General features: G+C 66.7%; 59 protein-coding genes and 4 tRNA genes (2 of these 63 running past the window's edge). 29 read left to right on the top strand and 34 right to left on the bottom strand.

The annotated features are described in order from the left end of the window. Positions 1-377, bottom strand: partial view of an MDR/zinc-dependent alcohol dehydrogenase-like family protein gene (locus tag H7V21_RS04805; RefSeq protein ID WP_223177047.1) — the 5' portion only. It extends 589 nt beyond the left edge of the window; 377 of the gene's 966 nt are visible here — the first part of the coding sequence; it begins with the start codon at positions 375-377; the stop codon falls past the left edge of the window. A gap of 106 nt (positions 378-483) precedes the next feature. On the opposite strand from H7V21_RS04805, the gene H7V21_RS04810 reads away from it, so the two are divergent. After that, entirely contained in the window at positions 484-690 is a 207-nt protein-coding gene (locus H7V21_RS04810; RefSeq protein WP_188055735.1) for a DUF2945 domain-containing protein, read from the top strand. 9 nt (positions 691-699) lie between these two features. Then, the gene (locus tag H7V21_RS04815) at positions 700-969 is read left to right on the top strand and encodes an SWIB/MDM2 domain-containing protein (RefSeq protein WP_188055736.1); all 270 of its coding nucleotides are present in this window, start codon (positions 700-702) and stop codon (positions 967-969) included. 270 nt (positions 970-1,239) lie between these two features. Here H7V21_RS04815 and H7V21_RS04820 read toward each other — a convergent pair whose 3' ends face one another. The 4 genes from H7V21_RS04820 to H7V21_RS04835 all read right to left on the bottom strand — a co-directional run bounded on the left by H7V21_RS04820 (position 1,240) and on the right by H7V21_RS04835 (position 4,937). After that, positions 1,240-2,349, bottom strand: coding sequence for an inositol-3-phosphate synthase (locus H7V21_RS04820; RefSeq protein ID WP_188055737.1), 1,110 nt, complete (start codon positions 2,347-2,349; stop codon positions 1,240-1,242). A 76-nt stretch (positions 2,350-2,425) separates the two neighbouring features. Next, the gene (locus H7V21_RS04825; protein WP_188055738.1) at positions 2,426-3,346 is read right to left on the bottom strand and encodes a beta-xylosidase; all 921 of its coding nucleotides are present in this window, start codon (positions 3,344-3,346) and stop codon (positions 2,426-2,428) included. After that, positions 3,343-4,143 (bottom strand): TIGR04290 family methyltransferase, encoded by an 801-nt coding sequence (locus H7V21_RS04830; RefSeq protein ID WP_188055739.1) that lies wholly within the window; start codon positions 4,141-4,143, stop codon positions 3,343-3,345. The genes H7V21_RS04825 and H7V21_RS04830 overlap by 4 nt, the downstream gene beginning before the upstream one ends. Further along, the gene (locus H7V21_RS04835) at positions 4,140-4,937 is read right to left on the bottom strand and encodes a histidine phosphatase family protein (protein WP_262504009.1); all 798 of its coding nucleotides are present in this window, start codon (positions 4,935-4,937) and stop codon (positions 4,140-4,142) included. The genes H7V21_RS04830 and H7V21_RS04835 overlap by 4 nt, the downstream gene beginning before the upstream one ends. Before the next feature lie 53 nt (positions 4,938-4,990). Here H7V21_RS04835 and H7V21_RS04840 point away from each other — a divergent pair, with 53 nt between their 5' ends. From H7V21_RS04840 to H7V21_RS04870, 7 genes are all read left to right on the top strand, one after another. Then, positions 4,991-6,106, top strand: a complete 1,116-nt coding sequence (locus H7V21_RS04840; protein ID WP_188055740.1) for an NAD-dependent epimerase/dehydratase family protein — start codon at positions 4,991-4,993, stop codon at positions 6,104-6,106. Beyond that, on the top strand, positions 6,103-7,182 hold the full coding sequence (locus tag H7V21_RS04845) for an NAD-dependent epimerase/dehydratase family protein (RefSeq protein ID WP_223177048.1): 1,080 nt from the start codon (positions 6,103-6,105) through the stop codon (positions 7,180-7,182). The genes H7V21_RS04840 and H7V21_RS04845 overlap by 4 nt, the downstream gene beginning before the upstream one ends. Positions 7,183-7,196: 14 nt before the next feature. Then, complete coding sequence (locus tag H7V21_RS04850; protein WP_262504010.1) at positions 7,197-8,300, top strand: glycosyltransferase family 4 protein; 1,104 nt, start codon at positions 7,197-7,199, stop codon at positions 8,298-8,300. Then, on the top strand, positions 8,297-9,406 hold the full coding sequence (locus H7V21_RS04855) for a glycosyltransferase (protein ID WP_188055743.1): 1,110 nt from the start codon (positions 8,297-8,299) through the stop codon (positions 9,404-9,406). The genes H7V21_RS04850 and H7V21_RS04855 overlap by 4 nt, the downstream gene beginning before the upstream one ends. Next, on the top strand, positions 9,403-10,491 hold the full coding sequence (locus H7V21_RS04860; RefSeq protein WP_188055744.1) for a glycosyltransferase: 1,089 nt from the start codon (positions 9,403-9,405) through the stop codon (positions 10,489-10,491). The genes H7V21_RS04855 and H7V21_RS04860 overlap by 4 nt, the downstream gene beginning before the upstream one ends. A 1-nt stretch (position 10,492) precedes the next feature. After that, the gene (locus tag H7V21_RS04865; RefSeq protein ID WP_188055745.1) at positions 10,493-11,575 is read left to right on the top strand and encodes a glycosyltransferase; all 1,083 of its coding nucleotides are present in this window, start codon (positions 10,493-10,495) and stop codon (positions 11,573-11,575) included. Positions 11,576-11,639: 64 nt separating this feature from the next. After that, on the top strand, positions 11,640-12,683 hold the full coding sequence (locus H7V21_RS04870; protein WP_188055746.1) for a UDP-glucuronic acid decarboxylase family protein: 1,044 nt from the start codon (positions 11,640-11,642) through the stop codon (positions 12,681-12,683). Positions 12,684-12,844: 161 nt separating this feature from the next. Here H7V21_RS04870 and H7V21_RS04875 read toward each other — a convergent pair whose 3' ends face one another. From H7V21_RS04875 to H7V21_RS04910, 8 genes are all read right to left on the bottom strand, one after another. After that, positions 12,845-13,276, bottom strand: a complete 432-nt coding sequence (locus tag H7V21_RS04875) for a hypothetical protein (protein ID WP_188055747.1) — start codon at positions 13,274-13,276, stop codon at positions 12,845-12,847. Continuing rightward, entirely contained in the window at positions 13,273-14,412 is a 1,140-nt protein-coding gene (locus tag H7V21_RS04880; RefSeq protein ID WP_188055748.1) for a hypothetical protein, read from the bottom strand. The genes H7V21_RS04875 and H7V21_RS04880 overlap by 4 nt, the downstream gene beginning before the upstream one ends. Positions 14,413-14,532: 120 nt before the next feature. Next, a tRNA-Arg gene (locus H7V21_RS04885) sits at positions 14,533-14,609 on the bottom strand. Positions 14,610-14,656: 47 nt separating this feature from the next. Then, complete coding sequence (locus H7V21_RS04890; protein ID WP_188055749.1) at positions 14,657-15,664, bottom strand: hypothetical protein; 1,008 nt, start codon at positions 15,662-15,664, stop codon at positions 14,657-14,659. Between the two features lie 62 nt (positions 15,665-15,726). After that, positions 15,727-16,200, bottom strand: a complete 474-nt coding sequence (locus tag H7V21_RS04895) for a DUF1178 family protein (protein WP_188055750.1) — start codon at positions 16,198-16,200, stop codon at positions 15,727-15,729. Beyond that, positions 16,197-17,018, bottom strand: a complete 822-nt coding sequence (locus H7V21_RS04900; protein WP_188056363.1) for a carbon-nitrogen hydrolase family protein — start codon at positions 17,016-17,018, stop codon at positions 16,197-16,199. The genes H7V21_RS04895 and H7V21_RS04900 overlap by 4 nt, the downstream gene beginning before the upstream one ends. After that, positions 17,018-17,275: a glutaredoxin 3 gene (grxC, locus tag H7V21_RS04905; RefSeq protein ID WP_188055751.1), complete on the bottom strand. Its 258-nt coding sequence runs from the start codon at positions 17,273-17,275 to the stop codon at positions 17,018-17,020. Before grxC ends, H7V21_RS04900 begins: the two co-directional genes overlap by 1 nt. A gap of 33 nt (positions 17,276-17,308) precedes the next feature. Then, the gene (locus H7V21_RS04910; protein ID WP_410482675.1) at positions 17,309-18,073 is read right to left on the bottom strand and encodes a double zinc ribbon domain-containing protein; all 765 of its coding nucleotides are present in this window, start codon (positions 18,071-18,073) and stop codon (positions 17,309-17,311) included. Between the two features lie 10 nt (positions 18,074-18,083). On the opposite strand from H7V21_RS04910, the gene H7V21_RS04915 reads away from it, so the two are divergent. Continuing rightward, positions 18,084-18,926, top strand: coding sequence for a methyltransferase domain-containing protein (locus tag H7V21_RS04915; protein ID WP_188055753.1), 843 nt, complete (start codon positions 18,084-18,086; stop codon positions 18,924-18,926). A 13-nt stretch (positions 18,927-18,939) separates the two neighbouring features. Here H7V21_RS04915 and H7V21_RS04920 read toward each other — a convergent pair whose 3' ends face one another. Next, positions 18,940-19,332 (bottom strand): (deoxy)nucleoside triphosphate pyrophosphohydrolase, encoded by a 393-nt coding sequence (locus H7V21_RS04920; RefSeq protein WP_188056364.1) that lies wholly within the window; start codon positions 19,330-19,332, stop codon positions 18,940-18,942. A gap of 84 nt (positions 19,333-19,416) precedes the next feature. Between H7V21_RS04920 and H7V21_RS04925 the strand changes: the two genes are divergently transcribed. Both H7V21_RS04925 and H7V21_RS04930 read left to right on the top strand, forming a co-directional pair. After that, positions 19,417-19,599 (top strand): Flp family type IVb pilin, encoded by a 183-nt coding sequence (locus tag H7V21_RS04925; RefSeq protein ID WP_188055754.1) that lies wholly within the window; start codon positions 19,417-19,419, stop codon positions 19,597-19,599. Between the two features lie 125 nt (positions 19,600-19,724). Then, complete coding sequence (locus H7V21_RS04930) at positions 19,725-19,892, top strand: Flp family type IVb pilin (RefSeq protein WP_188055755.1); 168 nt, start codon at positions 19,725-19,727, stop codon at positions 19,890-19,892. Between the two features lie 101 nt (positions 19,893-19,993). Here H7V21_RS04930 and H7V21_RS04935 read toward each other — a convergent pair whose 3' ends face one another. The 3 genes from H7V21_RS04935 to H7V21_RS04945 all read right to left on the bottom strand — a co-directional run bounded on the left by H7V21_RS04935 (position 19,994) and on the right by H7V21_RS04945 (position 23,718). Then, on the bottom strand, positions 19,994-20,941 hold the full coding sequence (locus tag H7V21_RS04935; protein ID WP_188055756.1) for an acetyl-CoA carboxylase carboxyltransferase subunit alpha: 948 nt from the start codon (positions 20,939-20,941) through the stop codon (positions 19,994-19,996). 82 nt (positions 20,942-21,023) lie between these two features. Continuing rightward, entirely contained in the window at positions 21,024-21,875 is an 852-nt protein-coding gene (locus H7V21_RS04940) for a tyrosine-type recombinase/integrase (protein ID WP_188056365.1), read from the bottom strand. 55 nt (positions 21,876-21,930) lie between these two features. Beyond that, entirely contained in the window at positions 21,931-23,718 is a 1,788-nt protein-coding gene (locus H7V21_RS04945; RefSeq protein ID WP_262504012.1) for a hypothetical protein, read from the bottom strand. 245 nt (positions 23,719-23,963) lie between these two features. On the opposite strand from H7V21_RS04945, the gene H7V21_RS04950 reads away from it, so the two are divergent. After that, positions 23,964-24,503, top strand: a complete 540-nt coding sequence (locus H7V21_RS04950) for a shikimate kinase (RefSeq protein WP_188056366.1) — start codon at positions 23,964-23,966, stop codon at positions 24,501-24,503. Beyond that, positions 24,500-25,606: a 3-dehydroquinate synthase gene (gene aroB, locus H7V21_RS04955; RefSeq protein ID WP_188055758.1), complete on the top strand. Its 1,107-nt coding sequence runs from the start codon at positions 24,500-24,502 to the stop codon at positions 25,604-25,606. Before H7V21_RS04950 ends, aroB begins: the two co-directional genes overlap by 4 nt. Positions 25,607-25,620: 14 nt before the next feature. Here aroB and H7V21_RS04960 read toward each other — a convergent pair whose 3' ends face one another. Then, positions 25,621-25,947: a hypothetical protein gene (locus H7V21_RS04960; RefSeq protein WP_188055759.1), complete on the bottom strand. Its 327-nt coding sequence runs from the start codon at positions 25,945-25,947 to the stop codon at positions 25,621-25,623. A 219-nt stretch (positions 25,948-26,166) separates the two neighbouring features. Here H7V21_RS04960 and H7V21_RS04965 point away from each other — a divergent pair, with 219 nt between their 5' ends. Further along, positions 26,167-28,047: a M1 family metallopeptidase gene (locus H7V21_RS04965; protein ID WP_188055760.1), complete on the top strand. Its 1,881-nt coding sequence runs from the start codon at positions 26,167-26,169 to the stop codon at positions 28,045-28,047. Positions 28,048-28,065: 18 nt separating this feature from the next. Next, on the top strand, positions 28,066-28,743 hold the full coding sequence (locus H7V21_RS04970; RefSeq protein ID WP_188055761.1) for a hypothetical protein: 678 nt from the start codon (positions 28,066-28,068) through the stop codon (positions 28,741-28,743). A 4-nt stretch (positions 28,744-28,747) separates the two neighbouring features. On the opposite strand, the gene H7V21_RS04975 is transcribed toward H7V21_RS04970, so the two are convergent. The 7 genes from H7V21_RS04975 to H7V21_RS05005 form a co-directional block, all read right to left on the bottom strand. Further along, a complete protein-coding gene (locus H7V21_RS04975) occupies positions 28,748-29,083 on the bottom strand; it encodes a DUF423 domain-containing protein (protein WP_188055762.1) in 336 nt (111 codons plus the stop codon). After that, positions 29,080-30,864, bottom strand: coding sequence for a cation:proton antiporter (locus H7V21_RS04980; protein ID WP_188055763.1), 1,785 nt, complete (start codon positions 30,862-30,864; stop codon positions 29,080-29,082). Before H7V21_RS04980 ends, H7V21_RS04975 begins: the two co-directional genes overlap by 4 nt. Beyond that, positions 30,864-31,289: an iron-sulfur cluster assembly scaffold protein gene (locus H7V21_RS04985; RefSeq protein WP_188055764.1), complete on the bottom strand. Its 426-nt coding sequence runs from the start codon at positions 31,287-31,289 to the stop codon at positions 30,864-30,866. The genes H7V21_RS04980 and H7V21_RS04985 overlap by 1 nt, the downstream gene beginning before the upstream one ends. Before the next feature lie 56 nt (positions 31,290-31,345). Beyond that, positions 31,346-32,476 (bottom strand): glutathione S-transferase family protein, encoded by a 1,131-nt coding sequence (locus H7V21_RS04990; RefSeq protein WP_188055765.1) that lies wholly within the window; start codon positions 32,474-32,476, stop codon positions 31,346-31,348. A 2-nt stretch (positions 32,477-32,478) separates the two neighbouring features. Next, positions 32,479-33,036 (bottom strand): CvpA family protein, encoded by a 558-nt coding sequence (locus tag H7V21_RS04995; RefSeq protein ID WP_188055766.1) that lies wholly within the window; start codon positions 33,034-33,036, stop codon positions 32,479-32,481. 462 nt (positions 33,037-33,498) lie between these two features. Then, positions 33,499-35,997 carry an HD domain-containing protein gene (locus tag H7V21_RS05000; protein ID WP_188055767.1) on the bottom strand — a complete coding sequence of 833 codons (2,499 nt, stop codon included), beginning with the start codon at positions 35,995-35,997 and terminating at the stop codon, positions 33,499-33,501. A 9-nt stretch (positions 35,998-36,006) separates the two neighbouring features. After that, entirely contained in the window at positions 36,007-36,420 is a 414-nt protein-coding gene (locus H7V21_RS05005; protein WP_188055768.1) for a hypothetical protein, read from the bottom strand. Positions 36,421-36,537: 117 nt separating this feature from the next. Between H7V21_RS05005 and H7V21_RS05010 the strand changes: the two genes are divergently transcribed. After that, positions 36,538-36,957, top strand: coding sequence for a hypothetical protein (locus H7V21_RS05010; protein WP_188055769.1), 420 nt, complete (start codon positions 36,538-36,540; stop codon positions 36,955-36,957). A gap of 242 nt (positions 36,958-37,199) precedes the next feature. On the opposite strand, the gene radA is transcribed toward H7V21_RS05010, so the two are convergent. Then, positions 37,200-38,567 (bottom strand): DNA repair protein RadA, encoded by a 1,368-nt coding sequence (gene radA / locus H7V21_RS05015; protein ID WP_188055770.1) that lies wholly within the window; start codon positions 38,565-38,567, stop codon positions 37,200-37,202. Between the two features lie 99 nt (positions 38,568-38,666). On the opposite strand from radA, the gene H7V21_RS05020 reads away from it, so the two are divergent. Beyond that, the gene (locus H7V21_RS05020) at positions 38,667-39,821 is read left to right on the top strand and encodes a glycosyltransferase family 4 protein (RefSeq protein WP_188055771.1); all 1,155 of its coding nucleotides are present in this window, start codon (positions 38,667-38,669) and stop codon (positions 39,819-39,821) included. Positions 39,822-39,824: 3 nt separating this feature from the next. Here the strand turns inward: H7V21_RS05020 and H7V21_RS05025 are convergent, their stop codons facing one another. Next, positions 39,825-40,139, bottom strand: a complete 315-nt coding sequence (locus H7V21_RS05025) for a DUF2218 domain-containing protein (protein WP_188055772.1) — start codon at positions 40,137-40,139, stop codon at positions 39,825-39,827. Continuing rightward, entirely contained in the window at positions 40,136-40,759 is a 624-nt protein-coding gene (locus tag H7V21_RS05030; protein WP_410482672.1) for a PadR family transcriptional regulator, read from the bottom strand. The genes H7V21_RS05025 and H7V21_RS05030 overlap by 4 nt, the downstream gene beginning before the upstream one ends. A 176-nt stretch (positions 40,760-40,935) precedes the next feature. Between H7V21_RS05030 and H7V21_RS05035 the strand changes: the two genes are divergently transcribed. Beyond that, complete coding sequence (locus tag H7V21_RS05035; RefSeq protein ID WP_262504014.1) at positions 40,936-41,640, top strand: L,D-transpeptidase family protein; 705 nt, start codon at positions 40,936-40,938, stop codon at positions 41,638-41,640. Positions 41,641-41,646: 6 nt separating this feature from the next. Here H7V21_RS05035 and ubiM read toward each other — a convergent pair whose 3' ends face one another. Further along, positions 41,647-42,816 carry a 5-demethoxyubiquinol-8 5-hydroxylase UbiM gene (ubiM, locus tag H7V21_RS05040; RefSeq protein WP_188055773.1) on the bottom strand — a complete coding sequence of 390 codons (1,170 nt, stop codon included), beginning with the start codon at positions 42,814-42,816 and terminating at the stop codon, positions 41,647-41,649. A 122-nt stretch (positions 42,817-42,938) separates the two neighbouring features. On the opposite strand from ubiM, the gene H7V21_RS05045 reads away from it, so the two are divergent. Next, a complete protein-coding gene (locus H7V21_RS05045) occupies positions 42,939-44,255 on the top strand; it encodes a replication-associated recombination protein A (RefSeq protein ID WP_188055774.1) in 1,317 nt (438 codons plus the stop codon). 3 nt (positions 44,256-44,258) lie between these two features. Here the strand turns inward: H7V21_RS05045 and H7V21_RS05050 are convergent, their stop codons facing one another. Continuing rightward, positions 44,259-45,311 carry a transcriptional regulator gene (locus tag H7V21_RS05050; RefSeq protein ID WP_188055775.1) on the bottom strand — a complete coding sequence of 351 codons (1,053 nt, stop codon included), beginning with the start codon at positions 45,309-45,311 and terminating at the stop codon, positions 44,259-44,261. 278 nt (positions 45,312-45,589) lie between these two features. Here H7V21_RS05050 and H7V21_RS05055 point away from each other — a divergent pair, with 278 nt between their 5' ends. Together H7V21_RS05055 and H7V21_RS05060 are read left to right on the top strand one after the other, a co-directional pair. Beyond that, a complete protein-coding gene (locus tag H7V21_RS05055) occupies positions 45,590-46,300 on the top strand; it encodes a hypothetical protein (RefSeq protein ID WP_316715500.1) in 711 nt (236 codons plus the stop codon). A gap of 19 nt (positions 46,301-46,319) precedes the next feature. Beyond that, positions 46,320-46,395 (top strand) — tRNA-Thr (locus H7V21_RS05060). A gap of 162 nt (positions 46,396-46,557) precedes the next feature. On the opposite strand, the gene H7V21_RS05065 is transcribed toward H7V21_RS05060, so the two are convergent. Then, a tRNA-Ala gene (locus H7V21_RS05065) sits at positions 46,558-46,633 on the bottom strand. Between the two features lie 83 nt (positions 46,634-46,716). After that, the gene (locus tag H7V21_RS05070) at positions 46,717-47,040 is read right to left on the bottom strand and encodes a TIGR02300 family protein (protein ID WP_188055776.1); all 324 of its coding nucleotides are present in this window, start codon (positions 47,038-47,040) and stop codon (positions 46,717-46,719) included. Positions 47,041-47,143: 103 nt separating this feature from the next. On the opposite strand from H7V21_RS05070, the gene aroA reads away from it, so the two are divergent. The 5 genes from aroA (at position 47,144) to H7V21_RS05095 (ending at position 51,712) form a co-directional block, all read left to right on the top strand. Next, positions 47,144-48,481 (top strand): 3-phosphoshikimate 1-carboxyvinyltransferase, encoded by a 1,338-nt coding sequence (gene aroA / locus H7V21_RS05075; RefSeq protein ID WP_188055777.1) that lies wholly within the window; start codon positions 47,144-47,146, stop codon positions 48,479-48,481. A 15-nt stretch (positions 48,482-48,496) separates the two neighbouring features. Continuing rightward, entirely contained in the window at positions 48,497-49,150 is a 654-nt protein-coding gene (locus tag H7V21_RS05080) for a (d)CMP kinase (RefSeq protein ID WP_188055778.1), read from the top strand. A gap of 268 nt (positions 49,151-49,418) precedes the next feature. Further along, complete coding sequence (rpsA, locus tag H7V21_RS05085) at positions 49,419-51,131, top strand: 30S ribosomal protein S1 (protein ID WP_188056370.1); 1,713 nt, start codon at positions 49,419-49,421, stop codon at positions 51,129-51,131. Between the two features lie 172 nt (positions 51,132-51,303). Beyond that, a complete protein-coding gene (locus H7V21_RS05090; RefSeq protein WP_188055779.1) occupies positions 51,304-51,582 on the top strand; it encodes an integration host factor subunit beta in 279 nt (92 codons plus the stop codon). A 43-nt stretch (positions 51,583-51,625) separates the two neighbouring features. Continuing rightward, positions 51,626-51,712 (top strand) — tRNA-Leu (locus H7V21_RS05095). Here the strand turns inward: H7V21_RS05095 and H7V21_RS05100 are convergent. Then, a complete protein-coding gene (locus H7V21_RS05100) occupies positions 51,691-52,200 on the bottom strand; it encodes an NUDIX domain-containing protein (protein ID WP_262504015.1) in 510 nt (169 codons plus the stop codon). The two genes, H7V21_RS05095 and H7V21_RS05100, sit on opposite strands and share 22 nt — an antisense overlap. 128 nt (positions 52,201-52,328) lie before the next feature. Between H7V21_RS05100 and H7V21_RS05105 the strand changes: the two genes are divergently transcribed. Further along, a complete protein-coding gene (locus tag H7V21_RS05105) occupies positions 52,329-53,798 on the top strand; it encodes an ABC transporter substrate-binding protein (protein WP_188055780.1) in 1,470 nt (489 codons plus the stop codon). Positions 53,799-53,805: 7 nt separating this feature from the next. Further along, a complete protein-coding gene (locus tag H7V21_RS05110; RefSeq protein ID WP_188055781.1) occupies positions 53,806-54,237 on the top strand; it encodes a DUF4112 domain-containing protein in 432 nt (143 codons plus the stop codon). On the opposite strand, the gene nadC is transcribed toward H7V21_RS05110, so the two are convergent. Next, positions 54,238-54,603, bottom strand: the 3' portion of a protein-coding gene (gene nadC, locus H7V21_RS05115) for a carboxylating nicotinate-nucleotide diphosphorylase (protein ID WP_188055782.1). Its footprint extends 549 nt past the window's final position; only the last 366 of its 915 coding nucleotides appear in the window; the start codon falls outside the window, past its right edge — the gene reads right to left on this strand; it ends in the stop codon at positions 54,238-54,240. It abuts the gene before it with no gap.

Below are 54,603 nucleotides of genomic sequence, written 5' to 3' on the forward strand. Positions count from 1 at the left end.
AACGCGCATCCCAGCGGCTCGCCGGGAAACGGCTGATCCGCCAGCTCGGGCGGCAGCTTCACCACTGCGTCGGCCTTCGCAATGTCGCGTTCGGCGAAGCTGCGGAACGACAGCGCGGCGACCCGGTCACCGACGGCGAGAACCGTCACGCCCTCACCCACCGCTTCGACGACACCCCAGCCTTCATGGCCGAGATCGCCCGGCTCGGTCGGAAAACGCATCCACTCGGGCCCCTCCCAGGGAGTGAGATTGGATGCGCATACCCCGCAGCCTTCGAGCCGCAGCCGCACCTCTCCTGCACGCGGCTCGGGAACGGGCACGGTCTCGATCTTCAATTCCTGCGGCCCGGTGAGAACGGCCGCTTGCATGTCATTCATGGAGTTCCCCCTTCGCCGAGCCGAACACAGCACGAGGCGAAGCGTTCCGTGCCCGCAACCATTTCCGGCGCAGGCGATTGGACTCCCGGAAACCAAGGAGTTCGGCATGGCAGACAAATTCCACGCGGGGGACCGCGTGACGTGGAACGCGCACGGCGGCACCGCGCATGGCGAGGTCGTCCGCAAGCAGACGAGTGACACGAAAATCAAGGGCCATCAGGTGCGTGCATCCGAGGAAGATCCGCAGTACATCGTCGAGAGCGACAACGGCGGACGAGCCTCACACAAGCCGTCGGCGCTCGAACCGGAATAGGAGAAGAATATGGCGGAGACGAAAGCAAAGGGCGGAGCGCGTGGTGGAATCGCGAAGCCAGTGACTCCCTCGCCCGAACTGGCCGCGGTCGTGGGCTCGGGACCGCTGCCGCGCAGCGAGATCGTCAGCAAGATGTGGGACTATATCAAGAAGAACGACCTTCAGAATCCCGAGAACAAGCGGGAAATCCTCGCCGACGACAAGCTGAAGCCCATCTTCGGCAAGGACAAGGTCACGATGTTCGAGATGAACAAGCACATCAGCAATCACGTGAAGTGATCGCTCCCGCCGCGGCGGACGGGCTTGCATTATACGGGGCGAGTCTCGCATGAGGCTCGCCCCGGCGTCTCATGACGCGGATGCGCTTTCCCAAACCAGTCTGCCTTCGCAGCGCCTGATAGCGGGTTTACTCGTCCCTCGGCGCGATCCCCATGGTCAGCACTCAGCCGATCTGGGCCCTGTGCGCAGCTTCGTCGCCTTCCTCCTCAGACGGAGAAAGGGCTAGTCGGGTACGGATGTCTCCCGGTTTAAGGCGCAGCGCCCCTGGCCTCAGGCACTCCCCGCAATGAACGCTTCGACCGCCTCATAGGCAGCGTCATCGGTCATCTGCTCGGGCGGATGCTTGCAGAAATAGGCGGCCGCAGGCGTCACCGGTCCTGCCATGCCGCGGTCGCGCGCGACCTTGGCACAGCGGATCATGTCGATCGCGACGCCGGCCGAATTGGGGCTGTCCTCGACGGAGAGGCGCAACTCCAGGTTCATCGGTACGCCGCCGAACATCTGTCCCTCCATGCGCAGGAAGCAGACCTTGTTGTCGTTCTGCCACGGCACGTAGTCGCTGGGGCCGATGTGGATATTCTCGTCCTCGAGCCGCGCCGCCGTCACCGATTGCACCGCCTCGGTCTTGGAGACCTTCTTCGACGCCAGCCGCTTGCGATTGGCCATGTTGAGGAAGTCGGTATTGCCGCCGGTGTTGAGCTGGTACGTCCGCTCCAGCTTCACGCCGCGCTTCTTGAACAGATCGGTGAGAACGCGGTGGACGATGGTCGCGCCGATCTGCGCCTTGATGTCGTCGCCGATGATCGGGACGCCCGCCTTTTCGAAGCGCCTTGCCCATTCGGGGTTGCTGGCAATGAACACGGGGATGTTGTTGACGAACGCCACGCCCGCCTCGAGCGCGCACTCGGCGTAGAATTCGGTCGCCTCCTGGCTGCCGACCGGCAGATAGTTCATCAGCACGTCCGCGCCGCTCTCGCGCAGCACTTCGACCACTTCTTCGCGGCTCGGCTCCGGCGCGTCCGCCAACAGGAAGGTGCGCTCGTCGACGAACTCCGCCATGTGATCGGCGACCCCGTCAAGCACGCGCCCCATCCGCACCTTTGCCCCGGTCGGCTTCACTCGATCACAGAAGACGGTGGTGCAGTTGGGCTTGGCGAAGATCGCGTCGGACACGTCCTTGCCCACCTTGCGGCGGTCGACGTCCCATGCGGCGACGACGCTGATGTCGGACGGTCGATAGCCGCCCAGTTCCCAATGCATCAGGCCGATCAAGTCGTTCGATCCCGCGCGATAATGCTCGATTCCCTGAACGAGGCTCGACGCGCAGTTGCCGACGCCGACGAGCGCGACGTTGATCGAACGAGGCGTGGGGGACAGCATCAGACGCTCCTCGCTACCATGGCTTTCGAATTCCTGTCGTTTCTCAGGACGAACGGAACCGGCGCAGCTATGTTCCTCATGCTAGCGCGGCCTTCGTCGCCGCCTTCGCCGGTGCGTAGCGATCGATCATCCAGGCGCAGAAGTCGGCGAACTGCTGCGGGTCCTGAGCGCAGCTGGTGTGGTGCGCCTCGACACCGAGGTGCTCGGGCGTGAAGCAGAAGGTGACCAACAGCTCGAAATCGGCGAGCGCTTCCATCTGCCGGTCGAACCAGTCGATCGCCCCGTCGCGGAAACTGTCGGCCCAGCTGAGCCCGGTCCGCAGCTTCTTCACGCCCAGGTCCTTCATCACCCGCACCGCATCGTCGAGCCGCGGATCCTGGAAATGGAACCACTGCATCAGCCCCATGCGGTCGGCGTATTTCGCATAATGATCGAGCGCGGGCTTCGGCGTGCCGTCCTCGCGGATCAGGCCCATGTAGAAATGGCGGTAGTAGCTCGAACCTTCCGCTTCGCGGTGGCGGGTCTCGGCGCCCCAGCTCTGCGGCAGGTCGAAGAGCGAATACCAATAGACGTTGGGAATCCGGTCGAGCAGCAGCTCGGCGGTCTTGTCGATCCCGAACACCTGCACTTCCTCGGCACCGAACGAGCCGACGCCAACTTCGGTCGCCCAGATCGGCTTGTCGGGCACGACCGCCTCGATCTCGGCGATCTTGTCGGGCCAGGCGTGGATCGGCCACAGGTTCCAGTCGAGCGGAAAGCCGTGCACCGCCACCACATCGACGGCATCGAGCGCGCCGTGATCGCGCATCCGGTTCACCCAGTGCGGATCGATCGGCGACATGCCGCCCAACACGCGCTGCACATCGGGGTTGATCTCCGCGATCGCGCCGCCCGCCCGGATCACGGTGTCCGCATAGATCGACCAGTCGGGATCGAGCTCGGGATTCCAGTGCGACTTGTTGTTCGGCTCGTTCCAGATCATCGCGGCTTCGATCATGCGCGCTCCCCCCTTGCTGGATAGACTGCCGCCGGCCCGTGCTCGGAATAGGGCACGCTCGCCACGCGGCAGAGATAGACTTCGGGCTCCGGCTGCGCCTCGATCGCGAAGCCCGCAGCGCGCAGCATCGCCTGGCTGCACGCGGCGTTGGGCGCCCACCAGTTGGTCCAGTCGTGCGCAAACTCGCGCTCGATGAAATGCATCTTCGGATAGGCCGGATTGTCGAAATAGTCCGGCGGCTCTGTGGTGCCCGGCTTGTGGAACGGATGGTCCTCGGGAACCTGCAGCACGGCCTCCGTCCCCTGCTGCATCGTCTGGAACAGCATCAGATCGCCCGCGACATGCTCGCGGACCAGATCGAGGGCCAGCAGCGGATGGCGCAGGTGGTAGAGAACGCCCATGAACACCACGAGATCGAATTTCTCGCCGAGCGCGGCGACGTCATACACGTCGAGCTTGGCGAACTCGATACCGTCGAAACCCAGCGCCTCGCTCGCCAGCCGCGCCTGCGCCAGATAGCGCTCGTCGCTGTCGATCCCAACCACCCGATCGGCGCCGCGGCGCTTCATCTCCACCGAATAGAAGCCGGCGTTGCAGCCGATGTCGAGCACCGTCTTGCCTGAAAGATCGTCGGGGAGCGCACCGGCGAAGCGCTTGAACTTGAAGCTGGGATAATCGCCGAGGAAATGGTCCGGCGCGGTCTGCACGCCGCCGCCAAGGTCGATGTTGTGAAACCAGGGCGCGAGCTCCGCCACGCGCTCGCGCAGGTCCTTCGCCGCTACTGCTGTCGCCATCATGCCACCTGTTCGTTGAGGCTCAACACCCGCCCCCCCCAGTCGCCGACGGCGACGCGGCTCACCGAGGCGGGGTCGATGTCGAAGGAATGGATGCGGTCAAGCGAGAGGCCGAGCCAATGCGCCACAGCCGCCCGAATGATGTCGCAGTGGGTAACCATCGCCACCGCGCCGTCCGGATGCGCCGCAGCAGCCTGCTCGGCATGCGCGACGACGCGGGCCTGCGCCTCGGCCATGGCCTCGCCGCCCGGGCAGCGCGCTTCGCTGCGCCGGGCGTTCCAGTGCTGCCACTTGGGATCGTCTTCGAGATCGGCGAACGCCTTGCCGGTCCATGCGCCGAAATCGATTTCGTCGAGCGCGGTATAGACCTGCACATTCTCGCCTCCGCGCGCCTCGCGGATAGCATCGGCGGTTTCGCGCGCGCGCTGGACCGGGCTCGAATGAAGTGCGGCGAACGGCCGGTCGGTCAGCCTGGCGCCGAGCGCCCGGCCCTGCCCCCTCCCCGCATCGGTGAGCGGAATGGCCGGCTGCCTGCCGCTCAGGGTGTTGCCGATATGTCCATGTGCCGCGTGCCTGATGAAATAGATCGTCGCCGTCACGCGGTCCAAGCCCCTCACGAAAATTCCCGCAGGATTCGGGATCGTTACGGACCCAAACCCGTTGGGGCGAATGGGGTTCCGGTTCCGATCAAAATTTGTGGAGCCGTTCGGGAACTCAGATGAAGAAGAGGCATTGAAGGGAGTCCGGAGTTGAAGCTGAACGGCAAGTGAGGATCGATGCTGCCGAACAATGAACATGCAGAAGAGTGCAGCTTTTCTCGAATGGGACTAGTTGGTGGGGGCGCCGAACTGTGACGGAATCAATACTCATTACCGGCGGAGCCGGCTTTATCGGCAGCTTCGTTTGCGAAGAGCTGCTGCGTCGCGGCAACCGCGTGCGGGTGCTGGATTCGCTGATTCCCCAGGTACACGGCGATGTCGAACGTCCGCCCCTGCTCCCCCAGGGTGCCGAGCTGATCCGCGGTGACGTGCGCGATGGCGATGCAGTCGCGCGCGCGCTGAAGGGCATCGACAGCGTAGTCCATCTCGCCGCCGAAGTCGGCGTGGGTCAATCGATGTACGAAGTCGAGCGCTACACTTCGGTCAATGACGTCGGCACCGCCGTCCTGTTCGAGCGGCTGATCGACAATCCCGTGCGCCGCGTGGTCACGGCATCCTCCATGTCGATCTATGGCGAGGGCCTGTACGAGAATGCCGACGGCGAACCCGTGCAGGATGCCGAACGCAAGACGCTGAAGGATGGCCAGGCGAACTGGGAGCCGCTCGACGAGCAGGGACGGCCGCTCACGCCGGTCGCCACGCCCGAGTGGAAGCGGCCCAATCTCGCGTCGATCTATGCGCTCAACAAATATGTGCAGGAGCGCACGACCCACATCATGGCAAAGCCCTATGGCATCGAGGGCGTGTGCCTGCGGCTGTTCAATGTCTATGGGCCCGGCCAGGCGCTTTCCAACCCCTATACCGGCGTACTCGCCATTTTCGCGTCGCGGCTGCTCAACGGTCAGCAGCCGATGATCTTCGAGGACGGCGAGCAGCGGCGCGACTTCGTGCACGTCACCGATGTCGCCCGTGCCTTCTCCGATGCGCTCGAGCTGCCTCAGGCAGTGGGCGAGACGTTCAACATCGGTTCCGGGCAGGACCGCTCGGTCACGGAAGTCGCCAATGCACTGGCGGAGGCGATGGGCAAGAACGACATCGAGCCCGAGATCGTCGGCAAGGGCCGCATCGGCGATATCCGGCACTGCTTCTGCGACACGTCCAAGGCCGCTGATGCGATCGGCTTCCGAGCGCGCAAGGATTTCGGCGAAGGCCTCGCCGAACTCGCGGAATGGGTTGCCGAGCAGACCGCGGAAGATCGCGTGAGCGAGGCGCGCGCCGAGCTGGAAAAGCGTGGGCTCGTCGCATGACCGCCGATACTCGCCCTGTCCTCATCACCGGCGGCGCCGGCTTCATCGGCGCGAACCTCGCCGATCGGCTGGCGGGCGACGGCCATGCGGTACTCGTTTACGACGCGCTCAGCCGCCCCGGCGTGGAGCGCAATCTCGCGTGGCTGCGCGCGCGCCACGGCGATCGCATCCGCGACGTGACCGCCGACATCCGCGACGCCGACCGCCTGACGCTGGCGGCCCGCGAAGCAAAAGCAGTGTTCCACCTCGCGGCACAGGTGGCGGTGACCACGAGCCTCGCCGACCCACGCGAAGATTTCGAAGTCAACATCGCCGGCACGTTCAACTTGCTCGAGGCGCTGCGCGGCTCGCGCACGCCGCTGGTCTTCGCCTCGACCAATAAAGTCTATGGCGACCTTGCCGACATGGAATTCGAGAGCCGCGACGGCGCATGGCTACCCGCGGATGCCGCGGTCCGCACCCATGGCATCTCCGAGACCCGCCCGCTCGATTTCCACACGCCCTATGGCTGCTCGAAGGGCGCGGCGGACCAATATGTACTCGATTACGCGCGCAGCTTCGGGGTGCCGGCCGCGGTGCTGCGGATGAGCTGCATCTATGGCCAGCGCCAGATGGGTACCGAGGATCAGGGTTGGGTAGCCCATTTCCTGATCCGTGCGCTCGAGGGGCGTTCGGTGACGCTCTATGGCGACGGGCGGCAGGTGCGTGACGTGCTCGACGTTCGCGATGCAGTCGATGCCTATGTCCGCGCCTGGGAGAATATCGATCGGGTCGCGGGACGCGCGTTCAACCTCGGCGGCGGGCCCGACAATGCAGTAAGCCTGCGCCAGGTGATCGCCGAGATCGGTGCGCTGCTCGGCCGCGAGGTGGCCGTCGACTTTGCCGACTGGCGCGCGGGGGACCAGCGCTGGTTCGTCGCCGACACGCGGGCTGCGGAAGCCGCGCTCGGCCTTCAGCCGAAACGCTCCTGGCGCGAAGGCATTGCCGCGCTGGCGCAGTGGCTCGCCGAAGAGCGTGGCATTTCCCTTGGCCGACCTGCCGAGCCGGAGCCGCGCGTTCAGGCGGTGGCGACATGAGGAGCGGAGGCCGGATGCGCATCCTGATGACCGCCGATGCCGTCGGCGGCGTGTGGCAATATGCCACCGATCTGGCGGCTGCGCTCACGCCGCATGGCGCGCAGACCGTGCTTGCCGTGCTTGGCCCCGAGCCTTCCCCCGCGCAGCGCGCGGAGGCCGAGGCGATCCGCGGTCTCGAACTCGTCGAAACGGGCCTTCCGCTCGACTGGATGTGCGATTCGGCAGCTCCGGTGCGCGCGGCTGGCAAGGCGGTGGCAGCGCTTGCCCGCGAGAAGCACGTCGATCTGGTCCATCTCAACTCGCCTGCGCTTGGCGCCGACACCTGGTTCGGGCTGCCGGTGGTGGCAGTGAATCACGGCTGCCTCTCCACTTGGTGGGAAGCGGCGCGCAGCGAACCGCTGGCGCCGAACTATCGGTGGCACCGCGCCTTGATGCGGCGTGGCCTCACGTCCGCCGACATTACCGTCGCGCCCAGCGCCGCCTATGCCGCGACCATCGCGCGCCACTATCGCCTGCCGGACACGCCGGTGGTCGTCCACAACGGGCGACGGCCGTTGCCGCTGCCGCCACAGTCCGGCGAGGCGCCGGCCGATTTCGCCTTCACCGCGGGGCGGCTGTGGGATGATGTGAAGAACGCCCGCACGCTCGATCGCGCCGCCGCACTTCTGACGGTTCCGCTCCGCGCCGCCGGATCGACTCGGGGTCCGCACGGCGAGGAGCCGTCGCTGGAACATCTCGACCGGATGGGCCGGATCGATACCGCCGAACTCGCCGGGACGCTTGCCCAGCGCCCCATCTTCGTCAGCGCGGCTACATTCGAGCCGTTCGGTCTCGCCGTGCTCGAGGCAGCGGCGGCAGGCTGTCCGCTGGTGCTTTCGGACATCCCGACCTTCCGTGAGCTGTGGGACGGTGCCGCACGCTTCGTCGCTCCGCATGATGCGGCGGGCTTCGCCGAATCGATCAAGGCGCTGCGCGACGACCCGCTCGCGCGCCGACAGCTCGGCCAGGCTGCACGCAAGCGCTCGGCCCAGTACACGCCCGCCGCCATGGCTGCCGGCATGGCGCGGCTCTACTCGGGATTCCTGCCGGACGAAGGGCAAGGGAGAGCCGCTGCGTGAGGATCGTCTACTTCACGCACTCCTTGCGCAGCTGCTGGAACCACGGAAACGCACATTTTCTGCGCGGCGTGCTCCGCGAGTTGATCGCAGCCGGGCACGAGGTCCGTGCATTCGAGCCCGAGGCGAACTGGAGCCTCGCGCATCTGCTCGAGGATCATGGCGCGTCCGGACTCGATGCGTTTCGTCGTGCCTATCCCGATCTCGCGTCGATCCCCTATGCCTCCGGCGATCCGATCGAGCCCATGGTCGAGGGCGCCGATCTGGTGATCGTCCATGAATGGAACGAGCCGGCGCTGGTCGCCCGGCTCGGCCGACTGCGCGCGCGCGGCGGCCGCTTCCTCCTGCTGTTCCACGACACGCATCATCGCGCGGTGAGCGCGCCGGAGGAAATGCGCAGTTACGAGCTCGACGCCTATGACGGCGTGCTGGCGTTCGGCGAGACCCTCTCCGAAGTCTATCGCGACTGGGGTTGGCGCGACCGGGTATGGACTTGGCATGAAGCGGCCGACACCCGCCACTTCCACCTCCCCGCCGAGCCGCAGGATCGCGAGGGGCTGGTATGGATCGGCAACTGGGGCGACGGCGAACGGACCGAAGAGCTGGAACGCTTCCTCTTCCGCCCCGCCCGCGACGCCGGGCTTCCGCTCGACGTCCATGGGGTTCGCTATCCCGACAGCGCGAAGGCGACGCTGCGAGTCTTCGGCGCGCGCTACCATGGATGGGCACCGAACGCCGAAGTGCCGCGCCTGTTCGCGCGGCATCTGGCAACGGTGCACGTGCCGCGCCGATATTACACCACCATCCTGCCCGGCATTCCCACGATCCGCGTGTTCGAGGCACTCGCCTGCGGCATCCCGCTCGTCTCGGCGCCCTGGGACGACAGCGAGCATCTCTTCCGCCCCGGCGAGGATTATCTGGTGGCGGCCGACGAAAGCGCGATGCGGCGCCATCTCGTCGCGCTGCGCGACGATCCTGCGCTGCGGCAATCCCTTGCCGCCAAGGGGCTCGAGACCATTCGCGCCCGCCACACATGCGCGCACCGCGCCGACGAGCTGCTCGCCATCGCCGCGAGCCTGCGCGCCCAGCCTGCGGAGCATTGCGCATGAAAATCGCCTTCTACGGATCGAGCCTGTTGTCGAGCTACTGGAACGGAGCGGCGACCTATTATCGCGGGATGCTGAAGGCGCTCGCGGCGCACGGCCACGACATCCACTTCTACGAGCCCGACGCGTTCGACCGCCAGGCGCACCGCGACATCGAGCCGCCGGACTATGCCGCCGTAACGGTCTATCCGGCGGACGAGGACGGGCTTCGGTCAGTGCTGGCGGACGCCGCCCACGCCGATGTGGTCGTGAAGGCGAGCGGCGTCGGCGTGTTCGACACCGAGCTGCTGCAAGGCGTGCTGCGCCATGCCCGGCCCGACGCGACACGCATCTATTGGGACGTCGATGCCGCGGCCACGCTCGACGAGATTCGCAGTGCGCCCGATCACCCATTGCGAAACGCGCTGCCCGATTATGATCTGGTGCTCACCTATGGCGGCGGCGCGCCCGTCGTCGACGCCTATACCGGCTTCGGTGCCCGCGCCTGCGTGCCGATCTACAATGCGCTCGACCCGGAGACGCATCATCCGGTCCCACAGGATTCGCGCTTCGAGGCTGATCTCGCATTCCTCGCCAACCGGCTGCCCGACCGCGAGGCGCGTGTGGAGGAGTTCTTCCTGCGTGCCGCCGCCGCGCTGCCCGATCGCACTTTCCTGATCGGCGGCAACGGCTGGCACGACAAGACCATGCCCGGCAATGTCCGCCCGATCGGCCATGTCGGCACGCGCGACCACAATGCGTTCAACTGCACCCCCACGGCCGTGCTGAATGTTGCGCGCGATTCGATGGCGAACATCGGCTTTTCGCCTGCGACGCGCGTGTTCGAAGCCGCGGGCGCGGCCGCCTGTCTCATCACCGACGCCTGGGAGGGGATCGAGCAGTTCCTGGTACCCGACGAGGAAGTGCTGGTCGCCCGCGACGGGCAGGACGTCGCCGATCACATCGCAGCGCTCACGCCGGAACGCGCCGAGGCTATTGGGCAGGCAGCGCTGCGGCGCGTGCTCGCCGAACACACCTACGCCCTGCGCGGCGAACAGCTCGACTCGATCCTCAAGGCCGAGCGCGCCAAGGCGCGGGAGGCGGTGTGACATGAACCTCGTCGTACTCGGCCTCTCGCTCAGCTCGTCCTGGGGCAATGGTCATGCCACGACCTTCCGCGCGCTGCTGAAGGCATTCGCGGCACGCGGACACGACATCCTGTTTCTGGAGAGGGATGTTCCCTGGTATCGCGACCACCGCGACCTGCCGGACCCGAGCTTCTGTCAGCTCCGCTATTATGACGATCTCCACGATCTCGCCCGCTGGAGGAGTCGGATTGCCGCCGCCGACGCCGTCATCGTCGGTTCCTATGTTCCCGAAGGCGTTGCGGTCGCCCGGCTGGTGCAGGACTGGGCGCAAGGCCCGGTCGCCTTCTACGACATCGATACGCCGGTGACGCTGGCGAAGCTCGCGCGCGGCGACTTCGAATATCTCTCGCCCGAGGTGATCCCCGACTACGACGTCTATCTTTCGTTCACCGGCGGGCCGACGCTCGATCGGATCGAACGCGACTATGGTTCGCCGGCCGCACGGCCGCTCTACTGTTCGGTCGATCCCGAAGCCTATCCGCCGCTCGATGTGCCCAAGCGCTGGGATCTCTCCTATCTCGGCACCTACAGCCCCGATCGGCAGCCCACGCTCGAGAAGCTGCTGATCGAACCGGCGCGACGCTGCCCCGAGCGGCGCTTCGCGGTCGCGGGACCGCAGTATCCCGAAGACATCGACTGGCCGGAGAACGTCGAGCGGATCGATCATCTGCCGCCTGCCGACCACCCTGAATTCTACGGCGCGTCGCGCTTCACGCTGAACGTGACGCGCGCCGACATGATCGCCGCCGGCTGGTCGCCTTCGGTGCGCATCTTCGAAGCCTCGGCGTGCGGAGTGCCGATCCTCTCGGATCACTGGGAAGGCATCGAGACGCTGCTGGAGCCGGGGAGCGAATTGCTGCTCGCCGCCGGAGCGGACGACGTGCTCGCCGCGCTCGCACGCGACGCGCGCGAAATCGGCGGGAAGGCGCGTGAGCGCGTGCTGGCGGAGCATAGCGCGGCCCATCGTGCCGCCGAGCTGGAGCATCATCTCGGCGATGCGGGACGAAAGAGCACCTTCGCCGGAGCAGCGGCTGCAACTGCCTAAGGTCTTGAGAGTTGTTGTTTTGCAATCGTCACAAGGCGTTCGCGAGACGTTATTCGAGGAGTAGATGATGCGTAATGGAAAGGAATCGCTGGTCCTGGTCGCAGGTGGCGCCGGGTTCATCGGCTCGCATCTCTGCCAGGCGCTGGTCGATCGAGGCCATTCCGTCGTCTGCCTCGACAATCTGCAGACCGCGCGCCCCTCGAACTTGCGCGCGCTGGAGCGGCTGCCCGGTTTCGAGTTCATCGAGCACGACGTGGTGCAGCCCCTGCCCGCCTCCGTTCGCGAGCGCACCGATCGCTTCACCCAAATCTACAATCTCGCCTGCGCCGCCTCGCCGCCGCAGTATCAGGCGGACCCGGAGCACACGATGCTGACCAATGTGGTCGGCACCGATCATCTGCTGAAGCTGGCGGAAGCCGCGGGCGCCCGCTTCCTGCTCACGTCGACCAGCGAAGTCTATGGCGATCCCGAGATGCACCCGCAGCGCGAAAGCTATCGCGGCTTCGTCAGCTGCACCGGCCCGCGCGCCTGCTACGATGAAGGCAAGCGCGCGGCGGAGACGCTGACCTTCGACTATGCCCGCATGGGCCGCGCCGAAGTGCGCGTCGCGCGTATCTTCAACACCTATGGCCCGCACATGCACCCGGATGACGGGCGCGTCGTTTCCAACCTCATCTGTCAGGCGCTCTCCGGCCGCGAGATCACCATCTATGGCGATGGCAGCCAGACGCGCAGCTTCTGCTACGTCTCCGATCTCGTCGACGGGCTGCTGCGCCTAATGGACAGCGAATCTGACGGGATGGAGCCGGTCAACCTCGGCAATCCCAACGAGCTGACGGTGAACGAACTGCTCGGCCACATCCTGAAGCTCACCGGGTCCGACGCCCCCGTCGTGCACAAGCCGCTGCCGAAGGACGATCCGCGGCGGCGCCGTCCCGACATCGGCCGGGCAAAAGCGAGGCTGGGCTGGGAGCCGCGGGTGCCCCTCGCCGAAGGGCTGGAAAAGACCGTCGCCTGGTTCGCCGAGGAACTCGACGCTCCGGTTCGGACCGGGCGCGGCCGGCGCCAATGGACCGACATGCCGGCAGTCGCGGCGAGCGCCGTCTGACCGCCGACTTCCCGCCGGTACGCGCGTCACCCGATCCCACAGATCTGCGGAGAATGGCGACTCAACCGAACCGTGCCTTGGGCGCTCGTGCCGATCGCCACAAGCCGTGCCGCCAGCCGGTCATCGCCTCCGGCTGGCGATCGCGCGCTCGAAGCAAATGCTTAGATGCACGCTTCGAACGCATCCAGGAGACGCCTCCCAAGCGCGCTTGAATCGAACTCGACCCGGATGTTCTTCTCGGAACGATCGCTGCCCCCCTCGTCCTCATAGTTCGCCGACGGAGACAGCGTGACGACCCCATCCTCAAGGTCGATTCCGACCGCTTTCGCGCCCCGCGCGAGTGCCCTCCAGTCTTTCGCGCCGACCGCATCGAGCATCGGCTTCTGCACCAGCGGCCACTCGTCGCGCTTCGGATATGGCACGCCCTGCGTCGAGACTTCGAGCGCCGCGCGAAGATGCTCGGTCATCGCTTCGATGTCGCCATAGTCGCTGACGAATACCGGGCCGTAGGATATCCAGACGACATTGTCCGTTCCGGCAAACGCCTGCGTATAGACCTTGCCGTTCTTTAGCAGTGCACACGCACTTTTCATTTCTCTACCTCCCTGACGATGACGATCCGGACCTGTACAGGGCGCGGCAGTGATGCCGCATATTCGCTAACTTGCTCGAACACCCTTTGCTGGAGAGCGTTCGCAGCATGCGGAACGGCCAGTTCGAGAACCCGGTGTCCGATCATTTCTTCCCACAGCCGAAGACCACCCCACCCCCGCTCGCGAGTACCGCTGTAGCGGGAAATCTTGTCCACATAGCCGGTGAGCGTGCCTCGAAATCGGTCGGCAGCACGATGCGAAGCCGCATCCAAGTCGATACTTTTGATGCTTGTGATTTCCCGATTGATGATCCGATCCACGACCGGAAAGTTGACCGTCACATTATGGCCCAGGGCCTTTTCGATAGCCTCCCCGCGGAGCGTGGGCGCGAGCAGCCACGGGTTCGCCATCTCTACCGGGATGACCGCCTCGGCCTGCGCCGCGCTGGAAACCCGCGACGCTGCTGCCTGCGGTCCGATCGCCAGTCCGATGTTGGCCAACACCGTGCCCGAAGCGTAGCCAATATCGTGCGGCGACGCAGTTGCCACCGACGCAATCGCGCGGTTCAAGTGAACGTAGGTAGGGGTGTCCTCCGCTTTGATCGTCGCATCGATCGTTCCGGCGATGCCGCTTCCAAGCGCCCCGACGGTCGCGATCGGACTGGTCGTCAGCAATGTGTAAGTGCCGGTGACGGCACCTTCCGCAACGTCGTACACTCCTTCGGCGACGCCGGTCGCAAAATCGGCCAACGGGTTCGGCGGATCGGCGGGCGAAGGCGCGAGCGCTTCCTGCTGGCGTCGATGCCAGTCTTCGATCAGCGCGCGGTTTGCGGAGGTGTCGCCATGCAGCGCGAGAAGCCGATCCCGCTCCGCATCAGCTTCCTCCCGGCTTCCAACACGCGGAAGGATCTCGCGCAATTCGATGGTCGGAGCATCCTGGCGAACGCGGGGAGCTGCGCCACCGGCACTCCGAGCAAAATATCGGCCCTGACCGGCAAAGGTGAACCTGCCTGTTCTCGCGTCGTGCCATGGATTGAACTTGCACTCGCGTCCGTGCGTGTCGACCGGACCTACGGCACGCCCCGTCCGCAACCAGGCGCGAAACGCCGCCCTGCGTTGCTCCGTCGAAATCTGCATGCTCTGCCCCCGACTCGCTCAAGGACGAGAACATTTGAGCAACATTTTCCAACAAGTCAATCGCCGTGGGAGCGGGCGAGCGTCGGTTGGGGCATTCCGCTCGATAGGGCTCGATAGGCGTGGTGTCCCGGAGAGGATTCGAACCTCCGACCTCCAGATTAGGAATCTGCTGCTCTATCCTGCTGAGCTACCGGGACACGGGCCGCTGGGTAGGATGCGGCATCGGGATGGTCAATCTGCGCCATCAGTCGCGCGGGCGGCGCGTCAGGCGGATTCCGCGCACCTCCGGCCCCGCGCCTTCGGGGAATTCCAGAGTCAGGATCGAATCGAACAACTTCAGATCGCCGTCGGCAAAGCGCCAGACGCGGCCGGCATAGGGCTCGTCGCCGACGATCTCGGGCCGACCATACCAGAAGTTGATCGTGTCCAGCAGTCCCGCCTCCGTCTCGTCGATCTGAAAGTCGATCGAAGTGATCCGGCCGTGCTGCACATGCGCCACGCCGCGCGTGATCGCGCGCATGTGGAAGCCGTCGTCGCGGACCTTGCACTCCGCATAGCCGCGCGGATCGTTCCGTTCGCCGGTGCAGTCATAGGCGATTGCCGCAAACCCCTGCTCCCATTCGGGATCCAGCCGAGTGAGCGAAAGCCCCCGACGCGCCGCACGGGCCGAGTCGAACTCGCGCCGGTAGCGGACCTGCTCGGCCTCCAGCTCACGTGGGCTGACAGCATATTGAAGCGTCAGCGATGCGGTGCCGGTGGTGAGATAGAGGCAGGCGATCGTGATGCTGCGCGCATCGAGCGGGTCCTCCTGCGGTTCGACCAAGCGGACGCGCGACTCGTGGCCGGCATTCTGGCGCTGCTCGATCAGCCCGGGAAACCGCAGCAGTGCGATCTCGGCAAGCGTCTGCAGATCGCGATCACAGGCGCGTCGGTTCAACTGCCCGTCCGGGAAGCTCGGGTGCGGATGGTCGTACCAGCCATCGCCTTCGATCCGGGTGACGACATCGCCGTTTTCGGGATCGATGCGCACCCGGTCCACCGGCCCACCCGGCCGGCGGATCAACGCGTTCCGATCCAACCGTGCGATCCGCTCATACCCGCTGGAGTGCAATGCCGCCGCAGGCCGCCCGAGCAAGGCATCATAGGCCCCGCGGATGAGGTGATCCGGCTCCGCCTCTTGCGCGTCCTGCGCGATCAGCTGCGACGAGACGATCACTGCCGCCGCCGCAACGGCCCACTTCAAACCCCGCACGGTGTATCCCCCCTGCGGCCATAGCAGCCGGAAGCGCATGTTTCACCGCGGAACGACGTACGTCAATTGCGCGCTTGGGGAGGGACCACCGGAAAGGGGAGCGGCGCGACGGGAACACCGTCGTCGATCAGCTGCTTCGCCTGTTCGAGCGTCGCCTGGCCGTGGATCGGGGCCTCGGCCTCTTCGCCGGCGTGCATCGCGCGCGCACGCTTTGCGAAGCTCTTGCCCACCCACTGCGATGTCTCGAGCGCCTTGGCCTGCGCCTGCGCCAACACCTGCAGCGCCGCCTTGATTGCATCGGGAGACGGAAGTGCCTCGGCGGCGGGGGTCGAGTCGAGACGCGCGGCAGGAGCATCGGCCTTGCGATTTCCTTTCGCCGCCACGTTCGGTGCCATCACCGCTTTCTCGATCGCAGGATCGCCGCACATCGGGCATTGCACGAGCCCGCCCGCTCGCTGTTCCTCGAAGGCGCGGCTCGAGCCGAACCAGGCTTCGAACACATGGCCCTGGCCGCACTTCAAGTCGAAGACGATCACAACGCCTCCACCCCCGGAATCGGCCGGCGATGGCTGAGCACGGGGATACGGCTGCGCGCAGCCTCGACACGCGCGGGATCGATCTCGGCATAGCCAAGGCCTGGCGCCTCGCCCATGTCGAGCAGCAGTTCGCCCCAGGGGTCGACCACCAGCGAATGGCCATATGTAGCGCGCCCGTCCGCATGCTCGCCGGTTTGCGCCGCGGCGACCACGAACGCGCCCGCCTCAATCGCTCGCGCGCGCAGCAGCACATGCCAGTGCGCCTGCCCGGTTGGCCGAGTGAAGGCGGCCGGCAGCGCGAACAGTGTCGCGCCCGCATCGCTCAGCGCACGGAACAGGTCCGGGAAGCGGAGATCGTAGCAAATCGCAAGGCCAAGGCGGCCGAGCGGCGTCTCCACCGTCACCGCGCGCTCGCCACCGGCATAGGTCGCCGATTCGCGCCAGCTCTCTCCGGTCGGCAAGTCGACGTCGAACAGATGCATCTTGTCGTAGCGCGCCCGGATCGCGCCCGAGCCGTCGATCACAAGGCTCCGGTTGGCGAGCTTGCCGTCGTCGCGCAGCAGCGCGAGCGAACCGAGGTGCACCCAAAGCCCGTGCTTCGCCGCCGCTTCGCGCACCGCGGCCAGGACGCGATCATCCTCCTCGCGCGCCACTACCTCCGCGGCGCGCTTGCGGTCCCGATCGAGCAATCCGCACATCTCCGGCGCAAACAGCATCGCCGCGCCCTCGCCCGCCGCATCGGCAATCGCCTGAGTGATCGTGCGGCCATTCGCGGCGGGATCGATCCCGCTCGTCATCTGGAGCAGCGCAGCGCGCATCATCGGCCGAGGAGGGGATCCAGTCCGCCCCCGCGATCCAGCGCGGCAAGGTCGTCCGATCCGCCGATGTGGCGATCGTCGATGAAGACCTGCGGCACGGTGGTCCGGCCGTTGGCGCGCTGGATCATCTCCTTGCGCTTCTCGCCGCCCAGCGTGATGTCATATTCCTGATAGGCCGCGCCCTTGCCGTCGAGCAGGTGCTTCGCACGATAGCAATAGGGGCAGAATGCCTTGGTGTAGATTTCAACTTTCGCCATGTCTCTCCGACCTGTGATGCAGGGCGCCGCTTGTCAATCGGCCGCTTCGGTTTCGAGAACGCGCGCCCAGCACAGAAGGATCACTCGCGTCGCCCCGCCGCGTTTGAGAATGCGGGCGCACGCGTTGCCGGTGGCGCCGCTCGTGTGCACGTCGTCGATCAACACGACGGTGCGGCCGGCCAGCTGCTGGCGGGCGCCGGGGGCAAGCGCGAAGGCGCCTGCGACTGCCGTGGCGCGCTGGCGCGGCGAAAGGCCGCGAAGCACGGGTGTCGCCTTCGCGCGGCGCAGCAGGTTCTGCGTCGCCGGCACTCCGCTGCGCCGCGCCAGCGCCGCGGCGATCAGCCCTGACTGGTTGTAGCCGCGCGACCAAAGCCGCCAGCGGTGAAGCGGCACCGGGACCAGCAGTTCGGCGTCGGCCGGCATGAGCCGCAGCATCGCCGTCGCCATCGTTTCGGCGCATGCCATGCGCCCGCCATATTTCAGCTTCAGCGCCACCGTTCGCGCGACGTCGCCGTAGGCGACGGCGGCGCGCACACCGTCGTGTGGCGGGGCCGATGCGAGGCACGCTCCGCACAGCGCATCCGGTCCGCGCTCGAATTCGAACGGCAGATGGCAGCCCGCGCACCAGGGAGGACCCAGAAAGCGAAGGGAGCTCCAGCACGACGCGCAGAAGCGATGATCCTCCGGAGTGATCGTCCCACAGCCGGGGCAACGCGGGGGCAGAGCGAGATCGGCGATCCGTCGGAGGGAAGCGAGGCTGGCCACACGCGCCTTGTCGCCGGGGACGCAACGCTGCACAAGCACGGCCGTGAGCGACTCCGAAATCTTCGATCGCGCCCGCCGCCGCCGCCGTCGCGACCGGGCGGCACCCGCCTATTCCGCTTATGACTTCGTCCGCGCACATATGCTGGAAGGCATTTCGGAGCGGCTTGCCGATGTGAAGCGCACGTTCGGCGACGTACTGGAGCTAGGCAGCTTCGGCGGCGCTTTCGAACTGCCCGGCGCCCGCATCGCCCGCCTCGACGCGGGGTACCGATTCGCAAGGGCCGCCGGTGGCGTGCAGGCGGACGAGGATCGGCTACCCTTCGCCGACGCCAGCTTCGACCTGATCGTCTCCGCCGGCGTGCTCGACAGCGTCAATGACGTGCCCGGCGCGCTGGCACTGGCGCGGCGCGCGCTGCGCCCCGACGGCTTGTTCCTCGGCGCCTTCCTTGGGGCAGGCACGCTGGCGACGCTGCGCACCGTGATGCTCGAGGCCGAGACCGAACGGCCTGCCGCGCGCTTCCATCCGCAAATCGACGTCCGTGCGGCCGGCGATCTGCTGGCGCGCGCCGGATTCGCACTGCCGGTCGCGGATGCGGAGACGCTGACGGTACGCTACCGCAGCGTTTTCGACCTGCTGCGCGACCTGCGCGGCATGGCGGGCGGCAATCTGCTCTCAGAAACCGCCCCGCTCACACGCGGCACGCTCGCCCGCGCTGCCGATGCCTTCGGGGCGCGCGCGGATGCGGACGGCCGCACTGCCGAGCGGTTCGAAATCGTCTATGCCACCGGCTGGGCACCCGATCCCTCGCAGCCCAGGCCGGCACGCCGCGGCAGCGCGACAGCGAGTTTGGCCGACGCGCTCCGCGCAGGCGAGAAGAAGCGCTGAAAGCGGCGCCCGCCTAGACCAGCGCCTCGAGCAGCCCGATCAGCGGCTTGTCCGCGGGCGGCATCTCCAGCCGATGCAGTTCGACCGGCCGCAGCCACCGCAGCGCGCTTGCGTGTCGCGCCTCGGGCACTCCGCTCCATTTACGCAAGGCATAAAGCAGCAACAGCAGGTGCCGCTCGCCGAGCGGTTCGCTCGCGAAGGTGGCGGGCGCCAGGCATGCGGTTTCTACTCCGATCCCCAGTTCCTCCGTCAGTTCGCGCGCAAGGGCAGCCTCGGGCGCTTCGCCGTGCTCCACCTTGCCGCCGGGAAATTCCCAAAGTCCCGCCATCGGCTTGCCCGGCGGACGCTGCTGAACCAGCACCCGGCCGTCCGCATCCACCAGCGCGGCCGCCACGACAAAGAGCATGGGTATGGTCACGCAACGTTCCTTAAGCACTTCATTACCATTTCTTCGCTACAGCCAGTCGAGCTCTGGAAAAGAGGGATGTCGATGCGGCCGCTGCTGAACTTCGCGAAGGAGCTGATCCACAGCCCCAAGGCGGCGACAGCAGTGGAATATGGATTCATCCTCGCCCTCATCGTCGTAGCGATCATTGCCAGCATCGTCGAACTGGGCGGCGTGACTTCCGGCATGTGGAACAATGTGAGCGCAAAGGTCCAGACTGCCGGCTGATCCTTAGCGGCGCCCTTCTCTCGCTTAGAGTTTCTTAACGTCCGGTCGCTAGCGTCGATCGTGCCGAACCGGTTCTCCGGATCGGCCGGGTGACTGAAGCAACCATTGGAACGATGGAGACCGGTATGCAGAAGATTCGTGCTTTCCTGAAGAACAACAAGGGCGCCACCGCAATCGAGTACGGCCTGATCGCCGCGCTGATCGCCGTCGCCGCCATCGCCGCGATGCAGGGTCTGGGCAATCAGCTCAACAAGACCTTCGGCAACGTGACGTCGAACATGAAGGCGTCGTAAGACTCCTTTCGAACGATACCGGAAAGGGCGGCGAGACAAGGGTCTCGCCGCCCTTTTTGCATTTGCAGAACACCGAAGGACGCGCTCCGACCCGGCTGAGCTCAGGCGCGACCCATCGCCAGGAACTTCGCCCGGCGCGCCTGGCGCAGCCCCTCGCGCGGCATTCCTTCATACTGTGCCAGCGCAACCGCGATCGCATCGCCAAGCGCCGCGATCGCGGCCGCAGAGTCGCGATGCGCGCCGCCCAGCGGCTCCGGCACGACGGTGTCGACGACGCGCAGCTCTTTCAGATGCTGTGCGGTCACTTTCATTGCCTCGGCCGCATCGGCGGCCTTTTCCGCGGTGCGCCAAAGGATCGAGGCGCAGCCTTCGGGGGAAATCACCGAATAGACCGCATGCTCCATCATCAGCACGCTGTTGCCCGCAGCCAGCGCCACGGCACCGCCTGATCCGCCTTCACCCAAGATCGACGCGATCACCGGAACGCCGACGCTAAGGCACTGCTCGGTCGAGCGTGCGATCGCCTCCGCCTGACCGCGCTCTTCGGCCTGCACGCCTGGAAACGCGCCCGACGTATCGACCAGCGTGATGATCGGCAGCCCGAACTTGTCGGCCAGCCGCATCAGCCGGATCGCCTTGCGATAGCCTTCGGGCTTGCCCATCCCGAAATTGTGCTTGAGCCGGCTCGCGGTATCGTCGCCCTTCTCATGGCCGATCACAAGCACCCGACGCCCCCGAAATCGCCCGAGGCCGCCGATGATCGCGGCATCGTCGGCGAAGGCGCGGTCGCCGCCCAGCGGCGTGAAATCCTCGATCAGCCCCGCGACATAGTGTTTGAAGTGCGGCCGCTCGGGATGCCGCGCCACCAGCGTCTTCTGCCAGGGCGTCAGCTTGGAATAGGCGTCCTTCAGAAACTTGTCCGATTTCGCCTGCAGCCGTGCGATCTCGGCCGCGATGTCGACTTCGCCTCCGGCGGCGGTTTCGCGCAACTCGTTGATCCGGCTCTGCAGCTCGGCAATCGGCTTTTCAAAGTCCAGAAACGTTGCCATTCGGCCGCTGAATCCCGTCGTTCCACCATATTCCCGCTCGTCCCGAGCGCTAGGTGCGGCCTAGGGCGCGCGTGTCACTGCGTCAACGCGGCACGTCCGCAAGGGGATGCCGGGTGTTCACCAGCTCGACCAGCCGGCGGCTGTCGACATGGGTGTAAATTTCGGTGGTGGCGATGTCAGCATGGCCCAGCATCGCCTGCAGCGCGCGCAGATCCGCCCCACCTTCGAGCAGGTGAGTCGCGAAAGCGTGCCGCAGCACGTGCGGACTTACGCGCTCGGGCGCGATTCCCGCCTCGGCAGCCAGCCCGCGCAGGATCTGGTACAGGCGCACGCGCGACAAATGCCCTTTGCCCGAGGGAAACAGCCATGGCCGGTCCGCATCCACATGCGTCCGCCACGCAGCCACGGCCGCCCGCGCCCGATCGGAGATCGGCACCAGCCGCTCCCTGCCGCCCTTGCCCTTCAGAATGAGATATGGCCGATCGGGCGCGACCGCATTGCGCGGCAGTCCGACCAGTTCGCTCGCCCGCAGCCCAGACCCGTAGAGCAGCTCGACGAGTGCGGAGAGGCGCAGGTCGCGCGGATCGGGCGGAACGCGCGCGATCCGCTCCGCGATCGCAGCGAACAGGCGGTCGACTTCGAGCGTTGACAGGATCTTCGGCAATGGGCGCGCCGCTGCCGGGCGCGGCAGCGCGGCGCCGGGATCGTCCGCGCGCAGCTGCTCATCGGCCAGAAAGGCATAGAAGCGCCGGAGCGCGGCGGACTTACGCGCCGCCGTCGCGCGCGCCAGCGGCTGCCACTGCGTACCGAGCCGTTCAAGATCCGCTTCGTCGGCTTCGCCGAGCCGCCCGCTCAGAAACTCGGACGCGAGCCGCAGATCACTGCCATAGGCCGCGATGGTATTTGCCGCCGCGCCTGCTTCGGCGGCCATCATCTCCAGAAATCGTTCGATCAGCGCGGCGTCCGTGAGCGCGGTCACGCTCGCGCGCTCACGCCCGAGTAATCGCTTCGACCGCGATCATCCGGGCATAATCCTCCAGCCCGGCGGCGCGCAGGCTCGCAACGATATGAAACAGCGCGGCGGGCGTAACTCGGCTCCAGTCGTGCGTCTGCATCCCGACCGCAGCAAGCAGCGTCGCATGCGCGGATTCGTCGCGCCGGCCGGCTGCGTTGATTTCCCGCGTCCAGATGTTCTCCGCACCGATCTCGACATCGAGCGCCCGGGCCATGCGCTGCGCGTCCTGCGCTTCCATGCGGCCCAGGCCCGCCAGCCCGGCGAGGAAGAGCTGCGCCTTGCGCCGGTCGAAATTGGCGCGATAGGAATCCGCGTCCGAGTAGGAAACCGGCGCCGTCGGTGCGGGATCGGCCAAGGTCAGCATCGCCCAGCCGTCGCTGCCGCGCTCGACGATGTCGCGCCACGCTTGCGCGCGGCCCGCGAACCCCGCTGTCAGCATCGATGCGATCAGCATGTCGCTCGCGTCGCGCAGCTCGGGCGACGGCGGCAGCGCCGCGGCGGCACGCGCCGTCAGCACCAGCCGGCCATAGCGCGCCCGCTCGTCGCGCGCGGCGTTCCACAGGCTGCGCATCGCCGCGACTCGATCGTCGGCGTCGGCCGAGGCGAAGGCGCGGCGCAGATCGCGCGCGACGCCTGCCTCGTCGCTGTTGCCGTCGTCCTGCTCTTCGATCTCGCCATAGAGATCGACCAGCCCGACGCTGGAGAAGACGCCGTTCGCCGCGGCGAGCTCCGCCGCCTGCGCACGGGCGCGCGACTCGGGAGTCGGCGAGAGTGCATACCAATAGCGGACCTGCGGGCCGACGGTGGCGAACAGCCGGTCGGGAATTTCCACTCCGGTCGCGGTCGCAAGGCCATATCGCCATGCCGTGAGCTCGCCGACGCCGTCCCACTCGATCGTCACGGCGCGCTGGCCGCGCGATCCGGTGCCGACGACCTTTTCGGCGAGCAGCGTGTCGATATCGTCGCCGCCGCCGCGGCGCGTCGCTTCCTCGAGCAATTCGCCGGCGCGCTGAGGCCGGCCGGCGAGTCCCGCGCACATCGCCTCGGCCAGCCTCCACCCGCGCGCCCCAATCCGGCCGGCGCCTCGCTCGGCGAACGGGCAGAGCGCGGCCGGATCACCCGTTGCCAGCGCCACCTGCATCGCTACCTGAAGCATCTTCGGCGTATAATTCTCCACATCGACGCTCTGCAGCACGGCGCGCGCGGCGATCGGCTCCCCCATCCGCAGCAGCAGCCAGGCGCGCTCGGCGGCGAAATCAGGACCGGTCACCCCGCGCGGCGTATCGACCGGCGACATCAGCGCACGGCGCAGTGCGATCGACAGCCAGCGTGACGCGATGGGGGCATCGAGCCTGCGCATCAGCGTCTGCAGATAGCGGCCATCGGCAGGACCGAAGCTGGCTGCCCCGAAGCCCGGGTTACCCCAGGCTACCGCACCGATCCGAGCCGTCGATCGCTTCGCGAAATCGGGCATATCATAGCGCGCGAGCTGCGCCGCACGCTGGGCACGCCGAGCTGCTTCCGCCTCGGGATCGTCCGGCTGTCGATCGGCGGCTTCCGAGTCTCCGCTCGGCGGTGCCGCTGCAGGCGGCGGCGCGGGCGCCGGAGCAGGTGCCGGCGCGGGAGCCGGCGAATCGGGCGCGCGCGTCGGGCGCGGCACCGGCGCAGGCGCAGGCTGGTCGAAGCCGGGCGGCAGCAGCGATTCGGGCGCGTCCTGCGCGTCCTGCCCCAGCGCGGGAATTCCCGCGCCGAGCAGCAGCATCGCAGCGACCGCCCCAGCTGCCGCGCTATTGCGTGAGATTTTCAAGCGATACGACCTTCTCGACGCGGACCGGTTCCGTGCTGGTGTCGCGGCTGGACAGGAGGAACAATCCGACGACCAGCAGCAGCAGGACGACGATCAGCACGACGAGCGAACGGGACATGAGGTGCGGGTCCGTGAACAGTGAAACCGGTGTGCGCGGCCTTTTGCCCGACAGCTGGCCTCGCTGTATAGCCCCTGCCGTCATGTTACAAACCCGCCCCGCCGATCCGCTCTGGAAGGACCGGCCCATCGTCCTCGTCGGATTGATGGGAGTGGGCAAGACAACGGTCGGGCGGCGCCTGGCGCAGCGGCTGCGGCTACCCTTCGTCGATGCGGATCACGAGATCGAGGCGGCGGCGGGCATGTCGGTCTCCGATATCTTCGAACGCTTCGGCGAGGCGCACTTTCGGGACGGCGAACGCCGCGTGATCGCGCGCCTGATCGACGGCTCGCCCAAAGTGATCGCAACCGGGGGCGGCGCCTTTCTGAACGAGAAGACCCGCGCGCTGATCCTGGATCAGACACTGGCGATCTGGCTCGACGCCGAGCCGAAGGTCCTGGCTGAACGCGTGCGGCGACGGGATACGCGCCCGCTGCTGCGCGGCCGCGATCCGTTGGCGGTGCTCGAGGAACTGGCGCGCGTGCGCAATCCCTATTACGCGCTGGCTCCGGTGCGGGTCGAAAGCATCGCCGCGCCGCACGATGCCACCGTCAACGCCATCCTGAAAGTCATCGGCAAATGACCGTCGTTCCCGTCGCGCTCGGCGCACGCAGCTATGAAGTGCGGATCGAGGCGGGCTTGCTCGCCCGCGCGGGCGCTACGCTCGCACCGTTGGCGAACGGCCGCCTAATGCCGGTAGTGACCGACACGAATCTCGCGCCTCACCTCGCGACCCTCCAGGCGAGCCTCACCGCCGCAGGCATTGCGAGCGAGGCAATCGTGCTCCCGCCTGGAGAAGGCTCGAAAAGCTGGCAGACTCTGGAGGAGCTGACCGACCGGCTGCTCGCGCTCGGCATCGAGCGGAGCGATCATGTGATCGCGCTGGGAGGTGGGGTGATCGGCGATCTCGTCGGCTTCGCGAGCGCAATCCTGAAGCGCGGCTGCAATTTCGTGCAGATCCCCACTACACTGCTGGCCCAGGTCGATAGCTCGGTGGGCGGCAAGACTGCGATCAACACGCGCTCCGGCAAGAATCTCATCGGCGCCTTCCACCAGCCCGGGGTCGTGCTGATCGACCCGCAGGTGCTCGACACGTTGCCCGCCCGCGAACTGCGCGCCGGCTATGCCGAAGTCGTCAAATATGGGCTGATCGACGATCCGGACTTTTTCGGCTGGTGCGACGCGAACGCCCCGGCGCTGCTCGCCGGAGATCCAGCAGCGCGTCAATATGCCATCGCCCATTCCGTCGCCGCCAAGGCGCGCATCGTCGCCGAGGACGAGCGCGAGACCAGTGGCCGTCGCGCCCTGCTCAATCTCGGCCACACCTTCGGCCACGCGCTGGAAGCAGAAACTGGTTTTTCCAGCAAACTACTGCACGGCGAGGCAGTGGCGGCGGGGATGGCACTGGCCTTCGGCTTCTCGGCAGCGCAAGGGATCTGTGCGCGTGAAGATGCCGAGCGCGTATCGCACCATCTTCAGAATATCGGTTTACCGGATGGACTGAACGGCGCCGAGGTTCGCGCCGACGGCGACACACTCGTCGCGCACATGCGCCACGACAAGAAGATGGAGGGCGGCACCCTCCCCTTCCTGCTCGCACGCGGCATCGGCGAAACCTACCTTGATCGCAGCGTCTCGCTCAGCGAGGTGGCCGCATTTCTGAACGCGGAACGCGCGGCGGCCTGAACGCCGACGTGCGGCTATTCGACCAGCGCTACCGTCAACGTTGTCGCCTGCGGCTGTATCGAGCGGACGCTCACCGCACCGTCTTCCTCGCCCTGCTCGACCGCCGCGATCTGGACCGCCGTTACGCTCTCGCCGGTCGCCTCTTCGGGCGGAACCACAGCCTGCACGCCATCGCCCTCGGAACGAATTTCCTCGAAGACGTAGACGCCTTGGCTGTCGAGATAGAAGGTGTTGTCGCCGAAATGGCTTTCGAGGCCCGATTCAGCGGCTGCTTCCTGCGGAATGGGGGTAAGGCCCGTCTTGGCCTGGATCGTTTCGACCTGATCGTCGCTGAGCTTCATCGGAGCGTTCTCCTGTTGGAACGGGAGGGACACGCCCGGATAGCGAGCCCCCGGGGACGCCGATCGGCGCCGGATGTGCCTAAAGCCTATTCCTCTGCCTTGTGCGGTCCAGCCAAAAGCGGCTCGACTGATCCCGCCTGAGCCACGCATTGCCCCGCGCGGTCGTGCTGCTTAAGGTCCGGCTCATCCAGATTGCCCTCTCCAGCGAGAATGACTTCGATGCGCTTTCTGTTCCCTGCCCTCGCCGCCACGCTGCTCGTCGCCCCCGCCGCGGCGCAGGAGGGCGTATCCCCCGCCCCCATCCTCACCACGCCCGATGCGCGCGATGTTTGGACCTATGCCCGGCCCGAAGTGGCGCGCGTGACTCACGTCGATCTCGACCTCACGGCGGACTTCCAACGCAAGGTGATGCGCGGCACCGCCACGCTCGACGTCCTGGCAGCGCCCGGTGCGGAGGAGATCGTGCTCGACACCGACGAGCTCGATATCGAAAGCGTCACCGCCGAAGACGGCCGCCCGCTCGCTTGGCGCCTCGGCGCGGACGATCCGCAGCTCGGCGCCCCGCTGACGGTGACGCTCGACGACGCCGAGCGGATAACCGTTCGCTATTCCTCCAAGCCAGGCGCAAGCGCACTGCAGTGGCTGTCGCCCGAACTGACGGCGGGAAAGCAGCAGCCCTATCTGTTCAGCCAGGGCCAGCCGATCAACAATCGTAGCTGGATTCCCACCCAGGACAGCCCCGGCATCCGCCAGACCTGGGATGCGACAGTCACCGTGCCCGACGACCTCGTCGCCGTCATGAGCGCCGAGATGCTGACGCCCGAAGGCGTTGCGGCTGGTGAAGGGCGCGAAAGCTATCGCTTCCGCATGACCCGGCCGGTGCCGCCCTATTTGATCGCGTTGGCAGTCGGCGATCTGGCGTTCCGCGAACTCGGACCGCGCTCGGGTGTGTGGACCGAACCGACGATGCTTGATGCCGCCGCCTATGAATTCGGCGACGTGGAGGCAATGATCGATGCCGCCGAAGCGCTGTACGGGCCCTATCGCTGGGGCCGCTATGACATGCTGCTGCTGCCGCCTTCCTTCCCCTATGGCGGGATGGAAAATCCGATGCTCACTTTCCTGACGCCGACGCTGCTCACCGGCGATCGTTCGAACACCGACGTCGTCGCGCACGAACTAGCGCACAGCTGGTCGGGCAATCTCGTCACCAACGCCACCTGGTCGGACAGCTGGCTCAACGAAGGCTTCACCACCTATTTCGAGAACCGTATCATGGAGGCGCTCTATGGGCCCGAGCGCGCCGCCATGTATTCGGATCTCGACTGGGACGGCCTCGAGCGCGACATCGAAGCCGCCGGCGGCGCCGATGCACCGACGACGCGGCTCCACGGGGAGCCGGGCGCGACCTTCGGCCAGCTCGACTATTTCAAGGGATCGGTGTTCCTGCGAACGATCGAGAACATCGTCGGGCGCGAGCGGTTCGACGCATATCTACGGGGCTATTTCGATCGCCACGCCTTCCAGCCGCAGACGACCGCCGGCTTCCTGGCCGACATCCGCGCGCATCTGATCGAGGGCGACGCCGAACTGGAGCGCCGCCTCCAGCTCGACCGCTGGGCCTATCAGCCCGGCCTGCCCGAAAACGCCGTCCATGTGGAATCGGCCACCCTCGCGGCGGTGGACGCCGATCTCGAAGCGTTTCGCTCGGGCGCGCCCGTATCGCGGATCGACACCCAGGGGTGGAGCACGCAGGAGTGGCTGCGTTTCCTCAACGGCCTCCCCCGCGAGCTGCCTGCGGAGCGCCTCACAGAACTCGATTCGACGCTCGATCTCTCGCGCTCCAGCAACGCCTATGTCCGCTCGGCCTGGCTCGAACTCTCCATCGCCAACCGCTATGAGCCCGCACTGCCGTCGCTGCGCGACTTCACCGGCCGGGTCGGCCGCGGGCTGCTGATCCGCCCGCTCTACGCCGGGCTGATGGAGCAGGGCGACTGGGGCAAGGCGATCGCGCAGGATCTGTTCGCGAACGCCCGCGCCACCTATCATCCGAACACCGCAGCGCAGATCGAGCGGATCATCACCGCACCGGCGCAATAGCGAAAGGGAAGCAGAAGCATGATCGTCTCGCTCGCCGCATCGCTGCTGCTGCTCGCGCCGGGCCAGGACGATCCCTGTTTCGTCCCCGGCTCGTTCGCGCATTGGCTGGAGGTGCCGGAGACGCCTGCGCGGCAGGGCGCGACGATCCCGATCCGGGCGATGCGCGGCCTGCCCTATGCGCCCGAGGACGAGCCGGAGGAGTGCTCCAGCGCATGGAGAGTTACTCCGGCCGACGCCGCCGCGCTGGCGCACGACCTGCGGTCGTTCACGATCGCCGAGGACGCCGACCCGGGCACGATCGTCACCATATCGTATCAGGTAGGCGAGGAGCCGGTCACGGCGTCGGTCCGCGTGATCGGAAGAGACGAAGTGGTATTGACTGGCAGGCGGCGTCAGCAATCGGTATCGGGGTGCGAGGGAGCCGAGCATGTCGGCGAGCTCGAATTTACCGGCGAAGGGCGCTTCTCGGTCACCTACCAGCCGTTCGAGCGTTATCGCGATTATTGGGGCAGCTATCGCTACGATCCGGCGACCGGCGCGCTCGAGATGACAACCGACGGCGGCAATCGCGTTCCGCCCGATCTCGACCTTTCCGGCCGCGCCTACTTCAACCCCGATCGGCGGTTGATCCTCGAGGGGTTCAATCTCGGCGCGCAGCCGTCGCTTCAGCCGCCCGTTTGCACCTACATCTTCTGACGCATCACGCCCGGCCGAGCGCGCTCCACGCGAGCCATAGCCAGCCGACAATCAGCGCCGTCCCGCCGATCGGCGTTATCGCACCGAGCCATCGCGGCAATCCCAGTGCCATCAGATAGAGCGTGCCGGCAAAGACGAATCCGCCGGCGACAAACAGCCACGCCGGCGCGCGGGCTCCCATCTGAAGCGCGACCAGCGCGGCGACTGAATGGATCAGCTGATACTGTCCGCCGGTACGCAGCCACTCGGCCGCCTGTCCCTGTACGCCATGCGCGCCGAACGCGCCCGCACCGACAGCCAATGCGCCCGAAAGCGCCGTCAGCAACAGCAACCCGTTCATCCCGGCTCCGCATCCTTTCGTTGCTCGGCGGCCTGCGCCGCCTGACTGAACATATGATCGCGGGCGGCGTACAGATCGCCCGTCTCCTTCTGGACCTTCAGCCGCTCGATGTCGCGCTGCCGATAGGCCGCCTCGGTCTTCTCGATCTCGCCTTCGTCGACTCCGACCGCGTCAAGCGCCTGGCGCCCCATCGCGATCGCCGATTCGAGCACTTCACGCACGACACCGCTCAACGGCGCCCCGCGAAGCTTCATCACGCTGCGCCGGTCGAACGCGCGGACGAAAAGATCCGCGTCGGGGAAGGCCTGATGTACCGAATGGAGCATTTCCGCGTCGAGCTGATCGCCGTCGATGCAGAACAGCAGCAGCTCGGCGTCCGCCGCTCCTGCCTGCCGCAGCAGGTCGAGCCGGGTACCGTCGCCGTAATAGACCTTCATGCCGAAATCGCCGGCGGTCTCGATCATCTCCACGTCGCGGTCGATCAGAGTCACCGAAAGTCCCTGCCCGATCAGCATCTGCGCCACCGTCTGCCCGAAGCGCCCATAGCCGACGACGATCGCGCTCGCGCCGTCGTGCTGCGGGCCGGCCGCCTCGCGCGTGCTGCGCTCGGGCTCGGCGCGAAACCGCTTGCTCGCCAGCATCAGGAACGGAGTCGTCGCCATCGAAAGCGTTACGATCGCGCCGAACACGCTCGCTGCCTCAGGCGCGATCAGATACGCGGACTGCGCCTGCGCGAACAGCACGAAACCGAATTCACCGCCCTGGCTGAGCAGCAGCCCGACCCCGAGCCCCTGCCGCCACGGCATGCCGAAGACACGCGCGAGCAACGTGATGACAACGGTTTTCGTGATGATCAGCGCCGCCGCCATTCCAGCGACGAACAGCGGTCGTTCGGCAATGGCGTTCAGGTCGAGCGTCATGCCCACCGCCAGGAAAAACAACCCCAGCAGGATCGATCGAAACGGCTCGACGTCGGCCTCCAGCTCGTGCCGATAGGGCGTGTCGGCAAGCATCACGCCCGCTACGAATGCGCCGAGCGCCGGCGAAAGACCCAGCAACTGCATCAACGAGGCGCTGGCGATCACAGTGAAGAGCCCGGCGAACACGAACATCTCGCGCTCGCCCATGTTGCCGATCAGCTTGAACAACGGCCGCAGCAGGAAACGGCCCGCGAGCACCAGTCCGACGATCGCAAGGACAGTGTACAGCGCCAGCATCCACCCAGGCGGTCCCGCCGCGTCCGCCGGATTGCGCGAAAGCGCCGCCACGATCGTGAGCAGCGGAACGATCGAGATGTCCTGAAACAACAGGGTGGCGAAGGATCGCTCGCCCACCGGGGTACGCAGCCTTCCGGCCGACTGGAGCATCGGCAGCACCTGGGCGGTCGAGGACAGCCCCAGCGGCAGGCCCAGCGCCAGTGCGGCGGCGGGGCTGAAGTCGGTGGCGGCCAAAATGATCCCGGTGATCGCCAGACCACATAAGGCGACCTGCAGCAGACCGAAGCCGAAGATGTCGTGCCGCATCCGCCAGAGCCGCGAGGGGCTCAGTTCGAGGCCCACGAGGAACAGGAGCAGCGCGATGCCCAGTTCGGCGACGCCCATCTTCTCTTCGGCGTCGCCCACCAGCCCCAGCACCGCGGGCCCGACCACCGCGCCGGCCACCAGATAGCCGAGCGTCGCCCCCAGCCCGAGCCGCCGGAACAGGAGCACGAACAACAGGCCGAAGCCCAGCAGTGGGACGCCATCGCGAAGCAACGACAGGCCGCCGCCGTGTTCGTCCATCAGCGGCGCGCCTGCGCGGCGGCCTCGGCCGCTGCTTCGAACGCCAGCCGGATCGACGGATGGCGGGCACGATGCGGCAGCGCAGGGACGAATATCTCCAGTCCCGGCCAATCGGGCGCGGCACTGGATGCCCCCGCCAGCCAGCCCGTGAGCGCATCGACCGCCGCCGCGAGCTCGTCCTGCGTACGGCCCAGCGCATGCGACGCCATCAGCGCCGACGACGCCTGGCCGAGCGCGCAGGCCCGCACCTCCATTCCCAGCGCCGCCACGCGGCCCTCGGCGTCGAGGTCGACATCGACCGTCACTCGGCTCCCGCACACCGGCGAGCGCTTCTCGCTCGTCCCCATCGGCGCTTCAAGCCGCTGAAGATGCGCGACCGATGCGGCGAGGCGCAGGATCTGGGTATTGTAGAGCGGCGCGTTCACGAAAACGCATGTAGGGCACCGACGCGCCAAGCGCGAGGGCTTCCGACGCGGGATCGTTACGCTGCCGGGCGCGCCCCCCATATCTCGATGTGATCGCGGCGTTCGACCCGGATCGGACGCTCGGCATCGAGCAGCCCGGCAAGCCCGGTTCGCTCCAGAAGCGCCCGGATCCGCGCCTGCGCATCCGAGTCGCACGCCGCGAAGGCGTCGGTCACGCGCTGCCAGAGGAAGAACATGTACGGCTGCACTCCGCTGGAATAGCGGGCGCCGCGGAAGCTGGTCTCCACCATCCCGATCACCCGCTGCTGCGGCTTTGCGGTGACGGGCGCCCCCTCGACCGGATCGGCGGCATCGACATGCTCGGCAAGCGCGGCGCATTTGTCGGTAAGCTCGGGAAACAGCTCTTCGCCGGCATGCGCCAGCAGCGCCTCGACGGTCTCCGGCACCGAGTCGTCGGCGAGCCAGTCGGACGACCGATCGCCATATTCGGGCATGTCCGCATCGGGCGCGTTCATCCGCTCGACCCAGCGAAACACCTTCGGCGCGCGCCGCTTCATGATTCCCGCCGGCACCGGATCGCGCCCGAGATGGGCGAACAGCGGCCCCAGCAGCCCATAGTCGCCGATCGAGGGCCGGCCGCCGAACAGATAAGGATGCTGCGCGAAATGCGCTTCGAGGAGATCGAGCAGCCGCTCGTACGACGCCTCGATCGCCGGGATCGTCTCCGCCGTCACGCCCAGCATCGGCAGATAGCTGTTCATGCGCGCCATCACCTTCGCCGCCGCATCGGGTCCGGAGCCGCCGGCGAAGGCATCGGTCAGGAAGCCGTGCTGATCGTCGAGATAGGACCAGCGATAATGCATTGCGTGGCGCGTGAGCCCGACCACGGCATAGAGTTCGAGCACATGCGCCAGCACGCGCTGCGCCGCGCCCGGCGGGATCGCGCTGAGCGGGACGCCCGCGGCTTCGAACCGATCGAGGATCTCGACCGTATCCTGGATCACCGTGCCGTCGGGCAGCACCACGACCGGAATGATCCCGCGCCCGATCGCGGGCACGACCTGTTCGCGAAACGCCGGATCGCTTGGCGCCCGCTCGACATAAGCGATGCCCTGCTTGCGCAGATAGGCGCGGGTCTTGCCCGTGTAGAGCGAGTGGGGGACGCCGTAGAGGATCACGGACTCCATCGTCACGGTTCCTCCCCGCTGGCGTTCGTTTCATTCTCCTCCGGCCCGAACACCGGCTCGCCGCGCCGCCTCCGGTCGACGAAATCGGCGATGCTCGCGCTGGTGTTGTTGAGCAGGGGATAGGTGGTCGACGTGGTGATCCAGTCGGGACGCTGAGCGGGCCCGCCGCGCACCGTATCGATCAGCAGCGCGAGCAGCAGGAACGCCAGGCTGACGAGGACCAGCCCCTTCAGCGCACCGAAGCCCAGCCCCAGCGCGCGATCGATCGGGCCGAGGAAGCTCTGCCGCGTGCGCGATCCGATCGCGTTCGCCACCATCCGCCCGCCGAAATAGGTGACCCCCGCGATGATCGCGAAGGCGAGCACCGCGGCGCCCTGCACCGTGCCCACCGGCTCTGCCAGTGCCTGCGCCAGCGGCGTGTGGAAGAAGCGGATCGCGACGACGATGAACAGCCAGGCGAGCAACGCCAGCACTTCGGTGACGAAGCCGCGCCAGAGCCCGAGCACCGCCGACCCGCCGATCGCCAGCAGCACGATGATGTCGAGAGCGGTGAGTGTCATGCGCGGCCCCGGCGAGTGATGTGGCGGCCTACATACCCGGGAGCGGCGCGGGCGACTAGGTGGCGCGCGGCGACGGCTGGCCGCGAGTCGCATGTCCGGGGCGGCGGTATCAGGATACCCGAACGCAGCGAATGCAGCGCTACACCCCCCCCTCCGCGCGGCCCCTGCGCCCGCCCGATGAAGAGCGGGAAGCGCCGATCGAGTGCGGGTTGGCATGGGACGGAGTGTACGGGATCGGAGCGGGTGTAGGACAGCGGAATTTTGGGGAGCAAGCACGCGGCTGGAATTGGGCCGTTAGCTGACGGGCAGCTCCAGGCCGGTGAAACATGGGAAGCGGACTTCGTTCAGCTATCCTGACGACTTACTCGCTCGCAAAGGCCTACATCGCTCCCGAAGCGAAGGCTCATTAGAGTCGCTCACCGTGGAGTTTCTAGTGGCGCTAACACTGACGGCGAGCCCGCGTCATTGGGTATTAGGGCGACGAGCTGTCTTGTCTTCGGTCTCGCGGGACGGGATCGGGGCACCATAAGGAAGGTCTACGCGGAGTTCCACGCGACGGTCACCATCCGTGATCTGATGCACTGAGGCGGTGTCCTGCTTGTCGGGCAATATGCTCTTCGACTTATAGGCATGCACGACGAGCACGATCTGCTTGTCGAGCGCGATTGCATACCGGCGCCCCTGCATGCCGGCGCTGCCCTTGGCATGAACGGGCTCTGCCGCAGCTCCGCTATGCTTGTTCTCGAGCACGATGGTATCATTGAGGATCAGGTCAGTGATCCCGCCGCCGGCTTTGGGCGCCTCAGTGACACGAATGCCGGCAGCGGAGAAGAAGGCGCCGACCCAGCGCTGAAGCTCGGCCTCATCCGCGATGGTCTCAGATACCTTCCCACTGCGGTACCATTCATCGATCATCCGCCACAACGCAGTAAGTGCGTTAGTCAGCTCGGCAAGCTGCTCGGCGGCAATGCCGCCCCTGAGCGCCGCATTTAGTTTTTGAGCAAGGACGATGCCGAAATCCTCATTTACGTCCAGCCATGGTTGCGGGACTGCTAGGTCCTTCTCTTGGACCGAGATGAGTGAGATGCGCTTAGTAGTTAGATGCTCAAAGGCGCGTGTGTCGACCACCCCTGCTTGCCGCAGGGCGTCGATCCACGCGTCATTTACCACGCGATCCGCCTTGATGAAGCCGTCCGCCTCCTGCGCCAGGACGATTCCATAGCGTGCGAAGAATTCGAGCTTGGCGGCGAGTGCTATAAGCGGAACTACGTCACGGGGGCAGAAGACGTAGCTGGTCCGCTTCTGCAGCTCGTAGGCGTTCGACCATTTGACTGGATTAAAGGAAAATTCCGGCACACGAAGCGAGCCATTGGGGTACCGCGCCAAGATCTTGATCGCGTCGGCCTTTAGTGAGGAGAGATCGACGATGATCTGTTCGGGTCCGCATGCGACGAGCTTGGCGCGCATTGCTTGCATGTCCACAACCTCAATTCCGTGCGCGATCAACGCCTCGGCGCAGGTGATAGCGAGGGCATGGATACGCTCGCCAATCTCATAGCGCGCGCGCAGCGTCTTTAAGTCGGCCACAACCTTGAGCCAGAGGGTGCGGCGTCGGTTCTCCTGGCGCTCTTGGTCAAGATCGGGAGCCACGCCGATGAAGCGTCCTCGTAGCGCAAACGCGCGATGGAGAAGCTCTCGCGATAGGATGCCGTTGGCGAGGGCGGCAGCCGATGGGCTCGGCGGGGGAAAGCGATCGTGGCGAATATGTCCAGCGAAGAGGCGCAGCACGGTGTCGTCGCCCAAATTCACAAACAAATCTTCGAGCGAGAAGCGCTCTGTTCGGTCCCGCTCGGCGATGAGGATCAAGCGCTGCGCCATTGCCTCAGCGGCCCTGACCTTGTGATGATGATAGAGGCGGTCGTAGAGGAAGGTACGGCCAATCAGCATCTGCTCGAAGGAGCCGAAACCCGATGCGGCGATGCCAAGCTGGAGTAAGGTTTCGTGCGGAGCAAGCTTTACCCGGGCGCGTAGCTCCTTGAGCGAGCCATCGATATTTTCTTCACGCACTTGGAGGATTTCGAGGCGGGAAAGCAGACGGTCGGTGTCGAATCCGATCTCAAGCCCAGCGTGGTGAGCATCGCGCTGAAGATAGTCGAGCTTGTCGGCGTCGAGCTGGCCACTGACGACGGCGGTGAGATGGTCGGCGCCTGGACCTTCGACCGCGCCCGTGATCGCAGCCGTCAGCCGGTCTTGCAGAGCACCGATGGGAAGCGTGGCCGGAAGCCCGAACTCCCGGCGATTGAGAATGGCGGTGATCGGCTCCGAGAGGAGGATCATCACGGCGATTATTTCGGAGATCGCGGGCTCAGAATTGTACTGATAGATCGCAAGCAACTCTGCGGCCAAGGCGCTTAGGTCCTGGCGCCAATCTGGTGCCTCGTCCTGCGGATCGATCGGGCGCAGGACAGCGTCGAGTTCCATTACAGGTTCGGTCGCGTGGCTGAACGGGCCGTGGCCAAGATCGTGGAATAGCGCCGCAAGACGGAGGCAGTAGCGATCCTCGTCGCGGATGACCGGTAGGGGATTGTCGGGCTGGTCACGGTTCCGCCGCTCGATCTGACGCGACAGTGTCGCCAGCGTGACCTCGACAGCACCGATGACCCCGAGGATGTGCTCAAGCCTGTCGTGGCAGGCGCTCGGGAAAACGAGTTGGGCAAGACCGAGCTGGCGCACGCCACGCATGCGCTGGAGCAAGTCGGTGTCGAGCAGTGCCACTTCCCAGGGCAGCAGCTCAATCGTTCCCCAAATTGGATCGTTGACCTGCTTTGGCCGGGATTGCGACCGCGTGCCTTGATCAAGCCGCCGTGCCAGAGGCTCAGTCCAACCGCCGACGAGTGCGTCCAGACGGTTTGACAAGTCAGGCGCAACGCCGCGCAGCCGCGCCCGCACGAAGCCTGTCATGGGTGCACCCTAAGCAGCCACCGGCTGCAGGGATGCTCCAATGTCTCCTTTGATCACGTGTACGGTGTCACGCAGCATGCCGCCGAGCCGTCGCGCTTCACTTGTTGATAGTCCCACACCAACCGCGATCTGTCGGGCAAGATCATCATCCAACGTCACCTGCGTCGATAAATAAGTGGGGTTCGGCTCGCTAGTGAGCAGCGCCTCCTGCGCCGCCAGCAGGATGGAGGGTAGCTGGAGGCAGCGCAGGCCTACGTTTGAGTTGGAGAAGGTCAGTCCGCGGACGAGCGCGTCGGGCAGCTCTTCGCGCAGCTCGAACAACGCACGATCAAGGATACCGTGTGAACTGGGCATGCGCTCGTTAGGCGCGCCGAGACGCCAGAGGGCGGTTAGCAGCTCCGCTATCTCATACCGGTCGATCATGTGAGCACCTCTGCGGAGATCGTTAGCCTGAAAAGCTTACAATCCATAACTGGGGTTGACCCCAGTTCGAAACGGTTTCAAGCACATTTTGTTTCCCCCGTCAATTCGAGTTCGGACGTGGCCGGCATCCTTATTCAGACTGCTCAAGTGACCGAGCTGGCCGGCATTACTGGCGAGCAGCTGCGGTACTGGAAGGGTGCGCTGCGTCCGATTGCGAAAAGAGACGGACGTAAGAAAGGCTATAGCTTCGCCGAGCTGGTGGCCATAGCGGCAATCGGAGAGGCGATGGCTCAATTCAGCCTCGATATCTCTCGATTTCAGGAGTCGGCAGAGGATTTCTTCGCGGCGGTCGAGGCCATTGTACGAGAGCAGCAGACTCCCGGAATGGTATACCTAAGCGGCGATCAGGTAAGTGTAGGCGAGCCGTTTCCGCAAGATGGCGAGGTGGCCCTCGTGTTCCAGATCAACCGGCTCGCGCGCCGCCTGCGCGAGCAGATGACCAGCGCGCCTCCTCCGGCGCAATTTAGCCTGATCTGACCCTCGCCCGTCGGATGGCCCCTCGACCGATGGGCTCTGTCCTTCGCCCTTATTTCGACGGACTGCCTTGGGCCCCGCCCTTCGCCCACCCTAGTGTGATCGCTCATCACCAGACAGCCGATTGACGGGCAGGGTAGTCCGCACGTCGGTAGTCCCGCCGCTGTCGTGACCATGAACGGCCAGGTTCCGGGCCTCTATCGAGCCAAGCTGAACGACAGGAATTAGGGCGCAAAGCCGTCCCCTCACCGCCCCAGCAAATGCTCCACGAACGCCCCGAGCGTCCTGAATCCCGCTACTTCCAGCGCGCTCTTTTCCACGCCGCTCGCCGGAGCCATCGCTTTGCCGAAGCCGAGTTTCGCGGCTTCGCGGCAGCGCAGGGTGGCGTGCGCCACAGGGCGGACTTCGCCTGACAGGGCGAGTTCGCCGAAGGCCACTGCGTCGGTCGGCACGGGCCGCTCGCTGAGCGCCGAGACGAGCGCCGCCGCTACCGCGAGGTCGGCGGCGGGATCGGCGACGCGATAGCCGCCGGCGATGTTGAGATAGACTTCGCTGGTCGAGAAGCTGAGGCCGCAGCGCGCTTCGAGCACGGCGAGGATCATCGCGAGCCGGGCGCTGTCCCAGCCGACCACCGCGCGGCGGGGGGTGGCGCCGCTGGCGAGGCGCACGACGAGCGCCTGAATCTCGACGAGCACGGGGCGCGTGCCCTCCAGCGCGGGGAAGACCACGGTGCCCGAGATGCTTTCGTCACGGTCCGACAGGAACAGCGAGGAGGGGTTGCCGACCTCGCTCAGCCCCTCGCTCGCCATGGCGAACACGCCGATTTCGTCAGTGCCGCCGAAGCGGTTCTTCACCGCGCGCAGAATGCGATACTGGTGACTGCGCTCGCCCTCGAACGCGAGCACCGTATCGACCATGTGCTCGAGCACGCGCGGGCCGGCGATGCTGCCGTCCTTGGTCACATGCCCCACGAGCACCAGCGCGGTGCCGCGTTCCTTGGCGAAGCGGATCAGCTCCTGCGCCGAGGCGCGCACCTGGCTGACCGTGCCCGGCGCGCCTTCGATCAGGTCCGAATGCATCGTCTGGATCGAATCGATCACGAGCAGCGCGGGCGCCTGCCCCTGCCCCAGCGTGGTGAGGATGTCGCGCACGCTGGTCGCCGCGGCGAGCTGCACGGGCGCGCTGCCGAGCCCGAGGCGCCGCGCGCGCAGCCGCACCTGATCCGCCGCCTCCTCGCCCGAGACATAGGCGACGCGCCGCCCGGCGAGCGCCAGCTTCGCCGCGGCCTGAAGCAGCAGCGTCGACTTGCCGATGCCGGGATCGCCGCCGATGAGCGTCGCCGACGCTTCGACGAAGCCGCCGCCCAGCGCGCGATCGAGCTCGGCGATGCCGGTCGCCATCCGATCGGGCAGCGGGATTTCGGAATCGAGCCCGGAGAGCGCGATCGCGCGCCCGCCCGATTGGAGATTATGCTTGGCCTGAAACGGCGTGACGACCGCGCCGGCATCCTCGACCAGCGTGTTCCAGTCGCCGCAATCGGCGCATTGCCCCGCCCATTTCGACGCGACCGAGCCGCATTGCTGGCAGACATAGCGTTTCTGGGATTTCGCCATGGCGGCAGCCATAGCGCAGACGGAACGATAAGGGAACAGATTCGGGACGGGAGCGCAACCAGTGGACGCCCGTTTCGCGCGCGGCTATCGCCGCCGCCGATGAAGGCATCCGATCTCCGCGTGGCGCTGTTCAGCGGCAACTACAACTATGTTCGCGACGGCGCCAATCAGGCGCTGAACCGGCTGGCGGAATATCTGCTGCGCAAGGGCGTCACGCTGCGCGTCTATTCGCCGACGACCGACACGCCCGCATTCGAGCCCACCGGCGAGCTGGTATCGGTGCCCGCCGTGCCGCTGCCGGGAGGGCGCGACGAATATCGGCTGGCGCTCGGCCTGCCCGGCTCGATCCGCAAGGATCTGCGCGCCTATCGGCCCAACATCGTCCATATCGCCGCGCCCGAGATCCTGGGTCATCGCGCGGTCAGCTGGGCACGCCGCAACGGCATCGCTTCGGTCGCGTCGGTCCACACGCGGTTCGAGACCTATGCGCAATATTATCGGCTCGGCTTTCTCGAGCCGCTGATGATCTATCTCCAGACGCGGCTCTACAATCGCGTCGACGGCGTGGTGACGCCCGCGCCGATGATGTCGGACCTGCTGCGCGGCTGGGGCGTGGAAACGCCGATCCGCGAATGGGCCCGCGGCGTGAACCACGATCAGTTCGCGCCCGCCCGCCGCAGCCTCGAGTGGCGCCGCAGCCTGGGGATCGGCGACGGCGAGCTGGTGATCGGCTTCCTCAGCCGGCTGGTGCTCGAAAAGGGCCTCGACGTCTTTGCCGAGACGATCGGCGAGCTGGAACGCCGCGGCGTGCCGCACCGGGTGCTGATCGTCGGCAAGGGCCCCGCCCACGACTGGGTTGCCGAGCGGGTGCCGAACGCGATCTTCACCGGCTTTCTGACCGGCGAGGATCTGGGCCGCGCAGTCGCGTCGATGGACGTGTTCCTCTTCCCCTCGGTCACCGAGACCTTCGGCAACGTCACGCTGGAGGCGATGGCGGCGGGCGTGCCGGTGGTCGCCGCGAACGCCACCGGGGCCGGCAGCCTCGTGGAAGAAGGTGTGTCGGGCTATCTCATCGAGCCGCGCGCCATCGCCGACTATGCCGACGCGATCGAGCGGCTGGCGGCCGATCCGGCATTGCGCGCACGCATGGGCGCGGCCGGCCACCAGCGCGCCCAGGCCTATCACTGGGATCGCGTCAACCAGCACGTCGTCGACATGTATCTCGACGTACTGGCGCGCCGGGACGCGCGCTGAGGCTCATTTCCAGTCGAACGTGAGCGGCGCCTCGCGGAAGGCGAACCGGTCGAGGTGCCGCGCGACCACGTCCTTCATCGCTTCGAGCTGCTCCTCGACGCTCGCCTCGATCCGCACGTCGAGCGCAGTGTCGCGGGCGTCGAAGGTCACCAGCGCGTCGCCGGGGAAGGTTCCCGCCCTGCCCTCCGCCGGAAAGCGAACCGCGCCGTGCGCCTCGTCGAACGTGACCTCCAGATTGTGCGACCAGTGCTTGCACAGTTGCTGGAGATAGCGGCTGCCGTTTTCGGTCGGCACCGATGCCGTCGCGCGCACGCTCATGGCAGCCGCTCGATCTTCCGGGCTGCCTCGTCGAGAATCGCGGCGATCTCATGCACGGTTTCCGGCTCGCCTTCCTCGGCATCGAGCCGCTCCCTGAGCGCAGTCTTCAAATTGGCCATCGCTCGGCGGATCGGTGCTCCGCCTCCGGCTCGGGCGCGCTGCGAGCCGAGCTCCACCAGCCGCTTCAGCAGTGCCTCGACTTCCTCGACGCGCTCGGCGAGGTGCGCGTGGCCCGCTGCAGTGGCGGCATAGACCTTCTTCGCGCCCTCTGTCTGCTGCTCCTCGATCAGCCCCATCTCGCCCAGCAGCGTGAGGGTGGGATAGATCACGCCAGGACTCGGTGCATAGGCGCCACCGGTACGCTCCTCGATCTCACGGATCAGATCATAGCCGTGGCGCGGACTGTCGGCGATCAGCTTCAGCAGCAGCAGCCGCAGTTCCGTGCCGTCGAACATCCGGCGCGCCCGGCCGCCATGTCCGCGCCCGCGCCCGCGCCCGCGCCCGCGCCCGGCGGAGTGCTCCCAGTCAGGGCGCGAGAAACTCCAATGGCGGTGCCCTCCGCCGCCCCAGCGGTCATGCCGATGATGATGATGATGGCCATGCATAGCTCGTTCCTTCATGATAAGATGCAAACAAGATATATCTTGAAAGCCGATCCGCAAGTCTGCCTCTGCCGCTTTTTCACCAATCGTTAACGCCGTCGCGAACCGTCTCGCGCTGGAACGGCTGAAATCCGGGGGTGGCGCGCGCCGCGCGGGAACGTCATCGTGGCCCGGGAATCGGAGGAGGAGCTCGAATGTCCGGCAAGCCACACCCCGCCGCAGTGGTGGTCGCCGCCCTGTTGATGGGCGCCATGGCGCTGCTGCTCGGCTCGCAGATCTTCAAGACGGTCGCCTATGCGGTCGAGGCGCCGACGAACGGCCAGCCCGTTGCGCCGCCCGCCGCAAGCGCGGCGCAACCGGAGGAACAGGCGCCGCCCGCCCCGTCTCCGGCGCCCGCGGCCGAGCCCGCGGCACCCGCAGTCCCCGACGACCATTTCGTCATACGCCGCGTGCTGCCGATCGACGGCCCGATCGAATTCGGCACCTATTATTGGGATGCGGAGGGCGTGCCCGAGGGCGAGCTCGTCATCACGATCGATCTGGAGGCGCAGACGCTCTCGGTCTTCCGCGAGGGATATGAGATCGGCGCCACCGCCATTCTCTATGGATCCGACGAAAAGCCGACGCCGCTCGGCAATTTCACGATCACCGAGAAGGACGCCGATCACGTCTCGAACCTCTACGGCGCACCGATGCCGTTCATGCTGCGCCTGACCAACGACGGCATCTCGATCCATGGCAGCGAAGTCGAATGGGGCTATGCCACCCACGGCTGCATCGGAGTGCCGGTGGAATTCGCCGAGCTGCTGTTCGACCTGGCCGCGCTCGGCGATCGCGTGATCATCACGCAGGGCGAGCGGATCACGGTAGGCGATGCGATCGCGCCGGCGCAGAGCTGAGCCGGCTCAGCGCGCCATCAGCATTTCGCGCACGCCGCTGCGCACCATCGGCAGGCGCTGCCCGAGGCGCAGCACCATGTGGCGCGCGGCGCGACCGGGCAGCGTCTCGTCGGTGTAGAGGCGCACCAGCGCGTTGGTTCCGGCGTAGAGCGGCCAGGCGGCCCGACGATGCGCCCGCTCGTACCGGCGCAGCACGGTGTCGCTGCCGATGTCACGGCGGGAGCGCGCCGCCGCCCGCACTGCGTCGGCAAGCAGTTGCTGACCGCTCAACCCCAGGTTGAACCCATGGGCCGTCACCGGATGCATGCCCACGGCGGCATCGCCGATCAGCGCCGCGCGCGTTGCCGCGAAGTGGCGGGACCATGTCATCGCCAGCGGATAGACGTGCCGCCCCCCTTCGAGACGCATCGCGCCCAGCCGTCCCCGATAGCGCCGCTCGAGTTCGGCAGCGAACGCGCCCTCCTCAATCGCCGCCAGCCTTTCGATCTGTGCGGAGGGCAGCGTCACCACCGCCGACGACCGATCGCCGTTCAGGGGGAGCATCGCGATCGTCTGATGATGATCGAACCACTCCGTCGCGACGCTATCGTGCGGCCGCGCATGCTCCACCCGCGCGACGAGCATCGAACGCCCGATCCGCTGGATCTCGGCCGCGATGCCGAGCTTGTCCCGCACCCAGGAAAATCGCGAGTCCGCGCCGACCAGCAGCTTCGCGCGCAGGCGGGTTCCGTCCGCGAGCACCGCCTCGACCCCTTCCCTGCCGGTCCGCACGCTCGCGACCTCGGCGTCCGACCTGATCTCCACTCCGGGCTGCTGCGCCACGCATGCGTACAGCGCCGCTCGAATTCGGTGGTTGGAGACGAGCCGGCCCAATGCGTCGGCGCCCGTGCCGCCGGTGTCGAAGCTGAGCGCGAATGGCGACTGGCCGTTCAGCACGCGTGCGGCGCGAAGCGGTGCCTTGTCTTCCTCGGCGATCCGTTCCCACGCGCCGAGTTCCGAGAGAATGGCCATCGAACGATGCGTCAGCGCGATTTCGCGCCCGTCGTCGGCCGGCTCCGCGATCGCGGCGAGCGGCTGACGCTCGAGCAGCGTTACCGACAGTCCCGAGCCATTCAGCGCCCGCGCAAAGGCGAGGCCCGCCGGTCCACCGCCGATGATGAGCACGTCGCTTTGCATAATCGCTCCCATGTCGAGCACCCCAGATGGCGCTGCCTTGCGCCACGTCAATTCTCCCAGGAGGCTTGGGGAGGATTCGCGGGCATGTAATTTCCCGCCGCGGCGCCTATCTCAGCGTCCACATGGCCGACCTTTTCGCTACCGAAGATCCCGCTGCCTCGGCGTCACCCTCCGGCGGACCGCTGGCCGATCGGCTGCGGCCGCAGCGGCTGGAGGAAGTCGTGGGTCAGCGCCATCTCACCGGCCCGGAAGGTGCGATCGGCCGCATGGTCGCGGCGGGCAAGCTCTCCTCGATGATCCTGTGGGGACCGCCCGGCACCGGCAAGACGACGATCGCACGGCTGCTGGCCGATGCGGTCGGCCTGCGCTTCGCCGCCATTTCAGCGGTTTTCTCGGGTGTCGCCGATCTCAAGAAGGTGTTCGCCGAGGCGAAGGAACATGCCCGCACGGGCAAGCGCACGCTCCTGTTCGTCGACGAAATCCACCGCTTCAATCGCGCGCAGCAGGACGGATTCCTGCCCTATGTCGAGGACGGCACCGTCACGCTGGTCGGCGCCACTACCGAGAATCCGTCGTTCGAGCTCAATGCGGCGCTTCTTTCGCGCGCGCAGGTGCTGATCCTCCACCGCCTCGACGCAGAGGCGCTGGGCGAACTCCTCGCCCGCGCCGAGGCCGAGGAGGAGCGCCCGCTCCCGCTGGACGAGGCCGCGCGCGCAGCGCTGATCGCCAGCGCCGACGGCGACGGCCGGTTTCTGCTGAACCAGGCCGAGACGCTCTATTCTGTGAACCTCGATGCGCCGCTCGATCCCGCCGGTCTTTCCGCGCTGCTCCAGCGCCGGGTCGCGGTCTATGACAAGGATCGCGAGGGGCATTACAATCTCATCAGCGCGCTGCACAAAAGCCTGCGCGGCAGCGATCCGCAGGCCGCGCTCTATTATCTCGCGCGCATGCTGACGGCAGGGGAAGAGCCGCTCTACGTCCTGCGCCGCATCGTCCGCTTCGCCAGCGAGGACATCGGCCTCGCCGATCCACAGGCGTTGGTGCAATGCCTCGCCGCCAAGGACGCCTATGACTTCCTCGGCAGCCCCGAAGGCGAGCTGGCGATCGTCCAGGCCTGCCTCTATTGCGCCACTGCCCCCAAATCGAACGCCGCCTATCAGGCGCAGAAGGCCGCCTGGCGCTCGGCGAAGGAAACCGGCAGCCTGATGCCGCCGCAGAACATCCTCAACGCGCCGACCAAGCTGATGAAGGAGATCGGCTACGGCAAGGGGTATCGTTACGACCATGACAGCGAGGGCGGCTTCTCCGGCGACGATTACTGGCCGGCGGAAATGACGCCGCAGACTTTCTACACGCCCGTCGACCGCGGCTTCGAAAAGCGCGTCGCCGAGCGCATGGCATGGTGGGACGAGCGGCGTCGCAGCCGCGCCGAGGACTGAGCCTCAATCGCCGCGCCGGCGCGCGAACAGCATCGCAGCCACCAGACATCCGGCGAACAACGCCCCTTCCAGTCCCCCGGTGACGATGCGGCTGACCGGCCCGAAGCCATTCTCGCCGAACAGCCCGCCAAGCGAATCCAACCGCAGCCGCGAGGCCGGGAATCCCTGCACGAGCAAGTCGAGGCTTCCACCCAGCATCCGCCCCCCCAGCAGCGCGATGCCCGCGCCGGTCGCTCCACCGATGGCGGCCGCATAGGCCGCTCCGCGTCGCAGCGAACGCGCGCTCCGCACCGCGAGCCACCAGCCGAACCCTGCCGCGCCACCCAGCAGCGCGCCCTCTGCCGCTCCCGTGATCGCCCGCGGCGCATGGCCGAACAGCAACATCAGCGCGTCGAGCCCCAGCAGCTTGACCAGCCCACCGATCACCAGTCCGCCGGCGGCCCCGCCCGCGATGCCCCACGCCGCGCGTCCCGCCGACAGGCGCTGTGCCGCGGCGATCCCGAACGAAACGCCCGCGCCTCCCAACAGCGCAATCACCACCGTCACCACCGTCAGGACGAGCAACACCGACGCGCCGCCGACGTCGGTCTGACCCGCCTGCACCGCCGCAAGAAAGCCGTAGAACAGCCCGCCGACCACCCCTGCTGCACAGGCCCCGGCCGTTCCCGCGGCGCCGAGGCGCAGCACTTCCGGACGCGCCGCCAAGGCAGAATTCCGGTCAGCGAGCCGAGCCGAGCCGGCTTCGGCCACGGGGGCGACGAAACGATAGCCGTGCTTGGGCACGGTTTCGATGAACCGCGGGTTGGCGGCATCGTCGCCCAGCTGCCGCCGCAGCGTGCGGATGCACTGAGTCAGCGCCTCGTCGGTCACCGGAACGCCGCGCCAGACCTCGTCGAGAAACCGCTCCTTCGAGACCAGCCGCCCCTGTTCGCGTACGAGCAGCGCCAGCGCGTCGAAATAGCGCGCGTTGAGTTCCACCGGCACGCCGCCGCGGATAAGCTGACGGTCGGCCGGATCGAGCAGGAATTGATCGAAGGCGAAGCAGCCCGATGCCATGCGTCAGCGGAATCCCGTACTAGCTACCTGCTCGGCCTGCCGACCACCGACAGGCCGCGACGTTCGTTCAGCAATGGAGGCAAAGCAATGGCAAAAGCGGCACCAAGGGGGGATAGAGCCTGAGCCGCTTCAGCCAATTCGTCGCGATCGACTGGTCCGGGCAAGCCGTTGCGCGCCCGAAAGGGCTGGCAGTCGCGCGCGCGCGGGATGGCGCCGGCCCGCCCGAGCTGATCCGGCGAGACGGCGGCTGGTCTCGCGGCGCGATTCTCGACTGGCTGGTGGAGATCGCCGAAGCGGGGAGCGATACATTGATCGGCCTTGATCTTTCGCCTGCCTTCCCCTTCGCCGATCACGGCGCCTTCTTCCCAGGATGGGATGCCAGCCCGGCTGATGCAAAGGCGCTCTGGGCGCTCGTGGAGGAGCTGAGCGCGGCGGACCCGCATCTCGCCGCCACCAGCTTCGTCGCGCATCCGGAGGCGCGTCGCCACTTCCGGCAGCGCTTCGATTGCGGCGACCTCTTCCCGGCAGGTCGCGGCCGCTTCCGCGTGGTCGAGCATGGGCAGGAGGCGATGCGGCTCTCCCCCTACAGCTGCTTCAATCTTGTCGGCGCCAGTCAGGTCGGCAAATCGAGCCTCACCGGCATGCGGGTCTTTCACCGGCTTGCAGGGCGCATCCCGTTCTGGCCGTTCGATCCCTTGCCGGAGCGCGGACCCGTGCTGGTCGAAATCTATACCGCGCTTCCCGCGCGCCTGGCGGGCATGCGCAAGGGCATCTCCAAGATTCGCGACGCCGCCACGCTGGACGCGATGCTCGAAGCATTCGGATCGGCGCCGCACGCGCCGCTCGCCCGCTATGACGATCACGCCACCGACGCGATTCTCTCTGCCGCCTGGCTTCGCGCCGCCGCGGAAAGCCCCATGCTTTGGGCTCCGTCGGGGCTGACGCCCGACATTGCGCGCACCGAGGGCTGGACCTTCGGCGTCGTGTGACGCATGGGTCCCGAGCCGGGCCGGTTTAGCTCAGTTGGTAGAGCAGCGGTTTTGTAAACCGAAGGTCGCGGGTTCGAATCCTGCAACCGGCACCAGCCTTCCCGCCAGATCCGGTGCGGTGCGGTGTGACTTCAACACACGGATTCACGCAAAGCACCGGCGCCATCGCCGGCGGCTTCGATCAGCGTACGCATATTCGGAGTGCAATCGAGCCGGTCGATCAGAGCGGCGGAAATCCGCGGGACTCTAGGGGGGAATGGTGGAGCCGAGGGGGATCGAACCCCTGACCTTCGCAATGCCATTGCGACGCTCTCCCAGCTGAGCTACGGCCCCACACCCCGGGAAGGCGACGGGCTTTAGTCAGCCGCCGCGGTTTTGGCAAGCACCTCCGAACCGGTTTCGGAGGTGCTCCGGAATCAGCTTTCCTCGTCTTCGTCGGACGTCTTCACGCCGAGGTCGTCGTCGCCACCCAGATCGACGTCGTCGTCGGCCGAATCGCCGTCTTCTTCCTCGATGTCCAGATCCTCGTCACCGAGATCCGAGTCCTTCTCCTTCTTCTCGGCGTCCTTGTCCGTCTTGTTCGCCTCGAACGGAAGCGGCTGCTTGGACTTGAGAATCGGCTCCGGCTCCCACGCATAGCTGCACGCGATGCACGTGACGGGATCGTCCTTCTGAAGATCGTAGAAACGCGTTCCGCATTTCGGGCACGCTCGTTTCGTGCCCCATTCCGGCTTGACCATGCCGCCTATTGCCTTTCGAAACTGCTGGGGTTCGGGGTCGGGCCCCGCAAAGTGGGGCGCGCCTTGCCATAGCGCAAGCGCGCTGTCAAAAGCCGCCCGCCCCATGACCGAAACCCGACCCGCCACAGCGCCCCGGCCGCTCTCGATCGCCGCGCGCGGGCCGCTGCGCGGCACCGTCGTCGTTCCGGGCGACAAATCGATCAGCCACCGGGCGCTCATGTTCGCCAGCCTGGCGGTAGGCGAAAGCCGCATCCGCGGACTGCTGGAAGGCGAGGACGTGCTTGCCACTGCGTCCGCGATGCAGGCGATGGGGGCGACGATCGCCCGCGGCGCCGACGACACGTGGCGAGTGAACGGCGTGGGAGTCGGCGGGCTGCTCCAGCCGCAGCAAGCGCTCGAGATGGGTAATTCGGGCACCTCGACACGCTTGCTGATGGGGCTGGTCGCGAGCCATGCGATCACCGCTGCCTTCACCGGAGACGCCTCGCTGTCGGGCCGGCCGATGGCGCGGGTGATCGAGCCTCTCGCGCGCATGGGCGCGGACATCACCGCGAGCCCGGGCGGGCGGCTGCCCTTGATGGTGCGCGGACTGTGCCCCGCCGTACCGATCGAATATCGGCTGCCGGTCGCATCGGCCCAAGTGAAGTCCGCCGTTCTGCTGGCGGGGCTCAACGCGCCGGGCATCACGCGCGTGATCGAGCCGGTCGCCACGCGCGACCACAGCGAACGCATGCTGCGCGGGTTCGGGGCAGAGCTAGAAGTGGAGGAGACAGGCGGCGAGCGCATCGTCTCGCTTCGTGGCGAGGCGGAGCTTCGTCCGCAAGAGATCGACGTGCCCGGCGATCCTTCCTCGGCAGCCTTCTGGATGGTCGCAGCTTCGATCGTGCCCGAATCCGAAGTCACTATCTCGAATGTCGGGCTCAATCCGACTCGCACCGGGCTGATCGCAGTGCTGCGGATGATGGGTGCCGACATCGTCGAATCGCAGCCGCGCAGCGTGGGCGGAGAGCCGGTGGCGGATCTGATCGTGCGCCACGCGCCGCTGCACGCCATCGATGTGCCGCCGGAACTCGCGCCGAGCATGATCGACGAATATCCCGCGCTGTTCGTCGCCGCCGCCTTTGCGCAGGGACGCACTGTCGCACGCGGCGCGCACGAGCTTCGGGTGAAGGAATCGGATCGGATCGCCGCGATGGCCGCGGCTCTTTCCGCTGTCGGGGCCCGCGTGGAGGAAGCCGAGGACGGGCTTTCGATCGACGGGACAGACGGCGAATCGCTATCCGGCGACGCTCAGGTCGCCTCGAAACTGGACCATCGCATCGCGATGAGCATGGCCATCGCGGCGCTTCGGACGACCCTGCCCGTTACGATCGATGATGTGTCACCAGTCGCCACCAGCTATCCCGATTTCTTCCCGACCCTTGACGCGCTCACTGCGTAAGCTGACTTCTGTCGCATGATCATCGCAGTCGACGGACCCGCCGCATCGGGCAAGGGCACCATCGCCAGGGCGCTCGGGCGTCATTTCGGCCTGCCCCATCTCGACACTGGCCTGCTGTATCGAGCCGTTGCCGCATCGCTGCTCCGCGAGGAAGCGGACCCCGAAAGCGAAACCGATGCGCTCGCCGGCTGTGGCTTTGACGACTATCTGCTCGACGACCCCTGGCTGAAGACCGACGAGGTCGGTCGAATTGCCTCGATCGTCTCTGCGCATCCCCTCGTCCGGAAGGCGCTGCTGCTACGGCAGAAGAAATTTGCGCAGCAGCCTGGCGGTGCCGTGCTCGACGGGCGCGACATCGGCACCGTGATCGCGCCCGACGCGGAGGTGAAGCTGTTCGTCAAGGCAACGCCGATGATCCGCGCGCAGCGCCGCCACCTCGAGTTGCGCAAGCTCGGCGTCTTCGCGAGTCTCGACAAGGTTCTCGCCGACATCCGGGCGCGCGACGAGCGCGACTCCAAGCGCGCCGACGCCCCGATGAAGCCGGCGCCCGACGCCGCAATCCTCGATACCAGCTTCCTTTCGATCGACGCGGCAGTGCAACGTGCAATCGCGATCGTGAACGATCGCATGCGCCCGCCAGAGACGCCGGAACCTCCCGAGACACTCTGAAGCGCGGACCGATAGCCGGCAGAGCGGCCTTCTTGCCCGATCGCGCTCCATCCGCTATGATCGATTTGTCCTGCGGGCCGTTGCTCGTGGAGGTTGGCGCGGAGGCAATGTCCTCACGCGCCCTTTTCGCATTTGGCGTTGAGGTCCTCCGCTGATGATGGCGCGCATGGATGCCGCGACCGGCGTTCGGCCGCCGCGGCAGATCGGCCACAAGACCGCCGGAGACAACCGGCTGGCCGGAAACGACGACACAGGAACTGCACACCACATGGCCACCACGGCAACCCCCTCCCGCGATGATTTCGCGGCAATGCTCGACGCGACGTTGGGCGACAGCGACGGCTTCGAAGGTCGCGTCGTCATCGGCACCGTCACTGCGATCGAAAACGATCTCGCCGTCATCGACGTCGGGCTGAAGAGCGAAGGCCGCGTCTCGCTGCGCGAATTCGCCGCTCCCGGTCAGAAGGCCGAGCTGAAGGTCGGCGACGAAGTCGAAGTCTATGTCGACCGCGTCGAGAACGCCCAGGGCGAAGCGATGCTCTCGCGCGATCGCGCACGCCGCGAAGCCGCCTGGGACAAGCTGGAAACCGAATTCGCCAAGTCGGCCCGTGTCGAGGGCGTGATCTTCGGCCGTGTGAAGGGCGGCTTCACTGTCGACCTGAACGGCGCCGTGGCGTTCCTGCCCGGTTCGCAGGTGGACATCCGTCCCGTGCGTGACGTCACGCCGCTGATGGACATTCCCCAGCCGTTCCAGATCCTCAAGATGGACCGCAAGCGCGGCAACATCGTGGTTTCGCGTCGCGCCGTTCTCGAAGAGACGCGCGCCGAACAGCGTTCGGGCCTGATCCAGAGCCTCACCGAAGGCCAGGTGATCGATGGCGTCGTCAAGAACATCACCGATTACGGCGCGTTCGTTGACCTGGGCGGCATCGACGGCCTGCTCCACGTCACCGACCTTAGCTACAAGCGCGTCCAGCATCCCTCGGAGATGCTCAACATCGGCGACACCGTCCGTGTCCAGATCATCCGCATCAATCGCGAGACGCAGCGCATCAGCCTCGGCATGAAGCAGCTCGAGAGCGATCCGTGGGAAGGCGCGAGCGCCAAGTATCCGGTCGGCGTCAAGCTTGCCGGCCGCGTGACCAACATCACCGAATACGGCGCCTTCGTCGAGCTGGAAGCGGGCATCGAGGGCCTGGTCCACGTCAGCGAAATGAGCTGGACCAAGAAGAACGTGCATCCCGGCAAGATCGTCTCGACCTCGCAGGAAGTCGAAGTCGTCGTGCTCGAGGTGGACGAGGACAAGCGCCGCATCAGCCTCGGTCTCAAGCAGGCCCAGGCCAATCCGTGGGACAAGTTCGCCGAGGATCACCCGGTGGGCTCGACCGTCGAAGGCGAAGTGAAGAACGCGACCGAGTTCGGCCTGTTCATCGGCCTCGACGGCGACGTCGATGGCATGGTCCACATGTCGGACATCGCCTGGGGCATCTCGGGCGAGGACGCGCTCAACCTGCACCGCAAGGGCGAGACCGTTCAGGCCGTCGTCCTGGCCGTTGAGCCCGACAAGGAGCGCATCAGCCTCGGCATGAAGCAGCTCGAGCGCGGCGCACCGGCAGCGGGCGTCCCGACGAGCGGCAGCGGCGTCAACAAGGGCGCGATCGTCACCGTCAGCGTGCTCGAGGTCCGCGATGCCGGACTCGAAGTGCAGGTCGGCGAAGACGGTGCGACCGGCTTCATCAAGCGTACCGATCTCGGCCGCGATCGCGACGAGCAGCGTCCGGAGCGGTTCCAGGTCGGCCAAAAGTTCGACGCGATGGTTACCGGCTTCGATCGTTCGAAGAAGCCCACCTTCTCGATCAAGGCGATGCAGATCGCCGAAGAGAAGCAGGCAGTTGCGCAATATGGCTCGTCCGACTCGGGCGCGTCGCTGGGCGACATTCTTGGCGAAGCCCTCAAGGCACGCGGCGGCAGCAACGAGTGACCTGCCTACCCGCCGGGGAGCGCAACCGCGCTCCCCGGCGTCGGCCACCGGCAAGTGAACATCCGCAAATCTTCTGGTTGATGAAGATTAGGTTTCACGGCTAAGGGTCGCCAAAGGGTCGCAGCGTCGCCCGGTCGCAAAACAGATCGGTGGCGCTCCAGGGAGAGCGTGAATGATCCGTTCCGAGCTTGTACAACTGCTGGCTGACGACAATCCGGAGCTCTCGGCCCGGGAAGTCGAGAAGATCGTCTCCGTGTTCTTCGACGAGATCGTGCAACGGCTGGCAGAGAACGGTCGAGTCGAGCTTCGCGGCTTCGGTGCCTTCTCCACGCGATCGCGCGACTCGCGCGTGGGCCGCAATCCCCGCACCGGCGAAACGGTGACGGTGAGCGCAAAGCGCGTGCCCTATTTCAAGCCCGGCAAGGAAATGCGCCTTCGCCTCAACGTCTAGGCCATTGACGCCTGCGCCCGCCTTGGGCTTGCGTTGCCCGCGCGCGGACGTGGCGAAATCGGTAGACGCAGCGGACTTAAAATCCGCTTCTCGCAAGAGAGTGCGGGTTCAAGTCCCGCCGTCCGCACCAGCGCGCAACACCCATTGTGCGACCTGTCGCCGAGTTGCCGCGGTGGCATCGGCGGGAAGCGCATCCGGCGGCCATGCGGCGACTGCCTCGATCTCCAGCGACAGCCTGGGCACGACGACCACGTCGGCGACGTGGAACAGCTGCACCGTGTCCCGCTTATGGTTGGGGCGGTGGAAATACTCCTCGAGCCAGGTCACGCTGCCGTGGGACACGAGACCGATCTCCTCGCGTAGCTCACGCAGCATCGCGGACTCCGCCGCCTCCCCCGCCTCCCACCCACCGCCGGGCAAATGCCACCCCGGGACATAGCTGTGCCGGACCAGCACGACCCGACCGTCCGGCGTGACGGGAATCGCGCGCACGCCACGCGTCACCGGCCGCACGACGAACCAGTAAAGCCGGCGTAGCCCATGCGAGAGCCACATGCCGGCGCGTATCAGCCGGGCCGCACCGTCGCTGCGCTCGTGCCGGGAAATGGAAGATGGCATTGTTTCGATCCTATGGCGGCTGCGCCGGCCGGCCAAGCTGCTTCTCGACAGGTTGCCGCCGACAGCCCAAGTTGGCAGGACCAAGCCATGGTCGTACAGCTCCGTCGTCTCCAGCAGCGGATATCCTGATGAATCGCCTGCCCCTGCCGATCGCGCTTGCGCTGGCACTGGCAGCGGCAGGATGCGGCGAACCACGGCCTGACGATGTGCCGGTGGTGGCGAGCGCGATCGGCGGCGAAGCGGAAGCCGCCAATCCCAGCCGCGAGCCGCTGGAATTTCCCGAGGCGGTGTTTCTCTATGCGACCGCTCAGGGGTTGGTACGCTTCGACAGCAATGGCCAGATCGTGGCCGGGCTTGCCGAGCGCTGGATCGTGATCGACGAGGGGCGCAGCTTCATCTTTCGGCTGCGCGACGCCGAATGGCCCGACGGCAGCGAAGTGACTGCGCAGCAAGTGGTGCGTGCACTCCGCCGTGCAACGGCCTCCAACAGCAGGAACCCGCTGGCACCGTATCTGGAGGTGGTCGACGAGATCGTCGAGATGACGCCGCGAGTCATCGAAGTGCGGCTGCGGCGCTCGCGCCCTGATCTGCTGCAGCTTTTCGCTCAACCCGAAATGGCGATTGTCCGACCGCAGACGCTTGGCGGCACCGGCCCCTTCCGCGTGGAGGAAGACGAGCAATCGGGGGTTCTGCTGCGCCCCGCGATCGATTCGGAGCGCATCGCGGAAGAGGGATATGAGGGCCCCGGCCCGGCGGAATTCGTGCAGCTCCACGGGGAGCGCGCCGCGCTGGCGCTGGCGCGCTTCGCCGCGCGCAAATCGGATCTCGTGCTCGGCGGGACGTTCGTCGATTGGCCGCTGGTGGGAGCGGCAGGCATTGCTCCGGCCAATATCCGCTTCGATCCCGCCCTGGGGCTGTTCGGCCTGGCCGTCGTCGAGCAGGACGGCTTTCTTGCCGAACCGGAGAATCGAGCGGCCGTGGCAATGGCGATCGACCGCGACGCGATCGTCCAGCGCGTGCTGCCGGAGCGAACGCCGGTCACCACGCTGCTCCCGGAACAGCTCGACTCCTCTGCCGCTCCCGCCGTGCCGCAATGGGCAGCACTGACGCTCGAGGAACGCCGGGCCCGCGCACGGGCACGAGTCAGCGTGTGGAGACAGGAGGCGGAAGTGGATTCGGTGCGGCTCCGAGTCGCACTTCCGGAGGGGCCGGGCGCCACGATGCTGTGGGCGCATCTTGCCGCCGACCTGCGGTCGATCGGAATCGAAGGCGAACGCGTGGCGATGCGTGCCGATGCGGACCTGCGGCTGATCGATGCAGTGGCCCCCTATGACAGCGCGCGCTGGTTCCTGGTGACCGCATGCCGCCTGTGTTCGGAAGATGCGGAACTGGCGGCGGAAGCGGCACGCGACGCGCCGACGCTGCAAAACCGCGCGCAACGAATCGCCGAGGCCGATGCGCTGCTGAGCGCCGAGCACGTATTCATCCCTATCGCCCAGCCGCTGCGATGGTCTATCGTGGCGCTCCGTCTGGACGCCTGGCAGAGGAACTCCCGCGCCTGGCACCCGTTGGATCAACTGCGAAACGACAGCGAGTGAGGGACCGATGGCACGCCCCACGCGAATGGCTTCCAGCACGATCCGGAACGCCGCACGCAGCATTCCTACCGGAACCGACCCTGCGGCGGTTCGCCGCCGAGTCGACGGGATGCACCAGCTGCTCGAGCGCAGCTTCAAGATTCCGGGCACCAACCAGCATGTCGGGCTGGACGCACTGATCGGGCTGATCCCGGTCGGCGGCGACCTCATCGGCGCCATGCTGGGCTTTTACATGGTGTGGGAAGCGCGCAACCTGAAGATGTCCAGGATGGCGATGAGCCGGATGGTCGGCAATGTCGCGCTCGATTTCCTGCTCGGGCTCGTGCCCGGAGTGGGCGACGCGGCCGATTTCTTCTTCCGCTCCAACACCCGCAACGTGCGGATCATCCGCAAGCATCTCGACCGGCACTATCCTTCCACAGCCACCGTAGGGCAGTAATCAGGCCGCGCCGAAATCGAGGCCGATGTCGGCGGCCGGCGCCGACTGAGTGATCCGGCCGACACTGATGAAACTGACTCCGGTCTGCGCGATCGCTCCGATCGTTTCGAGCCGCACGCCGCCCGAGGCTTCGCTCGGCACCCGCCCGTCGATCCGCATGACTGCCTCGCGCAGCATCTCCGGCATCATATTGTCGAGCAGCAGATGCGTCGCCCCGGCATCGAGCGCGGGCGCGATCTGATCGAGCCGATCGACCTCGACGATGATCCGTTCAATGCCCGCGGCGACCGCACGGCGCACCGCCTCCCCCACCGATCCGGCGACGGCGACATGATTGTCCTTGATCATCGCCGCGTCCCACAGGCC

It is taken from the genome of Sphingosinithalassobacter sp. CS137, assembly GCF_014334115.1.
In the GTDB taxonomy this organism is placed as follows: domain Bacteria; phylum Pseudomonadota; class Alphaproteobacteria; order Sphingomonadales; family Sphingomonadaceae; genus Sphingomonas.

Excerpts from the sequence above, each read along its gene's own strand:
- H7V21_RS04810 (WP_188055735.1), top strand. The coding sequence starts at position 484 with ATGGCAGACAAATTCCACGCGGGGGACCGCGTGACGTGGAACGCGCAC.
- H7V21_RS04815 (WP_188055736.1), top strand. The coding sequence starts at position 700 with ATGGCGGAGACGAAAGCAAAGGGCGGAGCGCGTGGTGGAATCGCGAAG.
- H7V21_RS04820 (WP_188055737.1), bottom strand. The coding sequence starts at position 2,349 with ATGCTGTCCCCCACGCCTCGTTCGATCAACGTCGCGCTCGTCGGCGTC.
- H7V21_RS04825 (WP_188055738.1), bottom strand. The coding sequence starts at position 3,346 with ATGATCGAAGCCGCGATGATCTGGAACGAGCCGAACAACAAGTCGCAC.
- H7V21_RS04830 (WP_188055739.1), bottom strand. The coding sequence starts at position 4,143 with ATGATGGCGACAGCAGTAGCGGCGAAGGACCTGCGCGAGCGCGTGGCG.
- H7V21_RS04835 (WP_262504009.1), bottom strand. The coding sequence starts at position 4,937 with ATGTTCATTGTTCGGCAGCATCGATCCTCACTTGCCGTTCAGCTTCAA.
- H7V21_RS04845 (WP_223177048.1), top strand. The coding sequence starts at position 6,103 with ATGACCGCCGATACTCGCCCTGTCCTCATCACCGGCGGCGCCGGCTTC.
- H7V21_RS04850 (WP_262504010.1), top strand. The coding sequence starts at position 7,197 with ATGCGCATCCTGATGACCGCCGATGCCGTCGGCGGCGTGTGGCAATAT.
- H7V21_RS04860 (WP_188055744.1), top strand. The coding sequence starts at position 9,403 with ATGAAAATCGCCTTCTACGGATCGAGCCTGTTGTCGAGCTACTGGAAC.
- H7V21_RS04865 (WP_188055745.1), top strand. The coding sequence starts at position 10,493 with ATGAACCTCGTCGTACTCGGCCTCTCGCTCAGCTCGTCCTGGGGCAAT.
- H7V21_RS04870 (WP_188055746.1), top strand. The coding sequence starts at position 11,640 with ATGATGCGTAATGGAAAGGAATCGCTGGTCCTGGTCGCAGGTGGCGCC.
- H7V21_RS04875 (WP_188055747.1), bottom strand. The coding sequence starts at position 13,276 with ATGAAAAGTGCGTGTGCACTGCTAAAGAACGGCAAGGTCTATACGCAG.
- H7V21_RS04880 (WP_188055748.1), bottom strand. The coding sequence starts at position 14,412 with ATGCAGATTTCGACGGAGCAACGCAGGGCGGCGTTTCGCGCCTGGTTG.
- H7V21_RS04900 (WP_188056363.1), bottom strand. The coding sequence starts at position 17,018 with ATGCGCGCTGCGCTGCTCCAGATGACGAGCGGGATCGATCCCGCCGCG.
- grxC (WP_188055751.1), bottom strand. The coding sequence starts at position 17,275 with ATGGCGAAAGTTGAAATCTACACCAAGGCATTCTGCCCCTATTGCTAT.
- H7V21_RS04920 (WP_188056364.1), bottom strand. The coding sequence starts at position 19,332 with ATGCTCTTTGTCGTGGCGGCCGCGCTGGTGGATGCGGACGGCCGGGTG.
- H7V21_RS04925 (WP_188055754.1), top strand. The coding sequence starts at position 19,417 with ATGCGGCCGCTGCTGAACTTCGCGAAGGAGCTGATCCACAGCCCCAAG.
- H7V21_RS04930 (WP_188055755.1), top strand. The coding sequence starts at position 19,725 with ATGCAGAAGATTCGTGCTTTCCTGAAGAACAACAAGGGCGCCACCGCA.
- H7V21_RS04935 (WP_188055756.1), bottom strand. The coding sequence starts at position 20,941 with ATGGCAACGTTTCTGGACTTTGAAAAGCCGATTGCCGAGCTGCAGAGC.
- H7V21_RS04940 (WP_188056365.1), bottom strand. The coding sequence starts at position 21,875 with ATGATGGCCGCCGAAGCAGGCGCGGCGGCAAATACCATCGCGGCCTAT.
- H7V21_RS04945 (WP_262504012.1), bottom strand. The coding sequence starts at position 23,718 with ATGCTGCTGCTCGGCGCGGGAATTCCCGCGCTGGGGCAGGACGCGCAG.
- H7V21_RS04950 (WP_188056366.1), top strand. The coding sequence starts at position 23,964 with ATGTTACAAACCCGCCCCGCCGATCCGCTCTGGAAGGACCGGCCCATC.
- aroB (WP_188055758.1), top strand. The coding sequence starts at position 24,500 with ATGACCGTCGTTCCCGTCGCGCTCGGCGCACGCAGCTATGAAGTGCGG.
- H7V21_RS04960 (WP_188055759.1), bottom strand. The coding sequence starts at position 25,947 with ATGAAGCTCAGCGACGATCAGGTCGAAACGATCCAGGCCAAGACGGGC.
- H7V21_RS04965 (WP_188055760.1), top strand. The coding sequence starts at position 26,167 with ATGCGCTTTCTGTTCCCTGCCCTCGCCGCCACGCTGCTCGTCGCCCCC.
- H7V21_RS04970 (WP_188055761.1), top strand. The coding sequence starts at position 28,066 with ATGATCGTCTCGCTCGCCGCATCGCTGCTGCTGCTCGCGCCGGGCCAG.
- H7V21_RS04975 (WP_188055762.1), bottom strand. The coding sequence starts at position 29,083 with ATGAACGGGTTGCTGTTGCTGACGGCGCTTTCGGGCGCATTGGCTGTC.
- H7V21_RS04980 (WP_188055763.1), bottom strand. The coding sequence starts at position 30,864 with ATGGACGAACACGGCGGCGGCCTGTCGTTGCTTCGCGATGGCGTCCCA.
- H7V21_RS04990 (WP_188055765.1), bottom strand. The coding sequence starts at position 32,476 with ATGGAGTCCGTGATCCTCTACGGCGTCCCCCACTCGCTCTACACGGGC.
- H7V21_RS04995 (WP_188055766.1), bottom strand. The coding sequence starts at position 33,036 with ATGACACTCACCGCTCTCGACATCATCGTGCTGCTGGCGATCGGCGGG.
- H7V21_RS05000 (WP_188055767.1), bottom strand. The coding sequence starts at position 35,997 with ATGACAGGCTTCGTGCGGGCGCGGCTGCGCGGCGTTGCGCCTGACTTG.
- H7V21_RS05005 (WP_188055768.1), bottom strand. The coding sequence starts at position 36,420 with ATGATCGACCGGTATGAGATAGCGGAGCTGCTAACCGCCCTCTGGCGT.
- radA (WP_188055770.1), bottom strand. The coding sequence starts at position 38,567 with ATGGCGAAATCCCAGAAACGCTATGTCTGCCAGCAATGCGGCTCGGTC.
- H7V21_RS05020 (WP_188055771.1), top strand. The coding sequence starts at position 38,667 with ATGAAGGCATCCGATCTCCGCGTGGCGCTGTTCAGCGGCAACTACAAC.
- H7V21_RS05025 (WP_188055772.1), bottom strand. The coding sequence starts at position 40,139 with ATGAGCGTGCGCGCGACGGCATCGGTGCCGACCGAAAACGGCAGCCGC.
- H7V21_RS05030 (WP_410482672.1), bottom strand. The coding sequence starts at position 40,759 with ATGAAGGAACGAGCTATGCATGGCCATCATCATCATCATCGGCATGAC.
- H7V21_RS05035 (WP_262504014.1), top strand. The coding sequence starts at position 40,936 with ATGTCCGGCAAGCCACACCCCGCCGCAGTGGTGGTCGCCGCCCTGTTG.
- ubiM (WP_188055773.1), bottom strand. The coding sequence starts at position 42,816 with ATGCAAAGCGACGTGCTCATCATCGGCGGTGGACCGGCGGGCCTCGCC.
- H7V21_RS05045 (WP_188055774.1), top strand. The coding sequence starts at position 42,939 with ATGGCCGACCTTTTCGCTACCGAAGATCCCGCTGCCTCGGCGTCACCC.
- H7V21_RS05050 (WP_188055775.1), bottom strand. The coding sequence starts at position 45,311 with ATGGCATCGGGCTGCTTCGCCTTCGATCAATTCCTGCTCGATCCGGCC.
- H7V21_RS05070 (WP_188055776.1), bottom strand. The coding sequence starts at position 47,040 with ATGGTCAAGCCGGAATGGGGCACGAAACGAGCGTGCCCGAAATGCGGA.
- aroA (WP_188055777.1), top strand. The coding sequence starts at position 47,144 with ATGACCGAAACCCGACCCGCCACAGCGCCCCGGCCGCTCTCGATCGCC.
- H7V21_RS05080 (WP_188055778.1), top strand. The coding sequence starts at position 48,497 with ATGATCATCGCAGTCGACGGACCCGCCGCATCGGGCAAGGGCACCATC.
- rpsA (WP_188056370.1), top strand. The coding sequence starts at position 49,419 with ATGGCCACCACGGCAACCCCCTCCCGCGATGATTTCGCGGCAATGCTC.
- H7V21_RS05090 (WP_188055779.1), top strand. The coding sequence starts at position 51,304 with ATGATCCGTTCCGAGCTTGTACAACTGCTGGCTGACGACAATCCGGAG.
- H7V21_RS05100 (WP_262504015.1), bottom strand. The coding sequence starts at position 52,200 with ATGCCATCTTCCATTTCCCGGCACGAGCGCAGCGACGGTGCGGCCCGG.
- H7V21_RS05105 (WP_188055780.1), top strand. The coding sequence starts at position 52,329 with ATGAATCGCCTGCCCCTGCCGATCGCGCTTGCGCTGGCACTGGCAGCG.
- H7V21_RS05110 (WP_188055781.1), top strand. The coding sequence starts at position 53,806 with ATGGCACGCCCCACGCGAATGGCTTCCAGCACGATCCGGAACGCCGCA.